The sequence below is a fragment of the Cryobacterium sp. TMT1-3 genome (assembly GCF_004402315.1).
Classification (GTDB): Bacteria; Actinomycetota; Actinomycetes; order Actinomycetales; family Microbacteriaceae; genus Cryobacterium; species Cryobacterium luteum.
In genome coordinates this window covers 112,981-163,071 of record NZ_SOFW01000034.1, presented here as the reverse complement: position 1 = coordinate 163,071, position 50,091 = coordinate 112,981, and the positions used below count along the sequence as shown (strand labels likewise).

Here is a 50,091-nt window from a genome sequence, read left to right as displayed (position 1 = left end):
CGGATTCTGTTCGTCGGTCGAGGGCTCATTGGTCGGGTTTAACGTGGTCATACAAACTCCCAAGAGTCTGGGTGTTGCAACGACCAGTAGAACCCAAGTCTATCCTGGGCCCACTTTCCGGGCCCGGGCCCGGATAGAACGAGCGGCGGGGCCGCGAGCCCGGTGCAGCGGAAGAGGCTACTTCTTCAGGGCTTTGATCACCCGGGCCAGGGCGCGGCCGGCGACGATGAGAAACGGCACCCCCACGGCGAGCAGCGCGATGACGTTGGGTTCGAAGCGGGCGGTCCCGCCCGACTTCACGTAGGCACCGATCGGCAGCGATACTCCGCCACCGCCACCGCCGGATCCGGCACCGCCTTCGCCGGCGTCACCGCCGCCGAAGCCGTAGTAACTGAGGGCCACCGGCACGAGGGTGACACCGTCGATTTGCACGGGATCGCCATAGGCCGACTTCACGCCGGCGGAACGGAAGGTATCTGCGAGTTTTTCCGGGAGGCTGGTCATTCCAACAGGTTAGCGCGACTCGTGTCCGAAGGGCGAGGCTTGAAGAACGAGGCCGGACGCACGGTTCCCGCCCCGAATCGTTCGGTGACCGAGTCGACGGCGAGTTCGGCACCCCGCCAGTCTTCGTCAGGATCCCACAGTCCTACCGACCCCGATGCCGTGCCAAGCTGCTCGGCGCGCACCCCGATCAGGCGTACCCGAATGCCCGACGCGGCCAGCAGGTCGAATGCGGCCACCGCTTCCTCGTAGATTCGGCGACCGACATTGCTCGGTTCGGCGAGGGTGCGCGATCGGGTGACCGTACTGAAGTCGGTGTAGCGCAGTTTGAGGGCCACCCGACGGGCCACCAGGTCGCCCCGCCGCAGCCGTGCGGCGACGAGGTCGCACTGTCGCAGCAGTTCGCTGCGCAACCGGTCGACATCCGTCACATCGTGTTCGAAGGTCACCTCGTGGCCGACGCTTTTCTCCTCCCGCTCGATCGTCACCGCGCGCGGGTCACGTCCCCAGGAGAGTTCGTACAGCTTCACACCGGATGCCTCCCCCAGCGTTTTCTTCAGCACGTCCAGTGGCGTGTGCGCGATATCGCCGATCCGTTTCAAGCCGAGGCGGGTCAGCATTTGCTCTGTTGCGGCCCCGACTCCCCAGAGGGCGGTCACCGGCAGCGGATGCAGGAACGCGATCGTCTCGTTGGCGGGAACCACCAGCAGGCCGTTCGGTTTAGCCAGACCGGAGGCCAGTTTGGCAACGAACTTGGTTGACGCCGCACCGACCGAACAGACCAGGCCGGTCTCGGCGAACACCCGGGCGCGGAGGAGTTCGCCGATCGCGGCCGGTGAGCCGAACAGATTGGTTGCCCCAGCCACGTCGAGAAAGGCTTCGTCGATGCCGAGCCGTTCGACCAGCGGGGTCACGTCGTCGAAGATGCTCATGACCCGGGCGGAGAAGTCCCGGTACAACCCCATGTGCGGCGCGAGCACGATCGCGTTCGGGCACTGCCGCAGCGCGAGCGCCATCGGCATGGCCGAGTTCACCCCGTAGCGCCGGGCGATGTAATTGGCCGCCGTGACGACCGAACGATTGCCGCGATGACCGACGATCACCGGCTGGTCGATGAACTCCGGGTGCGAAAGCAGTTCGACCGAGACGAAGAAGGCGTCGAGGTCGACGTGCAGCACGGTGGCCGAACGGTCATCGACGCCATCCGCCGATACCTGCCGCCCGCTGCCGTCCTGTCTGCCCACCGAAAAACCCTAACCTGATCCGGCCCGTCCCTGCTACAACCCACAGGCCCGCCTCGTCCTCGACCTCACCCCGACCCGGCTCCCCGTGGCTAAATCAGGAAATCCGTGGTGGTCTGGCAGTCCGTGCCCCGGAAATACCGGTCCCCTAAGGGCTCGTGGTTCGCATTTCCTGAATTAGCCCCAGGTGGCACCCGGCCGCACGGCAAACTCCCCCATTTTCGTGCGCATGGGCCAGCAGAAAGCTAGCGCACGACCTTCTCGGCGCCGGCGATGCGCTGCGCGAAATAGATGGGAATGATCGACACCAGCACGAGCACCACCGCGATGACGTTGACCACCGGCGCCTGGTTGGGCCGGAACAGGTTGTCCAAAATCCACAGGGGCAGGGTCTTGACGCTGGATCCGGCGGTGAATGTCGTCACGATGATCTCGTCGAAGCTCAGAGCAAAGGCGAGCAGGCCGCCGGCAAACAGCGCCGACCGCAATTGGGGAAACGTGACGAGGCGAAACGTCGTCCAGATGCCCGCGCCGAGGTCGGAGGAGGCCTCTTCGAGGCTCGTGCCGAGACGCCGCAGCCGGGCGATCACGTTATTGAACACGGTCACGATGCAGAACGTGGCGTGAGCGATGATGAGCGTCAGAATGGACAGCTGCACACCGAGACCGGTACGAAAGGCATTGTTCAGCGCGATGCCGGTGACGATGCCGGGCAGGGCGATGGGCAGGATGACCAGCAGGCTGATGGCGTCCCGGCCGAAGAATTCGAAGCGTTGCAGCCCGATCGAGATCAGCGTGCCGAGTACGAGAGCGATGGCCGTTGAAGCGAGCGCCACCTGCAGACTGGTCAGCACCGCGTCGAGGGCTCCGTCGCTCTGAAATGCCTTCGCCCACCATTTCACGGTGAAGCCCGGCGGCGGCCACGTGAGATTCTGGCTGGTGCTGAACGAGTTCACGAACACCACGAGCAGCGGCAGGTAGATGAGGGCCAGAACCACGGCAGTGATGGCCGCGAGCAGGCCGCGAGCCGGTCGGCTCAAACGCATGACAGGCTCCTAGAGGTTATTGAGCGCACCCGTGCGCCGCACCGCGGCGAGGTAGGCGAAGATGATCAGAATGGGGATGAGCGCGATCGCCGCCGCGAGCGGCAGGTTGTTGGCCGCCCCGACATTGCTATAAACGAGATTGCCGAGCATCTGGTTGGCCCCGCCGACGATATTGACGGTGATGTAATCACCAAGCGACAGGGAAAAGCTGAAGATCGACCCGGCGATGATCGCCGGCCAGATCATCGGCAGCACGACCAGCCGCAGTGTCGACCAGGTGCCGCCACCGAGATCAGCGGATGCCTCCAGCAGCGAATCCGGCACCCGCTCCAGGCCGGCGTAGATCGGCAGGATGACATACGGCAGCCACAGGTAGGACAGGGTGATGATCGTCGCCGGCAGGCCGTAACCGGGGCTGTGCCCGCCGAACGGTGCGACGAGCCATTCGAATATACCGCCCTGGGACAGCACCGAACGCCAGGCGTAGGCCTTCACGAGGTAGCTCGCCCAGAGCGGCATCAGGATAGCGATCACGAGGATGCGCTGAGCCCTGGGGCTCGCAACCTTCGCCATGTAGAACGCGATCGGCAACGCGATCACGATGTCGATGATGGTGACCAGCAGCGCAACGCCCACCGTGCGCAGCGTCACGGTTTGGTAGAGCGATCCGGTGAGCACCGCCACGATATTATCGAGGGTCCAGGTGTGGGAGATCTGCCCGGTGAACGAATCGACCGTCCACAGGGCGGTGATCAGCAGCGCGGCCAGCGCCGCGATGTACACCAGGCCGAGCCAGAACAGGGGCGCACCGAGCAGCAGCGACAGCCGCACGCGCGGGTGCCGGCTGAGAAAAACCGAGCCCCGCCGGGCGATGCTGCCCCGTTGCGGCGGCAGCACCGCCCGGCGAGTGGGTGGCGCGGAAGCGTCAACCGTCATGGTTATTCCTTCTGTCTGACTCGATCAGGCGGACTAACCTTTGATTTCCTGCCAGGCCGTGGTCCAATCGGAGTAGTCGGTGCACTTGACGTCGGTGCGCCCGTCGAGGCACTCGGCGATCGGTGTCGACCAGTACCAGATCTGGGCGGCGTACTCGGCATCGCCGGCGTGGAAGACCGCGCAGTGATCCGGGTTGACCGTGAAGTCGCAGGCTCCGGCGTTGGACGGCGCTTCACCGAAGTACTCGGTGGCCTGTGCGTTCGCTTCGGGGCTCGCGATGTAGTCGAGCCAGGCGTATGCACAGTTCGGGCTCTTCGCCTTGGCGGCGATCATCCAGGTGTCCGACCAGCCGGTCGCGCCCTCTTCCGGCAGCACGACCTCGGCCGGGGTACCCTCGGCAAGCGAGTTGTGGATGACCTGCCAGGTGGTGCCGACCACGGTGTCACCGGTTTCGAAGGCCTGCACCTCCTTGAGGTAGTCCGACCAGTATTCTCCGATGTTCTCGCGCTGGTCCTTGAAGAGTTGAACGGATGCCGCGAGCTGCGTTTCGTCGAGCGCATACGGGTTCGTGATGCCCAATTCCGGCTGGTGTGCCATGAGGTAGACCGCCGCATCCGCCAGCGAAATCGGCGAATCGTAGGCAGTCACCGCACCCTTGTAGGCGGACGACTTATCGAAGACGACGTCCCACGAGGTCGGTGCTGGGGTGACGACTTCCGTGTTGTACATGAGCAGGTTGGCGCCGTAGCCGTGCGGAATTCCGTAGGAGACGCCGTCGACGCTGTTCCAGGACTGCATCTTCAGAAAGTCGAAGATGCCGTCGTAGTTGGGAATGAGGTCGGTGTTGACCGGCGCGACGTCGCCGGCGGCGACGAGCCGCAGCGAGGCGTCACCGGAGGCCGCGACGACGTCGTAGTCCCCGGTTTTCATGAGGCTGAACGCTTCGTCGGAGGTGCCGTAGGTTTTGCTGGTGACGGTGCAGCCGGTTTTCTCTTCGAAGGCGCTGACCCAGTCGACCGTCGGGTCGTTGCTTCCGTCTTCGACGTAGCCGGGCCAGGCCAGCAGCGAGACGCTGCCTTCCATCTCGCCGAGTTCGGTCTGCGCCTGGGTCGGTTCGGCACTGCCGCCGCCCTGGCTGGTTCCGCAGGCGGTGAGGAGCAGGGCTACCGAGACGATGGCGACGCCGGTGAGGGCGCCAGAGGCATAGCGTGCCGGGGTGCGTTTCATGACTTTTCTCCATTCGTGAATCAATTTGGGCATTCGTGAATCGATCAGGTGAGAGCGGGGGCAGTCAGGGTGACGATGTCGGAGTCGTTCCAGCCCACGGTCACCCGAGCGCCGCGTCCCTTGCTCGCCACGCGGTGGGCGTCGTTCTGTTCGAGCGCCACGACGCGTGTTCCGGCGTCGAGGTCGACGATGAGCTGGGTGCTGCTGCCCACATAGATAACCTCAGCGAGTACCCCGGCAGCGGTGCGATCGGCCACCAGAGGCAGGTTCTCGGTGGCGACGCTGATCTTCTCGGGGCGCACCGAGTGCACGCCGCCGCGGCCGAGGAGGGCCTGCGAGGTGCTGTCGTCGAAGATGTTCGAGGTACCCACGAAGGCGGCGACGAACGAAGAGGCCGGGCGCTCGTAGATCTCGGCCGGGGTGCCGAGCTGCACGATCCTGCCGTCGTTGAAGACCGCGATGCGGTCGCTGAGGGTGAGGGCTTCCTGCTGGTCGTGGGTGACGAAGATGAACGTGATGCCGAGGTTGCGCTGCAGTTCTTTGAGTTCCACCTGCATCTGCTCGCGCAGCTTCAGGTCGAGGGCACCGAGCGGTTCGTCGAGCAGCAACACCTTGGGCTGCACGACGGTGGCGCGGGCGAGGGCAACCCGCTGACGTTGCCCGCCGGAAAGCTGGCTGGGCTTGCGATCGGCGAATCCGCCCAGGCGCACGGTGTCGAGGGCCGCTCTGGCCTGCTCCTGCCTGGCGCGTTTGGCGACGCCGCGCACGCGCAGCCCGTAGGCGACGTTGTCGAGCACGCTCATGTGCGGAAACAGGGCGTAGTCCTGGAACACGGTGTTGACGTCGCGGTCGAAAGGTGCCCGGTCGGTGACGTCTCGGCCGAGCAGGGAGATCGTGCCGCTCGTGGGTTGTTCGAAGCCGGCGATGAGGCGCAACACCGTGGTCTTGCCCGAACCCGACGGCCCGAGCATCGAGAAGAATTCGCCCGGGGCGATGTCGAGGTCGACCTCGTCGACGGCAGTGACGCTGCCGAAGCTCTTGGTCAGTCCGGTCAAACGGATGGCGGGCTGCGCACCGGTCATACGATTTCCTCCGTCAGTCGCTGGCTCTCTGCTCACTCACCGGTAATCATATGGAGTTAGATGTCATGAAGGTACGCCGGGATGTTACGGTCGTGTCACAACCTGAAATGAGCAGCCCATGCCGCAGTCCATCCGCGCCGGATCGGGAACCCGCGCGGCCATTTTCGCTCCGCTGGATGGTGCCGGGCGCGCCGAACTGGTGTTGCAGCGCCTGACCGACGCCATTGTGCTCGGGGTGCTGCACGATGGCGAACGGCTGCCGAGCGAGGCCGAACTGGCCCGCCAGCTCGGCGTCGCCACGGTCACCGCCCGCGAAGCGCTCGAGATTCTGCGCCGCAACAACCTCGTGCACACCAAACGCGGTCGGGACGGCGGCAGCTTCGTCACCTTCACCGGCGGGGGCGCCACCGACCTGCAGGACGACCGCCTTCTGGCCTGGTCCCGGGTGCAGATGCGCGACCTGGGCGTGCACTATTCCGCAATAGCCGGCTTGGCCGCCGAACTCGCCGCCGACCGGGCGAGCGCCGCCGACATCTCCAACCTCGAGCACATCCTCGATCACACCGACGCCGGCACAGCGGATGCCGCGCGCCGCGGGCAGGGCACCTTCCGTCTCGAAGTGGCCGCGCTCAGCCAGTCCCCCCGGCTCGTGCGCGAAGAATTACGGCTGCAGGCCGAATTCGGCTCACTGCTCTGGCTCAGCCTGCGCGAACCCCTCCGACGGGAGCGCTGCAAAGCGGTGCAGCGCGAAACGGTCGCCGCCCTCGTCGCCGAGGACGGCGCCCGCGCCCGGCAGCTCACCGTCTCGCAGATCACCGAATCGATCGAGTGGCTGATCGAGGCGAAGGCAGTCTTGGAACAGAAAGGCAGGTCGACCATGACCGGCAGCACGTCCTCGCCAGTACCGACCGGGGCACCCGCATGACCATCGCGCCGGGGCATACGACGCCGCCCACCGACGCCTGCGTCGCGTCCATTGCCGACGTGTTCGACCCGGTCCTCTCCCGTCTGGAACAGTGGGCTGAGCTGGTCGAGCGCTCTGCCGCCCGGCCCGGTCGTGTTCTCGACCGGGCCGAACTCGACCTCCTGGTCGAAAAGCTTGTGCGCGCCGAGTTCGATGACTCAAACGGATGCGTGATCGGGGCCGGCTTCGTCTCCGCCCCAAACTTTATGGGCTGGCATTTGGCCTGGTGGCTGGGCGGGAAGAACGCGGCGTCGCGGGGGCTGCCGGCCGCCGGCATCCGTCATCTGGAAACGGTCGAAGACCCGCTCGAGGAAAGTTTTCGGGACTATACCGCGCTGGAGTGGTGGCGGGTTCCGGCCCGCACCGGTCGCCGACACATCACCGGGCCCTATGTGGACTACTTGTGCACCGACGAGTACACGTTGACGCTCACGCTGCCGGTCTACCGCGGCGGCTCCGAGCTGATCGGAGTCGTCGGTATCGACCTGTCGGTCGATCAGATCGAACGCGATCTGGTACCGCGCCTGGATGCCGGTGGCGTCGCGGTGACGATCATCAACGCGAGCGGTCGGGTGGTTGTCTCGACCGACGCCCACCTCGCGACCGGGGCGCTGTTACGTTTGCCGGGACTGACCGAGCTTTTGGCCGACCGCACGCTGCCGACGACAACACTCGGACGAGGCAACGCACACTCGTTCCAGTGGTGCGGCCGCACCGGACTCGCGGTCGTCGCCGGCCCGGCACCGGGGTAGCCGGCCGAACTAGCCCAGCGTGGTGCCGAAGACCAGCCCGAGCAGATAGGTGACCGCGGCCGCGCCGAGGCCGATCACGAGCTGCCGCAGCGCGCGCTTGAGCGGTGGACCACCCGAGAGCAAGCCGACGACGGCGCCGGTGGCGAGCAGAGCCATGCCGACCAGGACCGTCGCGAGGATTATGGCCGCGTCGCCGCTCATGCCGAACAGGTACGGCAGCACCGGCAGCAGTGCGCCGGAGGCGAAGAAACAGAAGCTCGACAGGGCGGCCCCGGTTCCCGTACCAATGGCCTCGTGTTCGTCAGGCTCCGGCGCCTGCTTGCTGACCGCGTCGATCGGGCCCGTCGCGGCGTAGGCGGTCGCGAGCACGCCGCGGGCGTAGGTCTCGGCTTCGGCCTCTGACATGCCGCGGGCCCGGTACACGAGGGTCAGCTCGTTGGCGGCGAGGTCGAGGTGCGAGAGCACGCTCTTGGCCGGTGCCGCGGGGGTGGACGCTTCGAGTAGTTCCCGCTGGGACCGCACCGAGACGTACTCGCCGGCGCCCATCGAGAGCGCCCCGGCCAGCAGCCCGGCGATGCCGGTGAACAGGATCGTCGCGGGCGACACCCCGGTCGCGCCGATCCCCAGCACGAGCGCGAGGTTGCTGACCAGGCCGTCGTTGACGCCGAACACGGCGGCACGAAACGTGCCGGACAGGCGTTTGCGGCCGCGCGCGGCGAGTCCGCGCACGACCTCCTCGTGCACGGTCTCGTCGGCGGCCATGGCGTTCGTCGCGTCGGCGTCGGCGTCGTAGGGCGAGCGCCCTTCGGCGCGCTGGGCGAGCGCGAGTACGAAGACCGAACCGAACCGGCGGGCGAGCAGCCCGAGAAACCGGGTGCGCAGAGCGCCACGCCGGGGCGCGCCGAGATTGGGGCCGAGCAGTTGCCGCCAGTGTTCCTCGTGACGGCCCTCAGCGTCGGCGAGGGCGAGCAGAATCTGACGTTCCTCACCACCCCGCCGGTTGGCGAGGTCACGGTACACCGCAGCCTCGGCCTGTTCGTCAGCCAGGTACTGCCGCCACCGACGGATGTCCCTGGCCGACGGTTCCCGCCCGTCCCGCTCCATACCGCTCACGCCTCCGGCGCCGCTTCCAGGAAGCTCTGCGGGATCCGCGCGGAATCGTGCGGGCCCGAACCGTCGAGGCCGAAGAAGGGTTCCTCGAAGCGCACGACCCAGAACTTTTCCCGCACCACGGTCGGCGCGTAGAGGCCGGCTCCCTCCGACTCCCCCGCTGCCACGATCACGCCGATCGGGTCGTCGATGAGAGAGTCGGGAAACCGGGTACGGTCAAGGTGAACGACGACCTGCACGCCAACACCGAAAGCCTGAAGCGTCACCGGCTACTCGATTGTGGCGGCGCGTTCGAGCACGAGTTCGCGCACGCGTGCGGCATCCGCTTGCCCACGCATGGCCTTCATGACCGCGCCGATGACGGCGCCGGCGGCCTGCACCTTGCCATCGCGAATCTTGGCGAGCACGTCGGGCTGGCCGAGCAGGGCAGCGTCGATGGCCGCGACGAGCGGGCCGTCGTCGGAGACCACGGCGAGGCCGCGACTGTCGACGACTTGGGTCGGGGTCCCTTCCCCGGCGATGACCCCCTCGAGCACCTGACGGGCCAGGCGGTCGGTGAGGGTTCCCGCCTCAACCAGTTCGATCAGCGCGGCGAGCTGCACCGGAGTCACGAGCGTGTCAGCGGCGACGCCGGCCACGTTGGCGAGTCGGGCGATTTCCCCGGTCCACCACTTACGTGCGGCCTGAGCGGATGCCCCGGCAGCGACGGTCGCTTCGACAGCGTCGAGCAGGTCGGAGTTGACGACGTCCTGGAACTCGAGGTTCACAAAACCCCAGGCGGCTTGCAGGCGCTTTCGTCTGGCCGCGGGCGGCTCGGGCAGGGTTAGGCGCAGTTCTTCAACCCATTCCCGCGACGGCGCCATCGGCAGCAGGTCGGGCTCGGGGAAGTAGCGGTAGTCGTCGGCGTCGCTCTTGGGACGACCAGCGCTCGTGCGACCGGTGTCTTCGTGCCAGTGCCGGGTCTCCTGGGTGATGGTGCCGCCGGCATGAAGCACGGCCGCCTGGCGCTGGATCTCGTAGCGCACCGCACGTTCAACGCTGCGCAGCGAGTTGACGTTCTTGGTCTCCGTGCGGGTGCCGAGCACGTTCGAGCCGCGCGGGCGCAGGGACACGTTTGCGTCGCAGCGCACGTTGCCCTCTTCCATGCGGGCGTTGGAGACGCCGAGCGCCTTGGCGATCTCTCGAATGGCCGCGACGTAGGTCTTGCCGATCTCGGGGGCGTCGTGTTCGGCTCCCTCGATCATCTGGGTGACGATCTCGACCAGCGGAACACCGCCGCGGTTGTAGTCGACGAGCGAGTAGTCGGCGCCCTGGATGCGTCCTGTGGCGCCGCCCATGTGGGTGAGCTTGCCGGCGTCGTCTTCCATGTGGGCGCGTTCGATCTCGACGGTGACCAGGCGGCCGCTTTCGAGTTCGATCGTGATGGATCCGTCGTGGCAGATCGGGTCGTCGTACTGGCTGGTCTGAAAGTTCTTCGCCGTGTCGGGGTAGAAGTAGTTCTTGCGGGCGAACCGGGAGTGCTCTGTAATCTCACACCCCAAAGCCAGCCCCAAACGGATGCTGGATTCGATCGCCTTCTTGTTCACCTGCGGCAGACCGCCGGGCAGACCCAGGCAGGTCGGGCAGGTGTTCGTGTTGGCGCCGGAGCCGAACTCGTTGGCGCAGCCGCAGAACATTTTGGTCTTGGTGTTCAGCTCGACATGCACCTCGAACCCGAGCACCGGCTCGAACAGTTCGAGTGCTTTGTCGTAGTCCATCAATTCTGACCTGGGCATCAGACGGCTCCCTCTTCGCTGGCAAACATTTCGGTCGGGGTCAGGGCTGGAGCCTGGCTGAGCATGGTGTGCCCCCAGCTCGCTTCGAGCAGCTGCTCGATCGCGGCACCGACGGTGTAAAGGCGGGCATCCGCTTTGGCGGGTGCCATGATCTGCAGGCCAACCGGCAGGCCGTCTTCGGGTGCCAGCCCGATCGGGATACTCATGCCGGGCACACCGGCGAGGTTGGCCGGGATGGTGGTGACGTCGTTGATGTACATGGCCATCGGGTCGGCAAGCTTTTCACCGAACTTGAACGCGGTGGTCGGGGCGCTCGGCGAGACGAGTACGTCGACCTGGCTGAACGCGGCGGCGAAGTCGCGCTGGATGAGGGTGCGCACCTTCTGCGCGCTGCCGTAGTAGGCGTCGTAGTAACCGGCGCTCAGGGCGTAGGTGCCGAGGATGATGCGTCGCTTGACCTCGGCGCCAAAACCGGCCTCACGGGTGGCGCTCATCACGTGCTCGCTCGTGAGCGAGCCGCTCTCCGGGTTGACCCGGATACCGAAACGCACGGAGTCGAAGCGGGCCAGGTTGCTCGACGCTTCGGCCGGCAGAATCAGGTAGTAGGCCGCGACGGCGTACTCGAAGTTCGGGGCGGAGACCTCGGTGATCTCAGCGCCGGCGGCAACGAGCAGCGCAAGCGTTTCGTTGAAGCGCTGCGTGACGCCGGCCTGGAATCCGTCGCCGGAGAGTTCCTTGATGACACCGACGCGCACACCCCTGAGGGCATCGTCCTGGAGCCCGGCCGCGGCGGCGGCGGCCATCGAGGGCCAGCGCTCGGTCAGCGAGGTCGAATCGAGCGGGTCGTGCCCGCCGATGACGTCGTGCAGCAGAGCAGCGTCGTAGACCGTGCGGGAAACCGGGCCGACCTGGTCGAGGCTCGACGCGAGGGCGATCGCGCCGTAGCGGGAGACCCCGCCGTACGTGGGCTTGACGCCGACCGATCCGGTCACGGCGGCGGGCTGGCGGATGGATCCGCCGGTGTCGCTACCGAGGGCGAGCGGCGCCTGGAAGGAGGCGACGGCCGCGGCCGAGCCGCCGCCGGAGCCGCCGGGGATACGGTCGCGGTCCCAGGGATTGCGCGTAATTCCGTAGGCGGAGTGTTCGGTCGAGGAGCCCATGGCGAATTCGTCCATGTTGGTCTTGCCGAGCGGCACGAGGCCGGCCGCACGAAGGCGAGCGACGACGGTCGCGTCGTACGGTGGAACCCAGCCTTCGAGAATTCTCGACCCGGCGGTGGTGGGCATGTCCTGGGTCGCGAGCACGTCCTTGATCGCGATCGGAACTCCGGCGAGCGGGTTCAGTTCTTCGCCGGCGGCGCGTCGGGCGTCGATCTGTGCTGCCGTCGCGAGGGCGGCGTCGCCCGCGACGTGCAGGAACGCATGCAGGTCGGTGTCGACCGCCGTGATGTGGTCGAGGTGGGCGCGGGTCGCTTCGACCGCGCTGACCTCCCTGCTGATGAGCAGGTCACTGAGAGCGGCAGCGGAGAGCTTGGTGAGATAGGTCATGTTTAATCCTCATCCAAAATGGCGGGCACGCGGAACTTGTCACCGGCACGGTCGGGAGCGCCGGACAAGGCCTGCTCGACTGTCAGGGACGGCACAACGACGTCCTCGCGGAACACGTTGGTCAGCGGCATCGGGTGGCTCGTGGCCGGGGTGTCGGCGGTGGCGACCTCGGAGACCTTGGCGATCGAGTCGACAATCTGACCGAGGTCGTGGGTGAGATTGGTGATCTCGAGGGGGCTGAGGTCGATCCGGGCAAGGTAAGCCAAATGGGCAACCTGCTCGGCCGTGATTTCAGACATGGTGCTCCGATACGCATTGGGGTGGATTCTTCAATCCTATTCGCCAGCCGCCGCGAGCCCGTTCCGCCGACCTCACCACGCAGAACCCGAGTGGATCCGTGCTTTCGATGCGGGATCTCCCGAGCCCTGAACCGGGCTCGGGTCAGATGAAGATCCGTGTGCGGACTGCGTCGGTGAACCGTGCCGACCTCATACTGAGTGTCGAGGATACGGTAGGCCAGACCGTCTGGAATGCACACGATGAAAGGACAACGCATGCGAGAGACCGATTTTTTCGACGGCGCTAGGGTGCCCGTCATTGGCCAGGGAACCTGGCATCTCGGTGAGAACGCCGCGAAGCGAACAAACGAGGTGGCGGCCCTCCGGGCAGGGATCGACGCCGGCCTGACCGTGATCGACACCGCCGAAATGTATGGCGCCGGTGCCTCGGAAGAACTGGTCGGCGAAGCTATCCGAGGTCACCGCGATGAGGTCGTGCTGGTCAGCAAGGTCTACCCGCACAACGCGAGCCGCAGTGGCGTTGTCGCTGCCTGCGAGCGCAGTCTGCGCCGGCTTGGAACCGATCGACTGGATATCTATTTGCTGCATTGGTCCGGCAGTTTTCCACTATCCGAGACCGTCGAGGGGTTTGAAACCCTCCGTGCCGCTGGCAAGATTCGGCGGTGGGGGCTGTCTAATTTCGACCAGGAAGATCTGGGGCGAGCGCCAGACGGATGCGCCACCAATCAGGTGCTCTACAACCTCGGCAGTCGGGGCATCGAATTTGATCTGCTGCCCTGGCAACAACGCTTGGGCATGCCGCTGATGGCATATTCGCCACTCGGTCAGGGACCGGCCCTGCTTGAGCATCCGCTACTGACCGAAATCGGACAGCGGCACGGAGTGACGGGCGCCCAGATCGCGCTGGCCTGGGTCATTCGGCAACCGGGCGTCATAGCGATTCCCAAGGCATCGTCCGTGGAGCACGTGCATCAAAATGTCGGCGCTGCTGCGGTGGTGCTCGACGCCGAGGATTGCCTGTCGCTGGATAACGCATTTCCGGCGCCCCACGGCAAGCAACCGCTCGATATTCTGTGACGTCTTCTGTTGTTTCGTGACGAAGACCTGTTTTCCGCGACGACGATCCAGCCAACGCACTTCCGCCCACCCGTGCCAGAGCGAAACTGGCAGGAGAAATGTGATCATGATAGACCTGAGGTATGCACACTTTCCGTGCGGCCCGCGGCTGTTCGGACATTCAGACTCAGAACATCTCCGTAAGTGAAGACGGAACTTCTGTCTTCACCGTCACGAAATATGGGAGTGAAGAGAAATGAAAGCAGTCGTTTACAAAGGCCCCAACTCGGTCAGTGTTGAAGAGGTTCCGGACGCCAAGATCGAACGCCCCACCGACGTTCTGGTCCACATCACAGCTACAAATATTTGCGGTTCAGATTTGCACATGTACGAGGGACGAACCGATTTCGAGGCTGGACGCACGTTTGGTCACGAGAACATGGGCGAGGTCATCGAAGTCGGCAACGGCGTCGACGCCGTCAAGGTCGGCGATCGGGTCGTGCTGCCGTTTAATATCTCCTGCGGCTTCTGTAAGAATTGCGAACGCGGATTTACCAATTACTGTATGACTACTCAACCGGACCCGGTCGGCGCGGGCGCTGCCTACGGCTTCGCTGGCATGGGGCCGTACCCTGGTGGGCAGGCCGATATGTTGCGTGTGCCCTACGGCGACAACAATTGCCTACGCCTCGGTGAAGACGCCATAGAAAAGCAGAACGATTACGTGATGCTCTCGGACATCTTTCCTACGGGCTACCACGCCACCGAAATGGCCGGCGTGATCCCCGGCGACACGGTAGTGATTTATGGCGCGGGTCCGGTCGGGCTGATGGCCGCCCTGTCTGCGACGATCAAGGGCGCGAGTAAGGTCTGGGTGGTGGACCGACGCCCGGATCGGCTGGCCCTCGCCGAGCAGATCGGTGCGATCGCCGTGGATGATTCAAAGACAGACCCGGTTCAGTTCATCTTGGACCAGACGAAGGGTATCGGCGCGGACCGGGGTTGTGAATGCGTGGGCTATCAGGCCCACGACCCACAGGGCACCGAAGATCCCGCGATGACTCTGAATCGGCTGATTCAGTCCGTGCGCATTACCGGGGGCATTGGCGTTGTCGGCGTCTTTTTGCCGGCAGATCCCGGCGGCTTCGACACGAACGCCAAACAGGGCAAGCTTGCCATCGACTACGGCCTGCAGTGGCTCAAAGGCCAGAGTATGGGCAGCGGCCAATGCCCGGTGAAGAAATACAATCGGCAATTGCGCGACCTTATTGCCGTGGGCAAGGCCACGCCCTCATGGATCGTGTCCCACGAGGTCCCCCTCAGCGACGCCGCGGATGCCTACAAGAACTTCGGCGATCGCAACAAGGGGTGGACCAAGGTCATTCTCAAGCCCGAGTAGGCCGGACCGCGGCGCGATCACCGCCCGGACTCGACCGTTGAGGGAGTGAACTCACGAGGACGCGGGTGCCAAACCGGCCGGTCCACCCTCGAGTAAGGTTCGAAACTCGTCGGCATCGAGAATGCGGATGCCGAGGGTTTCGGCCTTGCCGAGCTTCGACCCGGCGCCCGGCCCTGCGGCCACGAAGTCGGTGTTCTTCGACACGCTCGACGCGCTCTTGCCGCCGGCGGCGATGATCGCCTCCTGGGCGCCCTCCCGGGTGAAGCCCTCGAGCGACCCGGTCGCCACGACGGTGAGCCCGGCGAGCACTCCCCCGGCGGCCTCGGCCGCGCCCGGACCGGGGTGGCCCGGCGTGGCGAACTGCACGCCGGCCGCGGCCCACTGGGTGACGATTTCGACGTGCCAGTCCACCAGGAACCAGTCGAGCACCGCGTCGGCGATGATGCCGCCGACGCCGTCGACCTCGGCGAGTTCCTCACGCGTGGCCGCCCGAATCGCCTCGAGCGAGCCGAAGTGGTTGGCCAGGGCGCGAGCGGCGACCGGACCGACGTGACGGATGTTGAGCGAGACCAGGATGCGCCAGAGCGGCTTGGTTTTGGCTTTCTCGATCTCGGCGAGTAATTTGAGGGCACTCGCCGAGGGCTGCAGACCGGTCAGCCCGGCTTTCTTCTCGGCGGGGTTCGGATTGCGGCTGAACGGCATGCGAATTTTCGCGACCCCGTCGTCGTCTTCCTTGGGCAGCCCGGTCTCGGCGTCGCGCACGATCACCTGAATGGGCAGCAGATCGGCCAGTTCGAGGTCGAACAGGCCGGCCTCGGTCGAAAGCGGTGGCACCTCGGGCACGGTCGGCTGGGTCAGCGCGGAGGCCGCGACCTCGCCGAGCACCTCAATGTCGAGGCCGCCGCGGCTGCCGATGTGTTCGACCCGGCCGCGCACCTGCGCGGGGCAACTGCGCGCGTTGGGGCAGCGCAGGTCGATGTCGCCCTCCTTGGCCGGAGCGAGCGGGGTGCCGCATTCCGGGCAGTTCAGGGGCATCACGAATTCCCGTTCGGTACCGTCGCGCAGTTCGACGACCGGGCCGAGCACCTCGGGAATGACGTCGCCGGCCTTGCGCAGCACGACCGTGTCGCCGATCAGCACACCCTTGGCCTTGACGACATCCTGGTTGTGCAGGGTGGCCTGGCGCACCTCGCTGCCGGCTACCAGCACCTTCTGCATGACGGCAAAGGGGGTGGCACGCCCGGTGCGGCCGACACTCACGACGATGTCGAGCAGTTTCGTATTGACCTGCTCCGGCGGGTACTTGTAGGCGATCGCCCAGCGCGGCGCCCGGTTGGTGGCGCCGAGTTCGGCGTGCAGGGCGAGCTCGTCGATCTTGATCACGATGCCGTCGAGTTCGTGCACGACACTGCCGCGGTGCGCTCCGTAGTACTCGATGAACTCCGCAGCCTCGGCGATCGAGGGGACCACTTTGAAGTAGCTGCTGGTCGGCAGGCCCCAGCCAGCCAGCAGGCCGTACACCTCGGACTGGGTCTGAACGGGCGGCTTCTCCCAAGCGCCGATGCCGTGCACGAGCATGCGCAGACGATTCAGGCGAGCCTTCATCAGACGCAGCTGGTCGGCGTTCTTGCCGGCGGCTTTCTGCCGCAGCGACCCGGCCGCCGCGTTGCGGGCGTTCGCGAAGACGCGCTCGCCGGCTGCGGATTGCGCGGCGTTCAGGTCGTCGAAGGCGGCCGTGGGAAAGAACACCTCACCGCGCACCTCCATCAGCGGCGGATGCCCGGTGCCGGCCAGACGCGACGGGATGCCGGGCACGAGGTCGATGTTCTCGGTGACGTCTTCGCCGACGACTCCGTCACCGCGGGTCGCCGCTGAGACCAGCACACCATTGGCGTAGCGCAGATTGATGGCGAGGCCGTCTATCTTGAGCTCGCACAGGAAATGCACCGCGCGGCCGGAGTTCTCGGCGGCTTTACCGGCCCAGACCTCGAACTCGTCGAGCGAGAACACGTTGTCGAGGCTGAGCATCCGTTCGGCGTGGGTGACCGGGTCGAACAGGGTGACCTCGGCGCGCCCGCCGACGGTCTGGGTGGGGCTGTCCTGGCTTTGCAGTTCGGGGTAGAGCCGCTCGAGTTCGCCGAGGCGCTGCACCAGCAGGTCGTATTCGGCGTCGGAGATGACGACCGTATCCTGCCCGTAGTAGGCGTCCCGGGCGGCAAGCACACGCGTGGTGATGTCGGCCGCCTCGGCGGCGGCCACGCTCAGCGCGTCGGGGGTGGTCTCGGCGACGGACTCAGGCATTGACCGGGACGGGGCTGGCCGAAGCGATCATTTCAGGGGTGGAAACAGGAACGGCGCTGACCGTGCGGTCGATGGTGCACTGGCCGAGCACCCGGGTACCGACGTAGACGACGGCGGTCTGGCCGGGGGCGACGCCATTGAGCGGCTCGGCGGGGATGATGCGCAGTTCGACGGTGCCGTCGATGCCGGTGACCGCGGTCGTGGAGACGACCTGGGCCACGGCCGGCACCGGGTCGGCGTGGGCGCGAATCTGCACGTGGCAGGCGAATTCCACCTCGGGGTGCTCGGGGGCGAGCCCGGCCCAGGTGTATTTGTTGCCGGCGATCTCCTTGATGGCGAGCGCCTCCTTGGGGCCGACGACGACCGTATTGCTGATCGGGCGCACCTCGAGCACGAAGCGCGGCTTGCCGTCGGCGGCGGGGGTGCCGATCGACAGGCCCTTGCGCTGGCCCACGGTGAACGCGACGGCGCCGTCGTGTTGGCCGAGCGTGTTGCCCTCCCGGTCGAGGATGTCGCCGGTCACCGGGGGGACCCGTTCGCCGAGCCAGCCCTTGGTGTCGCCGTCGGGAATGAAGCAGATGTCGTAGGAGTCCGGCTTGTTCGCCACCGAGAAGCCGCGTTCGGCGGCTTCTTTCCGCACCTCGGCCTTGGTCGGCGTGGCACCGAGCGGAAACATGGAGTGGTTGATCTGGTCGGCGGTGAGCACGCCGAGCACGTAGGACTGGTCCTTCGCCCAGGCGGCTGCGCGGTGCAGCTGCTTGTTGCCGTCGGCATCCGTCAGAATGCTCGCGTAGTGGCCGGTGCAGACGGCGTCGAAGCCGAGGGCCATGGCCTTTTCGAGCAAGGCGGCGAACTTGATCTTCTCGTTGCAGCGCATGCACGGGTTCGGGGTGCGGCCGGCCGCATATTCGGCGATGAAATCGTCGACGACGTCGAGCTTGAACCGTTCGGAGAAATCCCAGACATAGTAGGGAATGCCCATGATGTTGGCGGCGCGCTGGGCATCCATCGAGTCTTCGACGGTGCAGCAGCCGCGGCTGCCGGTGCGCAGTGTGCCCGGCATGCGGCTCAGTGCGAGATGAACGCCGACCACCTCGTGTCCAGCTTCGACCGCACGCGCGGCTGCGACGGCGGAATCAACACCGCCACTCATTGCTGCTAAAACCTTCACCCAACGAGTGTACGCGGAGTGCCTGTTTGAACAAACGTCAGTGCCCGGGCACCCGATCGGCCATGCCGGCGGCGAGCGCCTGCGCGTGCGCGGCGGGCAGAGCCGTGAGCAGCGCGTCGACGTCGGCGTCGGTCGACGAGTGGCCGAGCGTGATGCGCAGGGCGCCATGGGACTCAGCTTCGCTGCGTCCCATGGCCCGCAGCACGTGCGAGGGCTCCGGCACGCCGGCCTGGCAGGCCGACCCGGTCGACACCGACACCCCGGCGGCGTCGAGCAAAAACAGCAGCGAGTCCCCCTCGCAGCCGGCAAAGCTGAAGTGGGCGTTTCCGGGCAGCCGGTGCACAGGGTCGCCGTTGAGAACCGCACCGGGAGCCAGCCGGGCCACCCCGGCGATCACCCGGTCGCGCAGCGCGGCCAGGCGTGCGCTTTCGCCGCCACCTTGACCCGCCAGCTGTTCAACCGACAGAGCGGATGCCGCCACCGCGAACGAGACCGCCCCCGCGACGTCTTGGGTTCCGCTGCGCACCTTGCGCTGCTGCCCACCGCCGTGGATGAGCGGTTCGACCGTGGTAGCGCGGCCGAGTACGAGGGCGCCGATACCGACCGGGCCGCCGACCTTGTGCGCCGAGACGCTCAACGCCGACACTCCGGCCACGGCAAGCGTGCGAAAGTCCACCGGAATGTAGCCGTACGCCGCGACGGCGTCGACGTGCACCGGAATTCCCTGGGCCGCGGCGAGCGCCGCCACCTCCGCGACCGGCTCGATGGTGCCGACCTCATTGTTGGCCATGATCAGGCTCACGAGCGCCACATCGAGGGGGTCACGCGCGATGGCAGCCGCGAGCGCGCCGAGATCGATGTGCCCCTGATCGTCGAGCGGGATCCATTCCACGGTCGCGCCGTCGTGCTCGGCGAGCCACTCGACGGTGTCGAGGGTCGCGTGGTGTTCGCCGCCCGGCACCAAAATGCGCCGGCGCGGGGCGCGCGCCCAGTACAGGCCCTTGATGCCGAGGTTGATGGCCTCGGTACCGCTTCCGGTGAAGATCACCTCGATCGGGTCGCAGGCAAGGCTCGCCGCCACGATTTCCCGTGACTCTTCGAGCATCCGTTTCGCATTTTGGCCCTGGCTGTGCACCGAGGCGGGGTTGCCGACGACGCCCATCGCTTCGGCATAGGCGGCAATAGCGGCGGGAAGCATGGGCGTGGTCGCCGCATGGTCCAAATAGACAACCATGGCCCTATTTTACGCCCCCCAAATTTGTCGTCGGGCGGATGCCGGTGGTCGTCAGCCTCCCTGCACACTGATTACTCTTGAACCCATGAGTTCCACCGACCCCCTGCGCAACCTCGGTGTGCGCTTGACCAGCGCCGGTGGCGAACTCCGTGTCTGGGCCGAGCACGCCGACGCCATGGAGTTGTGCTTGTTCGACGACACCGACCCGAACTGGATCATCAAGAGCGTGCCGATGACCATGGACGTGCACGGCGTTTGGTCCGGCAAATCGCGCACCCTGTCACCGGGGCACCGCTACGGCATCCGGGTGTCGGGTCCGGCGAGCCCTAAGAACTCGTTCCACCCGGAGAAAACCCTGATCGAACCGTATTCTCGTGGTTTGGTTCGGGTGGGAGCCGGGCTGTGGCAATCCTCGGTCGTCGACGACTATTTCGACTGGAACGGTACCGCAAAACCGGCAACGGCCCTCGACCACACTGTGGTTTATGAGGCGCACGTGCGCGGCCTCAGCCGGCTGAATCCGCTGGTTCCGGCCGCGCTGCGTGGAACCTACGCCGGGCTCGCCCACGAATCGACCATCGCCTATCTGAAAGACCTCGGCGTGACCGCGGTCGAGCTGCTGCCGGTGCAGGCGTTCGTGTCGGAGCAGCGACTGATTAAACAGGGTCTGATCAACTACTGGGGGTACAACACCCTCAATTTCTTTTCCCCGCACGCCGACTACGCCACCCAGGCAGCCCAGTCTGCCGGGCCGGCAAGCGTGCTGCGTGAGTTCAAGGGCATGGTCAAACTGTTGCACGAGGCGGGGCTCGAGGTCATCCTCGATGTCGTCTACAACCACACCGCTGAAGAGGGTCGCAACGGTCCGGTCACCAGCCTGCGCGGCATCGACAACTCTGCCTACTATCGGCAGGACGAGTCCGGCGCGTACATCGATGTGACCGGCTGTGGCAATACGGTCAACTTCAGCCACGACGTGCCGAAACGTCTCGTGCTCGATTCGCTGCGCTACTGGGCCAACGACCTGCAGATCGACGGGTTCCGCTTCGATCTCGCCGCGACGCTCGGGCGGGACGCCGGCGTCGTCTACGACCCGGGGCATCCGCTGCTCACCGAGATTCGCGACGACCCGGAACTGGCCGGAGTGAAACTCATCGCTGAACCGTGGGACGTCGGCCAGGGCGGCTGGCAGACCGGCAATTTTCCGCCAGGCTGGACCGAGTGGAACGACCGCTACCGCGACCGCATGCGGGATTTCTGGCTGTCCGATATGAAGAGCCTGCGCCTGACCGGCTCGGCCGGCAGCGGCATCGGCCGGTTCGCGACCCGCGTCGCTGGGTCGTCGAACACCTTCTCCGAAGCTCGCGGACCGCTCGCCTCGCTCAACTTCATCACCGCCCACGACGGGTTCACCCTGGCCGACCTGACCGCCTACGACGTGAAGCACAACCTCGGCAACGGCGAGTCGAACCGGGACGGCACCGACAACAACAACTCCTACAACCACGGGGTCGAGGGTCCGACCCGCGACGTGGCTATTCTGGCGACGCGGCGCAAAGCCATGCGCAACATGCTCGGCACGCTGCTGCTCTCGGCCGGTATTCCCATGCTCACCGCCGGCGACGAGTTCGGGCGCAGCCAGCGCGGCAACAACAACGCCTACTGCCAGGACAGCGAGCTGACCTGGCTCAACTGGGACTTCGACGACTGGCAGCAGGACTTGCACCGGGTCACGCGCCGGCTGCTGCAGTTGCGGCGGGAGAACCCGGCTCTGCGCCCCGTGCACTTCGGTCGGTTCGGCGAGACCACGCCGAGCGCGAGCCAGCTGGACTGGTACAACATGGCCGGCGAGGTGCTCACCGGTGATGCCTGGAACTCGCCGACCGAGCGCACCCTGCAGTACATGGCGGCGTCCACCCCCGAACACGAAGCCTTCAACCGCATTCTGCTGGTGATCAACGCGAGGGAGCAGGACGAGACGGTCACCCTGCCCGCGCACGAGGGAGTGGATGCCTACACGCTGCTCTGGGATTCCGGTCACGACGATCTGCGCGATTCGGTCATCGAGCACGCGCCGGGTACCCCCCTGTTCGTGTCCGGCGCTTCGATGCAGCTGATGCGGGCGCACGGCGCCTTCGTGCCGCGCCGCACACCGCTGGCCTAGCCCGCCGGGCTGGGCCAGCGGGCTAGTTCGCGAGGGCGACCAGGCCCATTTCGGCCGGGCTGATCAGCAGATCATTCCGGGGAACGACGCGCACTGTGTACCCAAACGCTCCGGCCCGGTCGAGTTCGACCGTTCCGGTGAAGAGGGTGGCGCCACCCGGCGGGGCTTCGTCGGGCGATGCCGGTTCGAGCGCCGCAATGGCCACGTCGCGCAATTCATCGGTGCCCAGGCTCTTGCCGTAGACGACCTCGACCGTCACATCCTCGGGTGCCAGCCCGCCCAACTGCACGTGTGCGCGCAGGTGCAGGTCATCGCCAACTTCGGGTACCGACGAGACGCCGCCGGATTCAACGTGGGTCACCGCCACCTGCGGCCAGGCCGACACGATCCGCCCCTTCCACGCCGCCAGTTCGCGGGCGGCACGGTAATTGTTGGCCGACATGAGCGCTTCGTAGTGCCCGGCGGGGCGGTACAGGCGCTGCACATACTCGCTCACCATGCGGTCGGCGGACAGTTGCGGCGACAGGGTGGACAGGGTGTGACGGATATTGGATACCCAGCGTTCCGGAACGTCGTCGGCGTTGCGTTCGTAGAAGGTCGGCGCCACCTGGTGTTCGATCAGGTCGTAGAGCGCCTCGGCCTCGAGCCGGTCACGTTCGGCGGGGTCGCCGGCCGAATCGGCTGACGGAATGGCCCAGCCGTTTTTACCGTCGTAGTATTCCGGCCACCATCCGTCGAGGATCGACAGGTTCAGCGCGCCATTGAGAGCGGCTTTCATGCCGCTGGTACCGCAGGCTTCGAGCGGGCGGAGCGGATTATTGAGCCAGACATCCGTTCCCGGATACATTAGCTGCGCCATCGCGATGTTGTAGTCCGGCAGAAAAGCGATGCGCGTGCGCAGAGCCGGATCGGCGGCGAACTGAACGATTTTCTGGATCAGCCGTTTGCCCTCTTCGTCGGCGGGGTGGGACTTGCCGGCGATGACGATCTGAATCGGATGTTCCGGGTGCAGCAGAAGGGCGCGCAGTCGTTCCGGATCGTGCAGCATCAGGGTGAGGCGCTTGTAGGTGGGGACGCGGCGAGCGAATCCGATGGTCAGCACGTTCGGGTCGAAAACCCGGCCGATCCAGGCCGGCGGGATGCCGCCGGGGTTCTGGTCGCGCCAGGCGCCCAGCAGGCGGCGGCGGGCATCCTCGACGAACTGCAGGCGCATCTGACCGCGCACCGACCAGAGGTCCTGGTCGGAGACCTCGTGCGAGGCCCAATTGGCGATCGTCGTGTCGCTCGTGCCGAGCTTGGCCTGCGCGAGGCTCTTCAGTGCCGGGTCGGTCCAACTCTGAGCGTGCACACCATTCGTGATCGACGTGATCGGAACATCCGCTGAATCAAAACCGGGCCAGAGTCCGTTGAACATGCGGCGGCTGACCTCGCCGTGCAGGGTGGACACGCCGTTGGCGTGCTGGCCGAGCCGCAACCCCATGATGGCCATATTGAACACTTCGGAGGAGCCGCCGGCGTAACTTTCCGCCCCGAGCGCGAGCAGGTCGTCCACGTCGACGCCGGGCAGCAGATCGGTGCCGAAGTAGCGACGCACGAGCGAACGCTCGAACCGGTCGATGCCGGCGGCGACCGGGGTGTGGGTGGTGAAGACGGTCCCGGCCCGGGCCACCTGCAGGGCTTCCTGAAAGCTCAGGCCCTCACCGATCAGGCTGGAAATGCGCTCGAGACCGAGGAACCCGGCGTGGCCCTCGTTGGTGTGGAAGACCTCCGGCTCCGGCAGGCCGTGCAGCGAACTCCACAGTTTCACGGCGCGGGCGCCGCCGATGCCCAGCAGCAGTTCCTGCAGCAGTCGGTGTTCGCCGCCGCCGCCATAGAGACGGTCGGTGACCAGGCGCAGGTCGTCGGCATTTTCGGGGATGTCCGCGTCGAGCAGCAGCAGGCGCACCCGGCCCACCTTGGCCTGCCAAACCCGCGCGTGCAGCGTGCGCTCGTCGGGAAGCGCGAGCGAGACCTGCACGGCCGAGCCGTCGGCGTGGCGCAGCACGGCGAGCGGCAACCCGTCGGGGTCGAGCAGCGGGTAGCTTTCCATCTGCCAGCCGTCGGGCGAGATGGCCTGGCTGAAGTACCCAGCACGGTAGAACAGTCCAACGCCCACCAGCGGCAGGCCAAGGTCTGAAGCGCTCTTGAGGTGGTCACCGGCCAGGATACCGAGCCCGCCCGAATACTGCGGCAGGGCGGCGGCGATACCGAATTCCGGTGAGAAGTACGCGATTGCGGCGGGCTTTTCGCCCTCGAGTCCCTGGTACCAGCGAGGCTGGTCGAGATAGTCACGCAGCCCGTCGCGGGTGGCATTGACCTCGCCAACGTAGTCGTGGTCCTGCGCGAGCTCGTCGAGGCGACGTGGGTCGACAGCGCCGAGCAGAGCGACCGGATCGGTGCCGATCTCGCGCCACAGATCCGGGGCAATACGCTCGAACAGCTGTCTGGTGGGCTCATGCCACGACCAGCGGAGATTGCCGGCAAGCTCCTCGAGAGCCGCGAGCGGCTCGGGGAGAACGGCGCGGACGGTAAATTTGCGGATGGCCTTCACGAGGTCAACCTTAGAGGTGTCACGTGTCCAATACGTAACACCGAAATTCCTGCGTCCGGGCGAGCCGAGCACAAGACGGGAGCCATGGCCACGCTTTCACGCTACGGTCGTGGTGTGGCCAAGACAGCAACGAAAAAGACGACCCTGCCGACAGCATCGAGCAGCGCCCCCACGGCCGTGTCCACGGCTGCGAGCAGCGCCGGCGCATCCGTTGGTCGAATCCCGATTCTCGACCTCTCTCCTCAGCTGAACGACAATCTCTGGCCGGCCCGCGCCTTCGTCGGTGAAGTCGTGCCGTTCGCAGCGACCGCGTTTCGCGAGGGGCACGACCTCATCGGTGTCGAGCTGCAGCTCACCGCCCCCGGCACCAGCACCACGCGGCATCCCATGGCACTGCAAGCCGACGGCACCGATCGCTACGGTACCGAGGCTCAGCTTGGCGCTGCGGGCCGCTGGACCTATCGGGTGCGCGCCTACGCCGACGACTTCGCCACCTGGGAACACAACGCCGCGATCAAGATTCCGGCGGGCATCGACGTTGAACTCATGTTCGAGATCGGTGGTGCACTGCTCCGCCAGGCCAGTGCCGACACCGCCCGACCGCTCGCCGCACGCCGACTGTTCAAGGCCGCTGCGGCCACCCTCGCCGACACCACAAAGCCCGCCACCGAACGTCTGCTCGCCGTAGCGGATGCCGCGCTCCGGCAGGCCATCGCAGCCCACCCCCTCGCCGGGCTGGCCACTCTTTCAGCCGAACGCACCATCATCGTCGAACGCACCAGGGCCGGGGTCGGCTCCTGGTACGAATTCTTCCCCCGCTCGGAGGGTGCCGTGCGACGGCCCGACGGCAGCTGGCAGAGCGGAACTTTTCGCACCGCGGCCAAGCGACTGCCCGCCGTCGCGGCCATGGGCTTCGACGTGCTCTACCTGCCGCCGATCCACCCGATCGGGCAGTCCTGGCGCAAGGGCCCCAACAATTCGCTCGAGGTCGCACCGGGCGACCCCGGCTCGCCGTGGGCGATCGGCTCGAAAGACGGTGGCCATGACGCCATCCACCCCGACCTCGGCACCGTCGCCGACTTCACGTTCTTTCTGAAGACGGCAGCCTCGCACGGCATCGAGGTAGCCCTCGACTTCGCGCTGCAGGCCTCGCCGGACCACCCCTGGGTGCAGGAGCATCCGGAATGGTTCACGACCCTCCCCGACGGCACCATCGCCTACGCCGAGAACCCGCCGAAGAAATACCAGGACATCTACCCGATCAATTTCGACAACGATCCCGCCGGCATCCGGGCCGAGGCGTTGCGCCTCGTTCGGTACTGGATCAGCGTTGGGGTGCGCATCTTTCGGGTGGACAACCCCCACACCAAACCTCTCGATTTTTGGGAATGGCTCATCGGTGAGGTCAACGCCTCCGACCCCGACGTGGTCTTCCTCGCCGAAGCGTTCACCCGGCCGGCCCTCATGCAGGCGCTCGGCAAGGTCGGCTTCCAGCAGTCCTACACGTACTTCACCTGGCGCAACACGAAAATCGAACTCGAAGAGTTCTTCGACGGCCTCGCCACCGATACCCCTGATTTTCTGCGCCCGAACCTGTTCGTGAACACCCCCGACATCCTCACCGAATACCTGCAGTTCGGCGGGCCGGCGGCGTTCAAGATCCGGGCAGCCCTCGCCGCGACGGCCGCGCCGACCTGGGGGGTGTACGCCGGCTTCGACCTGTTCGAGAACGTCGCCCGGCCGGGTGCCGAAGAGAGCATCGACAACGAGAAATACGAGTACCGACCGCGCGACTGGAGCAAGGCGGAGGAGCTCGGAAAATCCCTTGCGCCGTACCTCACGCTTCTGAATCGCATTCGGGCGGACCACCCGGCGCTCGGGCAGCTGCGCAACCTCGATATCCACGCCAGTGACGACGACTCGATCCTCGTCTACAGCAAGTACCTCGACGCCGCCTACACGGGCACCGGCCAGGTGGATGCCCTCATCATCGTCGCCAACGTCGACCCGCACTCGGTGCGCCAGACGGTCGTGCACCTCGACGTGACCCGGTTCGGCATTGCCCGCGGTGACACTTTCGACGTGCACGACCTCGTGTCGGGCGCCACCTGGACTTGGTCAGCCGACAACTTCGTTCGCCTCGACGCCTTCAGCGAACCGGTGCACATCCTGCACGTCACCCCCCACGATCCGGGCCACGCATGAGCGGCGACAAGAAAAAAGACAAGAAGAAGCACTCGAGCAAGCACCAGAAAGGTCAGGGAAAGAACATCGACGGCAAGAAGGGTCAGTCCCCGAAGACACACTCCACAAAGGCCACGAAGCACGCGGCCCCCACCGAACCGGCACCGATTCCCCACCACATTCTCGAGGCCGTCGCCGCCGGCAGCTACTACAACCCGCACGAGATTCTCGGCCAGCACCTCGCCCACCAGGCCGGCGTCTCTGACCCACTCGTCACCATCCGCGCCCTTCGTCCGCTCGCCACCGAGGTGTTCGCCATTCTGGCCAGCGGCGCGCACGTGGAACTCGCCCACCTCGCGCACGGCATCTGGCAGGGTGAAAGCACCCTCGGACTCACCGACTACACGATCGAGGCCCGCTACCAGGATGCCCCGCCCTGGATTTGCGATGACCCCTACCGGTTCATTCCGACGCTCGGCGAGCTGGACCTGCACCTGATCGGGGAAGGCCGCCACGAGCGTCTCTGGGACGTTCTGGGGGCCCACCACCGAGAGCACGGAGGCGTCACGGCCGCCTCCACCGGTACCTCCTTCGCGGTCTGGGCGCCGCACGCCAGAGCCGCCCGCGTCATCGGCGACTTCAACGGCTGGAACGGCACCACCCACGCCATGCGCAACATGGGCAGCACCGGTGTCTGGGAGCTGTTCATTCCGGGCCTCGAACTCGGCACCAGGTACAAATTCCAGCTGCGCACGCAGTCCGGCGCTTGGGTCGAGAAAGCCGACCCGATCGCCCGGCTGGCCGAGGTTCCGCCGCTGACGGCGTCGGTCGTCACCGCATCGCACTACGAGTGGGCGGATGCCGCGTGGCTGGCCAACCGCGAAGCCAACGATCCGCACAATCAGGCAATGAGCGTATACGAGATGCACGTCGGCTCCTGGCGCCCCGGCCTCGGCTACCGCGACCTCGCCGATGAGCTCGTCGGCTACCTGCAGGAACTAAGCTTCACGCACGTGGAATTCATGCCCCTCGCGGAGCATCCGTTCGGTGGTTCCTGGGGCTACCAGGTGAGCGGCTACTACGCGCCGACCAGCCGATTCGGCTCCCCCGACGACCTGCGCTACCTGATCGATCGGCTGCACCAGGCCGGCATCGGCGTGATCATGGACTGGGTGCCCGGCCACTTTCCCAAGGACGACTTCGCCCTGGCCCGCTTCGACGGCCAGGCCCTCTACGAGCACCCCGACCCGCGGCGGGGTGAGCAGATGGACTGGGGCACGTACATCTTCGACTTCGGCCAGATGCAGGTGCGCAACTTCCTCGTCGCCAACGCGCTGTACTGGCTCGAAGAGTTCCACATCGACGCCCTGCGCGTCGATGCCGTCGCATCGATGCTCTACCTCGACTACTCGCGCGAAGACGGCCAGTGGGAGCCGAACAAGTACGGCGGCAACGAGAACCTCGAGGCGATCAGCCTGCTCCAGGAGATCACCGCGACGGCGTACAAGCGCAATCCCGGCACGATCATGATTGCCGAGGAATCCACCAACTGGGGCGGGGTGACAGCGCCGACCAGCGGCGGCGGACTCGGGTTCGGGTTCAAGTGGAACATGGGCTGGATGCACGACTCTCTCGAGTACATGCAGGTCGACCCCATGTACCGGTCGTACCACCACAATGACATCACGTTCTCGTTCATCTACGCCTTCAGCGAGAACTTTCTGCTGCCGATCAGCCACGACGAGGTCGTGCACGGCAAGGGCGCCCTCGTCTCGAAGATGCCGGGCGATTCCTGGCAGCAGCTCGCCAATGTGCGCGCCTACCTCGCCTTCATGTGGGCGCACCCCGGCAAGCAGCTTCTGTTCATGGGCAGTGAGTTCGGGCAGCGCTCGGAGTGGAGCGAGGAACGCGGCCTGGATTGGTGGATGCTCGACCAGCCCGCCCACCGCGGCCTGTTCAACCTCGTCGGCCAGCTCAACCGCGTGTACCGCGACAACGCGAGCCTGTGGAGCCGCGACAACGACCCGGGCGGCTTCGAACTGCTCGATGGCGGAGCAGCGAGCCAGAACGTCGTGTCATTTCTGCGCTGGGACAACCACGGCGTACCGGTGGCCTGCTTCTTCAACTTCGCCGGGCAGCCGCACACCGACTATCGGGTGGGTCTGCCGTTCGCCGGGCAGTGGGAGGAGATCCTCAACACGGATGCCAGCGATTTCGGTGGCTCCGGCGTGGGAAACCAGGGAGCCGCCCAGGCCTACAACGAGCCCTGGGCGGGCCGGCCGGCATCCGCTACCCTGACCCTGCCACCTCTGGCTGGTCTCTGGTTGCGCCTGCGCCGCTAAGTCATTCTGCGGCAGCGCAGGAAGTGCCCGTTTGACTGAGTTAAACGGACACTTCCTGCGCTCCGGGGAACGACGAGATCAGTAGAGCAGGGCGGCCAGGCGGGACCGGGTGGGGGCGACCCGGGGGTCGTCGGTGCCGATGACCTCGAACAGTTCCAGGATGCGCTCGCGGATCGTGTTGCGACCCGGCGCCGGCTGGGCCGGGAACAGGGTCAGCAGCCGATCGAAAGCGTCCTCGATGTGACCGCCAGAGAGGTCAAGGTCGGCGACCAGCAGTTGCGCGTCGAGATCGTCGGGAGCGGATGCCGCCCCATTGCGGATCTGGTCGATGGTCTTGCCCTGCAGCCGGGCAAGCAGGCTGACCTGGGCCAGTCCGGCCACGGCCATGGAGTCGTTCGGGTTTTGGGCCAGGGCCGTGCGGTATTCGCTCTGGGCGGTGGCGTAGTCGCCGGCCTCGATGGCCGCGTAGGCCTCCAGGTGGTGCGGCGGCAGCGGCTCGTCGACCACGGCGGCCGGCTCGGCGTCGGCGGCCACTCCGGCGGCCTCGGCTGTACCGGTCACGCCCTGCTGGGCGGCGAGCTCGAGCACCCGACCGAGCACATCGGCGATCTGTTCCTCAGCGAGCGGGCCGGTGAAGAGCTGCACCGGCTGACCGGTGATGACGGCGGCGACCGTTGGTACGGACTGGGCCTGGAAGGCCTGCGCGAGCTGAGGGTTCGCGTCAATGTCAACGCGCGCCAACACGAACTGGCCGGCGAGGCCGGTGATGAGCTGCTCCAGCACCGCCATGAGCGTGGTGGAGGGCTCGCTCCACGATGCCCAGAGTCCGACGATGACGGGAACACGGGAGGAGAGTTCGAGCAGGTCGCCGAAGTTTGCGTCGGTGCCGTCCAGAACAAGGCTCGGAACTGTGACGGGCGCGGTGGGCGCTGCCGGCTCGCCGACGGGGGCGCCCGAGACGGGTGCGCCGACGGGCGCTCCGTTCCTGGCGGTCGGCGGGGTACCGGCCGGGGCGCGGTTCACGAGGGAGGAGAGGTCGACCGCTCCGCGCAGGTTCGATCCGGAAGGGGGCATGTTGGTCATGGAAGCTCCGCCGATGTGATGAGGCCCTGAGCGAAGCCCAGAAGCATGATTTTTTCGCTTGAACCGGCTGTGGGCACGTAGAACAGCAGCTGGTCGCGGTAGGTGTTTTGAAAGCCCTTGGTCGTCGTGGTAATGCCGGACAGCGCCTTGGCGGCGAGGGCATCGCCCGCCGGGCCCACCGTGGCACCTTCCTGAACGGGCTTGACCGTTTCGGTCTCCGTCATGCTGACGGCCACGATGCTGCCGGAGTCGTTGGTGGCCAGGGCCACGGCCTCGTCGCTGCCGGCGGCGGCGGCGAATTCGATCGACGCGGTCGACGGCAAAGCGGCGACCTTGGCGGCGTTGAGATCAGCAACCTGAATTCGGAAGTTGTCGCCGTCGCTCTCGAACAGGCCGTACGAGGGGCTAGCTTCACCCTGCAGCAGGATTTCGGCGTAGGCGGCTGCCAGCCCATCCGGCGGCAGCAGCAGCAGCTTGTTGTCCGGGGCGATGGCCGGGGCGCCGACAACGGCCGGGGCCACTTCCGGAACGTGTGCCGACTGCTCGAGGGCGAACAGGTAGTCCACCTGGTAGTTGCTGCGGGGCGATTCCTGCTTGAGCATGACCGCCATGGTCGGAATGCTGGGATCGTTTTCGTCCTGGATAACGGTCATGACCACCCGAGGCCAGGAATTGGTCTGCTGGGGCAGGGTGAAGGTGATGGGGGCACCGGGCAGGGCGACGAGCGGGGCGACCGCCGGATCGACGGCACGGATCTTGTAGTTGGCGAGGCGCTGTTCCAGGGCGGGCCCGGTGAATCGCGTGGCCAGGGTATCCGCGTTGAGGCTCGTATCGGCGTCCGCAGTGAGCAGTGAGATCTCGCTCATGATGGTCTCCAGCTGGGAGACAGTCACGGCGGGCGGCGGCAGCTCGGCGGCCGCTTCGACCGAATCGGTGGATTGGGGCGTCGGTGTGGGAGTGGCGGTAGCGGTGCCGGCCGGGCTGAAATCGGGCCACAGGTCCGCTGAACAGCCGCTCAGGGCCAGACCGGAAACCAGCACCATGGGAATAATGGCCACCCGACGGGTGATTCCCCGCCGTGACGCGGTGATCTGACTGGCCTTGATCGCCTTCGGACGGGGGGCACGGGGCAATCGTGGCATGCGCGGGCCGCGCGGAACGTTGCGACGCGGCCGACGCGAGCGACGCAGGTGCAGCAGGGCCAGCAGGTACAGCACGAGGCCGGCCAGCAACAGCAGGGCACCGCCGGCGAGAAGCGGGCCGGCCCACGGGGTGGAATTGTCCGAAGCCCACGACAGACGGATGTTCGCCGGCGCCGGTGCGACGCCGTCCGAGGCGATGATCACCGAGATGCCCTGCGGCAGGGTCAGCGTGGTCGTCAGGGTTCGAGTGCCGCTGTATTCCTCGAGCCAGAGGTCGGAGCCGGCCGGGTTCACGATCGCGGCGGTTTCCTCCGTTGAGACGGCATCCGCTGCCGCAGCATCGTCAGCCGGTGTGTCCTCATCATCGGGAACGACAGCCTCGGTGGTGGTGGAGGTCAGTTCACCGGTCTCGTCGTTGAAACCGACGGTGCTGTACGCATCCGTGCCGATCCAGGCGGCCACGTCGTCGGAACGCCCGTAGGCGAGGAAGATTGTGCCGTCACCGCGCACGTTGATGGTCTGACTGCCCGACGAGGCTGCGAGTGCGCTCGGATCGATCACGGTATAGGTCGTGTCGCCGGTCACGGTGGTACTCAGGGAGGTGAAGGCGGGCTCGAGCAGGATCGTTCGCTGAGCGATGCCGAGAACGATCATCACTGCTGCAAGAACGAAGGCCACGATGGCAAGAACAAAACGCACGTATCACCCTTCAGCATTTCCGCTGGTTGGTACTGTCTGGTCGGGACTGGTCTGTCACTCCGGCTGATTCACGCACCTGAAGCTCGTCAGACACGGACCTTCTACGTTACTGCGTTCTGCTGAGAGGTGCCTAATAGCGGGCGGGAGCGCCTCGAATGGCGGGCGCGTACGTGGCGGGACGGAACCCACTAAAATTGAGCTGTCCCGTCATGCATGATCCATCGAGGGCCGGGGCCCATTTGTAAGGAGCACACGTGTCTGACGACGAAGCTGAATTCACCCAGGTATTTCGCGGCTACGACAAGGATGAGGTCGCCAAGGCCATCCAGTCGCTGCGCCGCGAACTGATCCAGGCGAACACCCAGAACGCGGAAGCCGGCCGTGAGGTCAAACGCCTCGCCGGTCGTATCGACGATCTCAACGCCGAGATCGAAGAGGTCGGGAGCCCCACGTTCTCCGGTCTCGGTACCAAGCTGGAGAACACCCTGCGCGTCGCGGAGGAACAGTCCACCCGCGTGATCGCCCAGGCCGATATCGACGCTGAGAAGCTGCGCGCCGCGACCAACGACGAGGTGCACCTGCTGCGCCAGAACGCAGTGGAGCAGGCCGAACGCACCCTGTCCGATGCCGCCGTCAAAGCCCGTCGGGTGCTCGATGACGCACGCGTCGAAGCGGATGACATGCGCGCCCGCGCCCAGGACGAGCAGGCCCAGATCACTCAGGATGCCACTCGCGATGCCTCACTGATTCGCGGTGCTGTCGCCACCGAGGCGGCCGAAGCGCGGGCCACGGTGAAACGCGAGGTGGCGGCCGTCCGCTCTGAGGCAGATCGGGAAGCAGCTGAAGTGCGCGTCGTCGCCCAGCGGGAAGCCACCGAAGCCCGCGAAATCGCGGCCGGACTGACCCACGAGACCGAACTCACCCGCGCCGAAGTGGCTCTGGAACTCGATCAGCAACGCGCCGACCTGCAACGCGAAACCGACCAGGCCCGCGTCGATCTCGCGGCCGAAACGGAGCAAGCCCGGGTCGACCTGGCGCGGGAGACCGGCGAGGCCCGGATGGCCGGCGCCCACGAGGCCGACCAGGCCCGCACCCTGCTCGCCGCTGAGGTGGAGCAGGGTCGCATCGACTTGGCCCGCGAAGTCGAACAGGCCCACGCGGTGACCGAGGTGGAACGGGAACAGGCACAGACCGACCTCGTCCGGGAGCTCGATCGTAAGCGTGCCGGACTGGCCCGCGAGATCGAACAGGCCCGTGCCGCACTCGCCGCCGAGGTGGAGCAGGCCGGTGCCGACCTCGACCGCGAGAATCAGCAGGCTCGCATCGACGCCGAGGCCGAGGCCGAGCAGGCCCGCATCGACCTGGAGAACCAGCTCACCGCCACCCGCCGCAAGGGCGAGCACGAAGCCAGCCGCCTGGCCCGAGAAATCGACCAGACCCGCGCCGACTTTGATGTCGAGCTCAAGGCCCGCCGGGACGAGGCCGAGCAGGAGCACCTGTCCCGTCATCAGGAGGCCGTGGCCCAGACGCAGAAATTCCAAGCGGATGCCGCCAAACAGCTCACCGAGACCACCGACCGCACCCTTGAGCTGCGCGTTCTCAACGAACAGCTCGACGCCGGCGCCCGCGAGGAGGCCAAGGCTAACAAGGACCTCGCCGAGGAGCGTGCCGAGCGCATTCTCAGTGACGCTCACGCCACGGCCACCGCCCTCGTCACGGACGCCACGACACGTTCACGCACCCTCGTCGCCGACGCCGAAGATCGGTTGTCGCAGATTAGGATTGAGCGCGACGCCGTGGCCGGGTACTTTGAGAGCCTGCGCAGCGTTTTGACCCAGGCAGAACGGGTCGCAGCCGAGTAATTCCCTACTCCTGGAGACTCCACGTGAAAATTCAGAACGCCTTCCGGTTCGGACTCGTCGGGACCCTGGGGGTGGGGCTGGGGCTGCTGATCATCACCTCGGTGATCACCCTGCAGACGATCATCATCTATGTCGGGGCCGCGCTGTTCATCGCGCTCGGCCTCGACCCGGCGGTGTCCTGGCTGGAGAAGAAGAAGTTCCCTCGCTGGGCCGCCATTTTCACCGTGGTCGCCGCCGTGCTCGGGGTGCTGACGGCAGTGATCTTCGCGATCGTTCCGATCATCGTCGACCAGGTGTCCAAGCTGTCCAAGCTCATTCCGGAGCTGGTCAAGGCCGTGAACAGCTCAACCTTTCTGAGCGATCTGCAGAAGCAGTTCCCCGGCCTCAATATTGGCGAGATCTCCAAGACGATCACCGATTTTCTCGGCGGCAACCTGACCAACATCACCGCCACGGTTGTGCAGTCGGGGCTCGCCTTCGTCAACGGCCTGTTCGGCGGCCTCATCATCCTCATTCTCACGCTCTACTTCACGGCCTCGCTGAACAGCATGAAGCGGGCCACCTACCAGCTGGTTCCGGCGTCCAAGCGGGAACGCTTCACCGACATCAGTGAACAGATCACCACGGCCGTCGGTCGCTACATCGTGGGGCAGGCCGCCCTGGCCTCGGTCAACGGCGTGCTCAGCTTTATCTTCCTGTCGATCATCGGAGCGCCGTTTCCGGCGCTGCTCGCGTTCATCGCCTTCCTGCTGTCGCTGATCCCGCTCGTCGGTACCATTTCGGGTTCTGTCATCATCGTGCTGACCTGTTTGATTCCCGAGATCGGCAGTTCACCGCAGACGGCTCTGGCCGCGGGCATCTACTACCTCATCTACATGCAGGTCGAGGCGTACGTGCTCAGCCCGAACATCATGAACCGAGCCGTGTCGGTGCCGGGCGCGGTCGTCGTGATCGCAGCCCTGGCCGGCGGCAGCCTGCTCGGCATTCTCGGCGCGCTGATTGCCATCCCGGTGGCCGCCTCGGTCATCATGATTGTCAAACAGGTCGTCATCCCCCGCCAGAACGAACTCTAAGCTCCGGCGCGCTGGTCTAGCACGCGGCGGTTTCCGGTGCCGTCCACTCGGTCGGCAGCGGCAGCGCACCGGGGTTGACGGTGGCGACAATCTCGGTCAGCACCCGGCGGGTGAGGTTCTCCCCCACCCACAGGTGTTTGCCGCCCTCGACCGCGACCAGGCGCAGGTCGGGCACACTCGCAAACCGCAGGCGGGCAGCATCCGGTCGCAGGTAATCGTCGAACTCGGGAATGAGAGCCACCAGGGCGCGTTCGTTGCCGGCCCAGGCCGCCAGTTCCTCGTTGCTGGTGCGGTGCAGCGGAGGCGACAACAGGATGGCTCCGCGAATGGGATGTTCCAGTCCGTACTTGAGGGCGAGTTCGGTGCCGAACGACCAGCCGAGCAGCCAGGGGTTGGGCAGCTGGCGCTCGGCGACGAAGGCCATCGCCGCGGCGACATCGGCCCGTTCGGTCAGTCCATGGCCGAAGTCGCCGTCACTTGTGCCACGTGGCGAGGCGGTACCGCGGGTGTTGAACCGCAGCACGGCCAGGTCGGCCAGCGCGGGCAGCCGGTTGGCGGCCTTCCGCAGAATATGCGAGTCCATGAAACCGCCGGCGGTCGGCAGCGGATGCAGCGTCACGAGCGTTGCCACCGGAGCACGGCCGACCGGGGTTGCTAGTTCGCCGACCAGGGTCAGGCCGTCGCTCGTGTGCAGTTCGATGTGCTCGATGGTGGCGGGCAGTTCGATGCCGCCACGAATATCGACCGAGGCGGTCACCGGTCCTCCTGAATTCTCGGGTTCACTTGATTTTCCAACAGTGCGAGTGCCAGTGCCGCCGGTTGGCGAGGTCGGCGGCGTCGCCGAGCACCCCGTCGCCGCGCCAGGTGACGATGTGTGCCGTGCCCGGCACGATATCGATGGTGCACCCCGGGCACAGGTAGGTTTTGACGGCCTGCTTGGCGGGAACCGGCTGCACGTGCCACAGACCATCGCGTCGTACTTCGCTGCGACGCCAGCCCGCGAGCAGGTGGTTCAGGTCGCCGGTTTCATCGTCGTCGGCGGGCTGCGGGGCTTTGCGGCCTCGGGGTCGATTGCTGCGCGCCATGATTCCAGTCTAAAGTGCGGGCCCGCAGGCCCGGCACCAGCCTGGTATCAATACCAGCCGGACGCCTGCGATTTCGCCCATGCGCCGCACGGAGTGCCGTACCGGTCGGTGATGTAGCCGAGGCCCCATTCGATTTGGGTTCCGGCGTTGGTGGCCCAGTCATCGCCCGCCGTGGCCATTTTCGAACCGGGAAGTGCCTGCGGAATTCCGTAGGCTCCGCTGGAACCATTCTGAGCGTTGACGCGCCAGCCGGACTCTTTCTGCCAGAGCGAAACAAGGCAGTTGTACTGGTCTTCGCCCCAGCCGCGACCGGCCACAGCGTCGTAGGCATATGCCTGGGCGGAGCCCGGATCGGGGACGGCGGCCGACGGCGCGGTGAAGCTCGCGGTCTTCTTCTCCACCGCGACGACAACCGGAACGGGCTTGGGCTTCTCGGTCACGGCGTAGCCGTCGCGAGTGATCGTATTGGCATAGCTGCCCGCTACGAGCACGGCCTGCGCCGGACCATCGTCGGCCGTGCTTCCGGCGATCTGAAAGTACGGTGACGCGGTGGCACCCGAGTAGGGATCAACGACGGTGACGAGCACAAACGCACAGGCTGCCGTGAACCCGAACAGAAAGTGGGCCGGCTTCACCCGCGGCCGAGTTCGACGAACGATCGGCTGTGCCGCGGCCGAAACAGTGTCGATTGCCTTCAGATGCCTACCCATTAGTAGACGACCTTAGTCGACAAATTTGAAAACAACCAAGTAACAGTACCCAAATCAGCGAACCGCGAGCATCACGTCGACGACGCTGTCCAGCACGAGGTCGACCTGCGCTTCCCGGTATCCGCCCCGTTCAGGGCGAAAAACAGACGTTCGCACCTCATCGACGGTGAGCTCACGACCGTCCTGAAAATACTTGACCAGTTTGTTGGCGAGACGATCGACATCCACTCTTTTGTAACCGACGGCCAACACGCTCGCCCGGGTGAAGCGATGTCCCGGCGGGCGGCTGAGCCGGGCCACGAGCAGGTCGGCGGTCGTCTCGGCGTCGGCCATCCACGCCTGCTCGCCTCGGGCGCTGGTGGACTGAAAGCGCTCCCGCGCCGCGAAGGCATCTTCCAGTCGTTCCAAAGCGGCATCGACGTGTTCGGGCGAGAATCCGCCCTTGTGCATTGCAAAAGCGGTATGACGGATGCCCTCGGCCGTCAACGTCGCGCCGGCTACGGCAGCTTCCGCCTCGGCCTTCTCGGCAACGATGGCGTGAATGGCGTCGGTCCCGTCGGCACCCGCCGTCGGGTCGCCGGGCACAGCCTGGAGCGGGTGAACGTCGGGCTCGGCAGCGGCGGCGATCGCATCAACGGATTCCACCGTGCCGACAGCTGAGCCCGTATCGGCATCCAGGTCGTCATCGGCCGGTTCGGGCTGGTCATAGGCGCGGCGAGCAGCAGCCAGGAACGCTTCGACCTGGCCGACGTTGTAGCCGAGCGTCTTCTTGCCCACTCGGGGAAATATGGTGCTCATGGCCTCATTGTCTCGTACTTGCGTCGTGCCGGAAGAATCGGTCGCACTCACGCGAAGATCAAGTAGAGCGCGTAAGCGGCGGCGGCCGACGGCAGAATCGAGTCCAGCCGGTCGAGAAAACCGCCGTGCCCTGGCAGCCACGAACTCATGTCCTTGATTCCGAGGTCGCGTTTGATGAGCGATTCGGCCAGATCACCGAAGGTCGCGGTCAGCAGAATGACGCCTGCGAACACCAGGCCGAACCACCACGGCTGGTCGAGCATGAAGATCGCCAGCAGCACGCCCGCGACCATGCAGATCAGGCCGGCGCCGATGAAACCCTCCCAGGTTTTCTTGGGACTGATCGAGGGTGCCATCGGGTGCTTGCCGAAGTTGAGCCCGCTCACATACGCGCCGGTATCGGCGGAGATCACCAGGATCAGGAAGGCGAGCGTCCACCACTGGCCCTCGTCCTGCGCCACGAGCAAGACGGCGAAGCTCGCAAGAAAAACGACGTACACCTGAATCAGGATGCCGCCGCCCACGTCGCCGACGACGGAACGGGCCGAGGCACGATGGGACGGAATGACCAGCAGTGCCAGTCGCCAGAGGGCGATCAGCGCGATACCGCCGAGCATGACAAGCCATTGGCCGGTCGCCTCGCCGTAGAACGCCGCAGGAACGATCGCGACCGCCGAAATGATCACCGGGATGCGGGGAACGTTACGGCCGGCGTGCCGCAGGGCCTGCGCCAGTTCGAAGGCGCAGAACGCTACGATCACAATCGCGAAGATCATGAAGAGCTGTTTGATGATGATCAGGCTGACCAGCATGGAGCCGCCGAGGACGAGCCCGATCAGGATGGCCAGAATGAGGTTACGGCCGGTGCGTGCTTCGATGCGTTCGTTCGCCTGGTCGAGCTGGGCGCGAGTGGCTTGTACCTGGCGTTCGAAATCGGCTTTGGTGCTCTGCACCTGCCGTTCGAAGTCAGCGCGCGTCGTCTTCACCTGCGCCCGAAACTCGGCGCGGCTGACACCGTGCCCGCGTTTCTGCGGCTGGTCGTTCCCCGGTTTCTCGGTCATCGGATTCCCTAGATCTCGAGGAGTTCGGCTTCCTTGCGTTTGAAGGCGTCGTCAATGCCGTCCACGTGGCTCTTGGTGATCAGCTCGAGCTCTTTCTCGGCGCGACCGACCTCGTCATCGCCGACCTCGCTCTTGAGCGCGTCGAGCTCATCCTTGGCTTTGCGGCGAATGTTGCGCACGGAGATGCGGGCATCCTCTGCCTTGGCTTTGACGATCTTCACGAATTCCTTACGGCGTTCCGTGGTGAGTTCGGGAAGAGTAGCCCGAATGGTGGTGCCGTCGTTGCCGACGTTGGCGCCCAGGTTCGGGGTGTCACGGATGGCAATTTCAATGTCACGCAGCGCGGCCTTGTCGTACGGGCCGATCAGCATCGTGCGAGCTTCCTGGTTTTGCAGCGAGGCGAGCTGTTCCAGCGGGGTCAGCGTGCCGTAGTAGCTCACCAGAATTTTCGCGAACATCTGCGGGTTGGCGCGGCCCGTGCGCACGGTGCCAAAATCGTCTTTGGCAGCCTCGAGGGCCCGGTTCATGCGCGCTGTGGCGTCGGAAAGAACATCCGCGATCACGGTGACTCCTTTATTGGTGGTGGAACAATTCTAGTTGGAGACGCGAGTACCCAGATCGGTGCCGAGGATGGCGGCGGTGACGTTGCCCTCCGGAGCCATGCCGAACACCTGCATGGGCATGTGGTTATCCATGCACAGGCTGAAAGCGGTGGAGTCGACGACCTTGAGCCCGCGCTGCAGGGCCTCCAGGTAGGTGATGTGGTGGATCTTCTCGGCGTCGGGGTTGGTGCGGGGGTCGTCGGAGTAGACGCCGTCGACGCCGTTCTTGGCCACCAGCACGACGTCGGCGTCGATTTCGAGGGCGCGCTGCGCGGCGACCGTGTCGGTGGAGAAGTAGGGCAGTCCGGCGCCGGCGCCGAAGATGACGACGCGGCCCTTCTCGAGGTGTCGTTCGGCGCGCCGCGGAATGTACTGCTCGGCGACCTGGGTCATCGAGATGGCGGACTGCACGCGGGTCTCGGCGCCGGCCTGTTCAAGAAAGTCCTGCAGGGCCAGGGCGTTCATGACGGTGCCGAGCATGCCCATGTAGTCGGCGCGTCCGCGGTCCATTCCGCGCTGGGAGAGTTCGGCGCCGCGAAAGAAGTTTCCGCCGCCCACGACGATGGCCACTTCGACGTGCTTGGCGCCCTCGGCGATCTCGCGGGCCAGCGAGCTGACGACATCCGGATTCACACCGACGGCACCGCCGCCGAAGGCCTCACCGGACAGTTTGAGGAGCACCCGCCGCTTCTTCACAACCGCGGCGAAGTTCACCGGGCTGGTGTGGGTCATGGGCGTGTTGGCCGTGTCAGTCATTTCGTGCGGGGCCTTCCGAGAGGGGGTGTTACCAAACTATCAAGTGCGCGCGTCTGCCCCCGCCGGGGCACACACAAAAACGGAGGCCGGATCGCTTTCGCAATCCGACCTCCGTCATTTTTTGTTAGGCGCCGACCTTGAACCGGGCGAAGCCCGACACGGTCAGTTTTGCGTCGTCGAGAACCTTCGCGACGGACAGCTTGTTGTCCTTGGCGTAGTCCTGTTCGAGCAGTGCGACCTGCTTGAGGTACGCCTTGACGCGTCCCTCAACGATCTTGGGCAGTGCCGCTTCCGGCTTGCCCTCATTCTTCGAGATCTCGGTGACGATCTTGCGCTCGGTTTCCACGAGTTCAGCAGGAACGTCGCTCGCCGCGAGGTACTCGGGGTTGGCGAACGAAATGTGCTGGGCCACGCTGCGAGCGGTCTCCACGTCGGCTCCGGAGAATCCGAGAACAACGCCGACCTGCGGGGGCAGGTCCTTGCTGGTCTTGTGCAGGTAGATCGAGAACGATTCACCGGTGACGGCGGCAACCCGGCGAAGTTCGAACTTCTCGCCGATGATGGCGGCTTCGCCGTCGATGAGCTCGGCGACGGTCTGCGTTCCAGCGGATGCGGCCAGTCCGGCCTCGACCGTGGTCGCGCCAGCGGCAGCGATCGCGTCGAGAACCTTGTCGGCCAGAACGACGAACTTGTCACCCTTGGCTACGAAGTCGGTCTCGCAGGCGAGTTCGATCATGTACGCGGTCGTGCCGATTTCCTTGGCAGCGACGAGTCCCTCGGAGGTGGAACGGTCAGCGCGCTTGGCGTTGCCCTTGGCACCCTTGAGGCGCAGGATCTCAATGGCCTTGTCCATGTCACCGTCAGCTTCAACGAGGGCATTTTTGGTGTCGACCATTCCGGTGCCGAGGTTCTCGCGAAGAGCCTTGACGTTTTCGAGTGTGAAGTTTGCCATACCGGGTTCCTTACTTGGTCTCGTCGGCAACGACGGTCGCGTCATCGGAGACGGCGGCCAGAACGGCGGCAACCTCGGTGTCGGCGACGGCGTCGGCGATGGTGGGCGCGGCAACGACGGCCTCGTCGGCCGCGACGGTAGCGTCGGCAACCTTCTCGGTCTCGGCAGAGGACTGCGCGGGGGTGGTCTCGGTTTCGGAGGCCTGGAGCAGTTCAGCTTCCCACGCGGCGAGGGGCTCGACTTCGGCCTCCGGCTTGGCGTGACGCTGAATGAGTCCCTCGGCTGCGGCGTCCGCGATGATGCGGGTCAGGAGGCCAACGGAGCGGATGGCGTCGTCGTTGCCCGGGATCGGGTACTGCACGTCGTCGGGGTCGCAGTTGGTGTCGAGGATGGCGATGACGGGGATGCCGAGCTTGCGCGCCTCGTCGATGGCGAGGTGCTCCTTGTTGGTGTCAACAACCCACAGCGCGGACGGGGTCTTCGTGAGGTTGCGGATACCGCCGAGGCTCTTGTGCAGCTTGACGAGCTCGCGCTTCTTGATGAGCATTTCCTTCTTCGTGAAACCGCTCTTGGCGGTGTCTTCGAAGTCGAGCTCTTCGAGTTCTTTCATACGGGCCAGACGCTTGGAAACGGTCTGGAAGTTGGTGAGGAGCCCACCGAGCCAGCGCTGGTTGACGTAGGGCTGGCCTACGCGCTGCGCCTGCTCAGAGATGGATTCCTGGGCCTGCTTCTTGGTACCGACGAAGAGGATGGTGCCGCCGTGGGCAACCGTCTCCTTGACGAAGTCATAGGCCTTGTCAACGAACCCGAGCGACTGCTGCAGGTCGATGATGTAGATGCCGGAACGCTCGGTGAAGATGAAGCGCTTCATCTTCGGGTTCCAACGGCGGGTCTGGTGCCCGAAGTGCACGCCGCTGTCAAGCAGCTGACGAATGGTTACGACGGCCATGTGCCGTACTCCTGTTCTGGTGCGGGCTCGAAAAGCCACACCAATCGGTTTGTGTGATGATCGGTCGATCATCACTCCTGGTGCCCGGCACACGTCCGCCCTGCTTCACGCAAGAATCTCGTGAGACGGGACCGATTGGACATGGCGGCCAAATGGGCACGCGTAGTCAGCGCACAAAGCGCTGCTCGGAGTAGTGTATCACTGCTAGGGGTGCGGGCGCGACCGGGTAGGTCGCCAGCTGGTTCGCCGCCAGCCGCCCCCTCCACCGGCCCGGCCGGGCAGAGATGTCCACCGATCCGCTGGCTGCCCGCCCCGGTCCGCGCCGGCCGGGCAGGGTGGGGACATGCAGAATTTACGTGCGCTGGCGGCATCCGCTTTCATCACCGTGATTGTGGTTCTCGGGGCCGGGTCGGCAACCGGCGCTGCTTCCTCCCCACCACCGGTGGCGGCCGCGCCGACCGGAGCGGATGCCTGGCGCTGGCCACTCGCGGAACCACACCCCGTGACCCGGGCTTTTCTGGCGCCGGCGTCAGCCTATGCGGCCGGGCATCGCGGGATCGACCTCGCTGCCGCGCCGCAGCAGCCCGTGCTGGCACCGCACGACGGCGTCGTCTCGTTCGCGGGCCCAGTCGTTGATCGGCCCGTCCTGTCGATCACGCAGCCGGGTGACGTGATCGTGACGGTCGAGCCGGTGGACTCCGTCGTCGCCGTGGGCGACCGGGTACGAGCCGGGCAAATAATCGGCACCGTGGGCAGCGGCGGTCACTGCCCGCCGGGGTGCCTGCATCTGGGGGTGCGTCTGCACGGGTCCTACGTGTCGCCGCTGCTCTATCTCGGGAAGCTGCCCCGGGCCGTTCTGCTGCCGACGGTAACACCGTGATGCCCTGGCTGGGCCACTCCACCCAGTCAAGCGTGCCCGGTCAGGCACGCGGGTGGGCGAGTCCGTAACTGGCTTTGAGGCGCTCGGCTGAGACGTGGGTATAGATCTGGGTGGTGCCGAGGCTGACGTGTCCGAGCAGTTCCTGCACCGCGCGCAGGTCGGCTCCGCCGTCGAGAAGGTGGGTGGCTGCGGTGTGGCGCAGGGCGTGCGGTCCGGCCGGGCCGGTACCAGGAACCGCTTCGAGCAGGGCGGCGACAAGGCGGTAGACCCCGCGCACGCCGAGACGCTGGCCCTGACGGCCCAGAAAGACTGCGGCGACGTTCGGGAGCGCTAAGTTCAATCGGGCGGCCGTCGCGGGTTGCACTGCACCGGTTTGCCCCGCACTGGTCTGCGCTACGCCGGTTTTCGCCGGCGGCGCGGCACCGGCGGCGAGTGGCTGCCGCGCCTCGCGCAGGTAATCGACGAGGGCACGCTGCGCCGGAACCCCGAACGGAACCACGCGTTCCTTCGCGCCCTTGCCGGTCACCCGCACGGTCAATCGTTCGAGGTCGACGTCGGCGATATCGAGGCCGACCAGCTCGGAGACGCGCAGCGCCGAGGCGTAGAGCAGTTCGACGATGGCGAGGTCTCGCAGCGCGAGAGCCTCTCCCCCGGCGGCGCGGGCCGCCAGCAGGTCGAGCAGGTCGGTCATCTGGATATGGGTGATGACGCGCGGCAGGGTGTGACCCGGTTTCGGCGAGCGCAGGCGAGCCGCCGGGTCGAGGCCGTCGTCGTGGCTCTGCGCAAGCCAGGCAGTGAAGCTGCGGGCCGACGCCGAACGCCGGGCCAGAGTGGCGCGGGCCAGACCGGCCTGGGTGGCCACCCAGAGCCATTCCCGCAGCAGTTCCAGGCTCAGCTCAGCGGATGCCGTCACGCCCCGCTCGGCCGCAAACCCGGCCAGTTGGTGAAGGTCGGTGCGATAGGCCCGCACCGTGTGGATCGAGTAGCCGCGCTCCATGTTGAGGTAGCGCAGAAACTCGTCGATGTCGTCGCTCAGGTGCACGGGTTCAGTTTCTCTCACTTTGAGTGTCGCGCCGCGGAGGTCAGCGCTGCCGTGAGAAGGCCTGCCGGCGGTCCTCGGCCGAGAGGGGGGCCAGCTCATCGACGTAGTCGGCGCGAAACTGCGTGACAGCGGCATAGTCGCCGATCGGCAGCTGGGAGTGGGTGATCTGGTCGGCGTAGACGTGCACGAGGTTGAGAGTCTGGCCGCCGTTCACCCCGGTCAGTTCACGGTCGGGCGCGCTGAGGTCCATCGTGTAACAGGTGGCCGCCGCGACCGACACGGGGATGCCGGCGAAGAGGCCCTGTGTGGAGTAGTGCAGGTGCCCACCGAGAATGGCGCGCACGTCGCTGCCGGCCAGAACGGCGGCCAGCTTCGGCTGATCCTGCAGCTCGAGCACGCTCATCAGCGGCAGCGGTGTGGGAATCGGTGGGTGGTGCAGCGCCAGAATCGACCCGCGCGGGGCCGGCTGCTTGAGCACATCGGCCAGCCAGCGCAGTTGATCGTCGGTGACCTCACCGTGGTGATATCCGGGAACGCTCGTGTCGACGGCGATGATGCGCAGGCCGTCAAGATCATGTGTTTGATCTACGGGGTATTGGTCGGCGGGCACCTCGCCAAGCAGCTCGGTGCGAAAGGCGTCGCGCTGGTCGTGGTTGCCCATCACCCAGATGATCCTGGCGTTCCACCGGGCGGCAGCGGACTCGACGATGCCGCGAATGCGACGGTAGGCATCGGCTTCGCCGCGGTCGGCCACGTCGCCGGTGAGAATGATCGCGTCGGGGCGAATGCCCGAGCGGTGCAGCTGCTCGAAGGCGCGGTGCACGGTGTGGTCGGTGTCGACGGCGCCGTAGAGGGCCGCGCCATCCGCTAGAAAATGGGTGTCACTCAAATGCACCAGGATCTTCTCGGCGGGCGCGTACTGGCCCAGCTGCACGGCTGCCATGGATCACCTCTCGTCGGGACTTCAGACTACGGGCACCCACCGACATTCCGTCGACACCAGATCAGGACGTCACGAGGACACCTTCACGGTCGGGCGAGGGCTCGGGCCTGAACTCGGGTCCACTCGTGCGCCCCCACGCTGCGCGGCCGGCAATCGCGAGGAGTGCGGGCACGAGTACGAGCATCACCACGAGCGCATACACGGCCACGGCCACGGCCAGCCCGAAGCCGAACATTGTGACGGTGCGTTGGTCGTTGAGAATGAAACTTCCGAACACGACGACCATGACGGATGCCGCGGCCAGGATGACTCGGGCCGTTGCAGCCAGGCCGTCGCGGACGGCTCGGTCGGGATTGCCCGTGCGGACGAGCTCCTCTTTGACGCGGCTCAGCAGGAATACGGTGTAATCGGTGGACAGACCGAACAGAACCGCGAAGAGCATGACCGGAACGAACGATTCCACCGGTCCGGGGGCCACCCCCAGCAAACCGGCAGGCCACCACCCCCATTGGAAGACGGCGACAACCGGCCCATAGGCGGCCCCGACCGCGAACAAGTTCATAATGACCGCCATGGCCGCGATGAACGGGGCCCGGAACTCGATCAAGAGGACGATGAAAGCCAGCATAACGACGATCAGGATGAACCAGCCAATCTGTGCCAGAAGGGTGTCGGCCAGGTCGATGCTCGTCGCCGTTGCCCCGCCGACGTGGGCCGTCGCGTTCGGGGCCGCCGCCGGCAGTACGGTATCGCGCAAGGCGTGCACCAGGCTTTCCGTGGCCGTATCATCCGGTGAACTACTGGGAATCACCGTGAACAGCGCGGTCGTTCCGTTTTCCGACAGCCGCGGTGGCGTGACGGCGCTGATGCCATCCGTTGCTGCCAATTCGGCACGCACCGCGAGGCTCGCGGCCTGATTCTCGGTGGGAGGCGAGTCCGCACCGAAGTCGACCGTGACCAGGAGCGGGCCCGACCACCCGGCACCGAAGCCGTCGACGATGAGATCGTAGGCTTTTCGCTGGGTGGTCTCGGCGGCCTGCGATCCGCCGTCGGCGGTGCCGAGACGGAGCGATAGCAGGGGGAGGGCCAAAATTACCAAAACAAGTACGGCGGCGAGCGCCGAGACCCAGCGACGACGCTGGATGCCTCCGGACCAGCCGCGCCAGCCCGACGCGGGCGCTGAGTGGGAGGTTCCCGCGGCATCCGCTGTACCGGGGGTCGTTCTGCGGAGTTTACGCACGCGAACGCGATCCAGACTGCGGCCGAAAATCGCCAGTAGCGCCGGCAGCAGAGTGACAGCGGCCAGCATCGTGGCGCTGACTACGATGGCGCTGGCCAGGCCAAGCGAGGAGACGAAGGGGATGCCGATGGCATACAGACTGAGGATGGCGATGATCACCGTGGCCCCCGCGACCAGGACGGAACGTCCCGCGGTCGTCATGGCCACTTCGATGGACGCGTTCGGGGCCAAGCCCTGGGCCATCCCTTCTCGGTGCCGCGTAACGATCAGCAGTGCGTAGTCGATTCCCACGCCCAGGCCAATCATGGCGGCCACGATGGGTCCGGACGTGCCGATCGTCACCGACGATGCGATCATGGTGATCGAGGCGAGCCCAATTCCGAGGGCCATGAGGGCACTGGCCAGCGTGACAAGCATTGCGAACAGCGATCCGAAAACGAGAAGTAAGACCAGGGCTGCGGCGAGCAACCCATAGACCTCACTTCCCGACGGCCCGGACTCGGCCTGCGAGGCAGGGCCTCCGAATTCGACCTCAGCGCCGGTCTCTTGCACGCCCGCAAAGGCTGCCTGCGCGGCGGCAAGCGTCTGGGCAGGGATGTCTTTAGCCCGTTCCGTGAACTGAATAGTCACCATGGCCGTCATTCCGTCTTCGGAAACCATCGGCTGGGGCGGATCGTATGGCGACCGCGCGGCAGCGACGCCGTCGAGGGCGGCGACCTCCGCCACGGCCTCCTCCACTGCGGTGCGGGTGGCAGCAGAGGTGACGGGGTTCGCGGCATCCGTGCAATGCACGATGGCCTGCATCCCGTCGCCGGACAGCTCAGGAAACTGCTGCCGCAGGGTGTCGTAGGCGGCCTGCGAATCGGTGCCGGCGAGAGTCAGGTCGTTGCTGAAGGTGCCGCCGAATGCCCGGCTTCCCAACACAGCCCCGAGTAGCAGCATCAGCCACAGTGCGACCACTATCCAGCGGTATCGGGTTGATATGCGAGCAAGTGCAGAAAGCACGGCGAGTCCCATCACGGTTCATCGAGTCCAGCAGCACGATTCGAGCTGCTGAACCGAGATTAGACGAAATGTGACAGTGATGTCTAGTTTTACGAATCACCCTTTGAGGCCTTTGCCGCTATGCCGCCGACCAGGGTGCGAAAAATGAGGTCGGACACGTCGGTATCCGTCTGCTTCGTTGCTGACGCGGCGCGTACGGCCGCGATGAGTAGGGCGGCCATTGCCGTGACAATCCACTCCGGCGCAAGGTCATCACGGATGTCTCCCTCACGCTGCCCCCGTTTGACGACATCCACCACGGGGGCCAGCACCTGATCACGCTGGCGTAAAAATCGCGGGCTGGCATCCGCTGCCTTCATCAAAATGATGCGAAAGCGCATCCCGTGCTTGCCCAGCGCAGTGACGACCCGCCGGAGCACTTCGAGCGCATCCCCATCATCGAGGCGGCACGCGATCAGGGTCTCTGACGCACGGGTGAGGGCCTCCGCCTGGATTGCCTTGAGCAGGGTCTGCCGGTTGTTGAAATGGCGATAGAGAGTGGCCCGGGTTAAATTCGCCGCCTGCGCCACATCCGCCATAGTGGAGTCGGGGTCGCGAGCCAGTACATCGGCCGCTGCCGTTAGGAGTGCCCGCTGGTGGCGTTCCACATCGATTCGAGGAACCGCTGGCGGTTTGGAGGGTGGCATGGTGCCTTTCCAGGAAGTGCGTCGACCTCGACGATATGCCAATTTCGTCGCACAGTATTACCGAGGCCGGGGAGACACTTCGGTTTTCGAGATCCGACTCAGAACACCGGCAGCACCGAGACCGTGTTCTCACTGGAACTGGTGATGCCCACCTTGCTGCCATCGGGTGTGACGGCCAGGCTCGACGGGGCACGCCCGACCGGGATGCGACTGAGCACCCGGTTGGTTGCGGTGCTGACCGTCACGATGGTGTTGTCGCCCTGGGACAGAACATGGAGTTTCGACCCGTCGGGGCTCACCGCCAGATCGCCCGGCGCGTTGATGGCGATGGTGGCCCGCACCCGGTTCGTCGCCGTGTCGATGACCTCGACGGCATTCGACGGCCCGGTAAACAGGTCGAGCCCGAGGCTCGCGTAGACCGTCTTTCCGTCGGGGGACGGTGCCGATGCCACCGGCGGATGCGACGTCGTGAAGCGCTTCTGCGGCGCCTGGGGAGCCGCCGTGTCGACGATGAGGATGGCGTAGTCGTCGCCGTTGCTGACGTAGACCCCTTTTCGGTCAGCGCTCGATGTGAGGTCGATGACGGCAGCGCCGGTGAAGATCGGCTCGGCCAGGGATCGGGTCGCGATGGTGGCCACCGTGATGTCGCGCAGCGTGGGAGATCCGCCGATGTACAGAGTCTTGCCGTCGGGCGTGGCGACGAGGTCACCACAGGTGCCGGTCGTGAACGAGTAGGCAACCGTGTTGGACGCAATATTCAGTGCGTAGATCTTTTCATCGCTGCAGGTGCTCACGAACACCTGCTGCTGGTTGGTCGATACCGCGAGCCCGATCGGGTCGCCACCCACCGGCACGGTCGCGACGACGTTGCCGGTCGCGGTGCTGATCACCGAGACCGTGCCGGACCCGGAATTGGCGACGTAGGCCCAGCGACCGTTCGCGGTGACCACGAGTTTGCGCGGGCTGGTCCCGACCGCGATGGTGGCCGGCGCGACCGGCCGGGTCGCGGCGCTCGTCTTCGAGGCGGTCTGATAGCCGGCTTTCGTGCCGGTCACGGTCACGGTCACGCGCTTTCCCACCTGGGTGTTCGATGGCGTGAAAGCGGATGCGGTGGCGCCGGGTACCGTCACACCGTTCACCTTCCAGCGGTAGGACAGCGCCACCGGGGCCGGCTTCCAGGTGCCCGGCGAGGCAGTGAGGCGCCGCCCGGCCTGCGGGGTGCCGGTGATCGTCGGGACCGGGGTGGCGGTGAACAGGCGTGCGGTTGACAGGCTCACGTTGGACTGGCTCACCTGCACGGAGCGGGGCGCGCTCGTCACAGGGGCTGCAAACGCCGCCGGCGCGGAGGCCAACACCGCTGCTCCCACGGTGAGCGCCGTGAGAGCGAAGCGCAGGCCACGGCGATGGAGGGTTACAGGTGCGCTCATGGCATCCACATTTCTTGAATAGGCAAAAGGGTCGGGGCGACTGGCGATGCTGCGGGTCACAGTAACCCCCTGACGAACCGGAGACAAGGGTAGACCGGCGGGCTATCATGGCGCCATGTCTGCCCAGCCGGACGCCTACACCGCGGCTCTGGACCGTGCACTGCTGCACGCCCTCGCCTGGCTAGCGTCGTTACCCACCCGCCCGGTCGGCCCTCGGGTCGACGCCGATACCCTGGCCGCGCTGTCGGCCGGCCCGCTGCCCCCAGCCCCGACGCCGGCGGCCGCTGTCATCGATGAATTGGCTTCCTTCGCGGAACCCGGGCTGATGGCGATGCCATCCGGCCGGTTCTTCGGGTGGGTGATCGGGGGAACACTGCCCGCCGCGCTCGCCGCCGACTGGCTGGTGAGTGCGTGGGACCAGAACGCCGGAATGCGCTTCGCCACACCCGCGACCGCCGTGCTCGAAGAGACCGCAGCCGGTTGGCTGCTCGACCTGCTCGGGCTGCCCCCGAAAGCGGATGTGGGATTCACCACCGGTGCGACGATGGCGAATTTTGTCGGTCTCGCCGCCGGTCGGCAGTGGGTTCTGGAGCGGGCCGGCTGGAACCCGGACAGGGACGGCCTGGCCGGTTCGCCGCGCGTGCGGGTGTTCGTGGGGGCGGAGCGTCACGACGTCATCGATCTCGCGCTGCGCTACCTCGGCCTCGGAGCGCCCATCGTGGTCGAAGTCGACCGGGAAGGACGATTGCGGCCAGACGCACTGGCCGAGCTGCTGGATGCCGGGTCCGGCCCGGCCATCGTCTGTCTGCAGGCCGGCAACCTGCATTCCGGAGCAGCAGACCCGATGGACGCCGCGATCGACGTGTCCCACCGACACAACGCGTGGGTGCACATCGACGGAGCGTTCGGCTTGTGGGCCGCCGCCAGCCCGAGCTATCGTGACCAGCTCGCCGGCCTGGACCGGGCCGACTCCTGGGCGACGGACGCTCACAAAACCCTCAACGTTCCCTACGACTGCGGGGTGGCGATCGTGTCCCGGCCCGAAGTCGTGCGCCAGGTGTTCGGCGTGCACACGAGCTATCTGGTGGCGGCCGATGGCACTCCCGCCAACCCGGGACCCGGCAATCCGTTCGAGAAGGTGCCCGAGCTGTCCCGCCGGGCTCGGGGTGTTCCGG

42 protein-coding genes (1 of these 42 only partly in view) are annotated in these 50,091 nt (G+C 66.1%); 11 read left to right on the top strand and 31 right to left on the bottom strand.

The genetic code is table 11. The features are described from left to right. Positions 1-177: 177 nt before the first annotated feature. The 6 genes from E3O25_RS11645 to E3O25_RS11620 form a co-directional block, all read right to left on the bottom strand. Positions 178-504 (bottom strand): hypothetical protein, encoded by a 327-nt coding sequence (locus E3O25_RS11645; RefSeq protein WP_092108766.1) that lies wholly within the window; start codon positions 502-504, stop codon positions 178-180. Continuing rightward, positions 501-1,745, bottom strand: a complete 1,245-nt coding sequence (gene dinB, locus E3O25_RS11640) for a DNA polymerase IV (RefSeq protein WP_092108768.1) — start codon at positions 1,743-1,745, stop codon at positions 501-503. Before dinB ends, E3O25_RS11645 begins: the two co-directional genes overlap by 4 nt. A 242-nt stretch (positions 1,746-1,987) precedes the next feature. Next, positions 1,988-2,788 (bottom strand): ABC transporter permease, encoded by an 801-nt coding sequence (locus tag E3O25_RS11635; RefSeq protein WP_134361207.1) that lies wholly within the window; start codon positions 2,786-2,788, stop codon positions 1,988-1,990. Positions 2,789-2,797: 9 nt separating this feature from the next. Further along, the gene (locus tag E3O25_RS11630) at positions 2,798-3,724 is read right to left on the bottom strand and encodes an ABC transporter permease (protein WP_092108772.1); all 927 of its coding nucleotides are present in this window, start codon (positions 3,722-3,724) and stop codon (positions 2,798-2,800) included. Between the two features lie 33 nt (positions 3,725-3,757). After that, positions 3,758-4,951, bottom strand: a complete 1,194-nt coding sequence (locus tag E3O25_RS11625) for an ABC transporter substrate-binding protein (RefSeq protein WP_092108774.1) — start codon at positions 4,949-4,951, stop codon at positions 3,758-3,760. A 44-nt stretch (positions 4,952-4,995) separates the two neighbouring features. Next, a complete protein-coding gene (locus E3O25_RS11620) occupies positions 4,996-6,033 on the bottom strand; it encodes an ABC transporter ATP-binding protein (protein WP_134361206.1) in 1,038 nt (345 codons plus the stop codon). Positions 6,034-6,151: 118 nt separating this feature from the next. Here E3O25_RS11620 and E3O25_RS11615 point away from each other — a divergent pair, with 118 nt between their 5' ends. Both E3O25_RS11615 and E3O25_RS11610 read left to right on the top strand, forming a co-directional pair. Further along, positions 6,152-6,958 carry a FadR/GntR family transcriptional regulator gene (locus E3O25_RS11615; protein ID WP_134361205.1) on the top strand — a complete coding sequence of 269 codons (807 nt, stop codon included), beginning with the start codon at positions 6,152-6,154 and terminating at the stop codon, positions 6,956-6,958. Continuing rightward, positions 6,955-7,749 carry a cache domain-containing protein gene (locus E3O25_RS11610; protein WP_134361204.1) on the top strand — a complete coding sequence of 265 codons (795 nt, stop codon included), beginning with the start codon at positions 6,955-6,957 and terminating at the stop codon, positions 7,747-7,749. Before E3O25_RS11615 ends, E3O25_RS11610 begins: the two co-directional genes overlap by 4 nt. Positions 7,750-7,758: 9 nt before the next feature. Here E3O25_RS11610 and E3O25_RS11605 read toward each other — a convergent pair whose 3' ends face one another. From E3O25_RS11605 to gatC, 5 genes are read right to left on the bottom strand one after another with little or no spacing between them, the layout of a single operon-like run. Further along, positions 7,759-8,853, bottom strand: coding sequence for a VIT1/CCC1 transporter family protein (locus E3O25_RS11605; protein WP_092108782.1), 1,095 nt, complete (start codon positions 8,851-8,853; stop codon positions 7,759-7,761). A gap of 5 nt (positions 8,854-8,858) precedes the next feature. Beyond that, a complete protein-coding gene (locus E3O25_RS11600; RefSeq protein WP_092108784.1) occupies positions 8,859-9,125 on the bottom strand; it encodes a hypothetical protein in 267 nt (88 codons plus the stop codon). Positions 9,126-9,128: 3 nt separating this feature from the next. Continuing rightward, positions 9,129-10,634: an Asp-tRNA(Asn)/Glu-tRNA(Gln) amidotransferase subunit GatB gene (gatB, locus tag E3O25_RS11595; protein WP_134361203.1), complete on the bottom strand. Its 1,506-nt coding sequence runs from the start codon at positions 10,632-10,634 to the stop codon at positions 9,129-9,131. After that, the gene (gene gatA / locus E3O25_RS11590) at positions 10,634-12,181 is read right to left on the bottom strand and encodes an Asp-tRNA(Asn)/Glu-tRNA(Gln) amidotransferase subunit GatA (protein ID WP_134361202.1); all 1,548 of its coding nucleotides are present in this window, start codon (positions 12,179-12,181) and stop codon (positions 10,634-10,636) included. The genes gatB and gatA overlap by 1 nt, the downstream gene beginning before the upstream one ends. Positions 12,182-12,183: 2 nt before the next feature. Next, positions 12,184-12,480: an Asp-tRNA(Asn)/Glu-tRNA(Gln) amidotransferase subunit GatC gene (gene gatC, locus E3O25_RS11585; RefSeq protein ID WP_134361201.1), complete on the bottom strand. Its 297-nt coding sequence runs from the start codon at positions 12,478-12,480 to the stop codon at positions 12,184-12,186. A 255-nt stretch (positions 12,481-12,735) separates the two neighbouring features. Between gatC and E3O25_RS11580 the strand changes: the two genes are divergently transcribed. Then, a complete protein-coding gene (locus tag E3O25_RS11580) occupies positions 12,736-13,557 on the top strand; it encodes an aldo/keto reductase (RefSeq protein WP_134361200.1) in 822 nt (273 codons plus the stop codon). A 235-nt stretch (positions 13,558-13,792) separates the two neighbouring features. Next, positions 13,793-14,935, top strand: a complete 1,143-nt coding sequence (locus tag E3O25_RS11575) for a glutathione-independent formaldehyde dehydrogenase (protein ID WP_134361199.1) — start codon at positions 13,793-13,795, stop codon at positions 14,933-14,935. A 51-nt stretch (positions 14,936-14,986) separates the two neighbouring features. On the opposite strand, the gene ligA is transcribed toward E3O25_RS11575, so the two are convergent. Genes ligA through E3O25_RS11560 form a run of 3 tightly spaced genes read right to left on the bottom strand, consistent with a single transcriptional unit; the run spans position 14,987 to position 19,641 of the window. After that, positions 14,987-17,236 (bottom strand): NAD-dependent DNA ligase LigA, encoded by a 2,250-nt coding sequence (gene ligA, locus E3O25_RS11570; RefSeq protein WP_134361198.1) that lies wholly within the window; start codon positions 17,234-17,236, stop codon positions 14,987-14,989. After that, entirely contained in the window at positions 17,229-18,407 is a 1,179-nt protein-coding gene (gene mnmA, locus E3O25_RS11565) for a tRNA 2-thiouridine(34) synthase MnmA (RefSeq protein ID WP_194085949.1), read from the bottom strand. Before mnmA ends, ligA begins: the two co-directional genes overlap by 8 nt. A gap of 37 nt (positions 18,408-18,444) precedes the next feature. Further along, on the bottom strand, positions 18,445-19,641 hold the full coding sequence (locus E3O25_RS11560; protein WP_134361197.1) for a cysteine desulfurase family protein: 1,197 nt from the start codon (positions 19,639-19,641) through the stop codon (positions 18,445-18,447). A gap of 85 nt (positions 19,642-19,726) precedes the next feature. Between E3O25_RS11560 and glgX the strand changes: the two genes are divergently transcribed. After that, positions 19,727-21,805 carry a glycogen debranching protein GlgX gene (gene glgX / locus E3O25_RS11555; RefSeq protein ID WP_134361196.1) on the top strand — a complete coding sequence of 693 codons (2,079 nt, stop codon included), beginning with the start codon at positions 19,727-19,729 and terminating at the stop codon, positions 21,803-21,805. 22 nt (positions 21,806-21,827) lie between these two features. On the opposite strand, the gene glgP is transcribed toward glgX, so the two are convergent. After that, positions 21,828-24,395, bottom strand: coding sequence for an alpha-glucan family phosphorylase (gene glgP / locus E3O25_RS11550; protein WP_092108805.1), 2,568 nt, complete (start codon positions 24,393-24,395; stop codon positions 21,828-21,830). A gap of 84 nt (positions 24,396-24,479) precedes the next feature. Between glgP and E3O25_RS11545 the strand changes: the two genes are divergently transcribed. Together E3O25_RS11545 and glgB are read left to right on the top strand one after the other, a co-directional pair. Next, positions 24,480-26,600, top strand: a complete 2,121-nt coding sequence (locus tag E3O25_RS11545) for an alpha-1,4-glucan--maltose-1-phosphate maltosyltransferase (protein ID WP_134361195.1) — start codon at positions 24,480-24,482, stop codon at positions 26,598-26,600. Then, positions 26,597-28,921 (top strand): 1,4-alpha-glucan branching protein GlgB, encoded by a 2,325-nt coding sequence (gene glgB, locus E3O25_RS11540; protein WP_134361194.1) that lies wholly within the window; start codon positions 26,597-26,599, stop codon positions 28,919-28,921. Before E3O25_RS11545 ends, glgB begins: the two co-directional genes overlap by 4 nt. A 78-nt stretch (positions 28,922-28,999) precedes the next feature. Here the strand turns inward: glgB and E3O25_RS11535 are convergent, their stop codons facing one another. Further along, entirely contained in the window at positions 29,000-30,004 is a 1,005-nt protein-coding gene (locus tag E3O25_RS11535) for a tetratricopeptide repeat protein (protein WP_092108813.1), read from the bottom strand. Next, positions 30,001-31,845, bottom strand: a complete 1,845-nt coding sequence (locus E3O25_RS11530) for a hypothetical protein (RefSeq protein WP_134361193.1) — start codon at positions 31,843-31,845, stop codon at positions 30,001-30,003. The genes E3O25_RS11535 and E3O25_RS11530 overlap by 4 nt, the downstream gene beginning before the upstream one ends. A 254-nt stretch (positions 31,846-32,099) precedes the next feature. Between E3O25_RS11530 and E3O25_RS11525 the strand changes: the two genes are divergently transcribed. Together E3O25_RS11525 and E3O25_RS11520 are read left to right on the top strand one after the other, a co-directional pair. Further along, positions 32,100-33,707 (top strand): hypothetical protein, encoded by a 1,608-nt coding sequence (locus E3O25_RS11525; protein WP_134361192.1) that lies wholly within the window; start codon positions 32,100-32,102, stop codon positions 33,705-33,707. Between the two features lie 23 nt (positions 33,708-33,730). Then, positions 33,731-34,780, top strand: coding sequence for an AI-2E family transporter (locus E3O25_RS11520; protein ID WP_134361191.1), 1,050 nt, complete (start codon positions 33,731-33,733; stop codon positions 34,778-34,780). 16 nt (positions 34,781-34,796) lie between these two features. On the opposite strand, the gene E3O25_RS11515 is transcribed toward E3O25_RS11520, so the two are convergent. The 9 genes from E3O25_RS11515 to rpsB form a co-directional block, all read right to left on the bottom strand. After that, the gene (locus E3O25_RS11515) at positions 34,797-35,537 is read right to left on the bottom strand and encodes an alpha/beta hydrolase (protein WP_092108823.1); all 741 of its coding nucleotides are present in this window, start codon (positions 35,535-35,537) and stop codon (positions 34,797-34,799) included. A 22-nt stretch (positions 35,538-35,559) separates the two neighbouring features. Beyond that, positions 35,560-35,865 (bottom strand): hypothetical protein, encoded by a 306-nt coding sequence (locus tag E3O25_RS11510; protein WP_174721737.1) that lies wholly within the window; start codon positions 35,863-35,865, stop codon positions 35,560-35,562. Between the two features lie 47 nt (positions 35,866-35,912). Next, positions 35,913-36,575: a lytic transglycosylase domain-containing protein gene (locus E3O25_RS11505; protein ID WP_241988569.1), complete on the bottom strand. Its 663-nt coding sequence runs from the start codon at positions 36,573-36,575 to the stop codon at positions 35,913-35,915. Between the two features lie 54 nt (positions 36,576-36,629). Next, positions 36,630-37,373, bottom strand: a complete 744-nt coding sequence (locus tag E3O25_RS17525) for a DivIVA domain-containing protein (protein WP_092108826.1) — start codon at positions 37,371-37,373, stop codon at positions 36,630-36,632. Positions 37,374-37,420: 47 nt separating this feature from the next. Further along, positions 37,421-38,434 carry a phosphatidate cytidylyltransferase gene (locus E3O25_RS11495; protein WP_134361190.1) on the bottom strand — a complete coding sequence of 338 codons (1,014 nt, stop codon included), beginning with the start codon at positions 38,432-38,434 and terminating at the stop codon, positions 37,421-37,423. 8 nt (positions 38,435-38,442) lie between these two features. Beyond that, complete coding sequence (gene frr, locus E3O25_RS11490) at positions 38,443-38,997, bottom strand: ribosome recycling factor (protein WP_092108831.1); 555 nt, start codon at positions 38,995-38,997, stop codon at positions 38,443-38,445. Positions 38,998-39,027: 30 nt separating this feature from the next. Next, positions 39,028-39,768 carry a UMP kinase gene (gene pyrH / locus E3O25_RS11485; protein ID WP_092109129.1) on the bottom strand — a complete coding sequence of 247 codons (741 nt, stop codon included), beginning with the start codon at positions 39,766-39,768 and terminating at the stop codon, positions 39,028-39,030. Positions 39,769-39,916: 148 nt separating this feature from the next. Next, positions 39,917-40,744, bottom strand: a complete 828-nt coding sequence (tsf, locus tag E3O25_RS11480; protein ID WP_092108835.1) for a translation elongation factor Ts — start codon at positions 40,742-40,744, stop codon at positions 39,917-39,919. Positions 40,745-40,754: 10 nt separating this feature from the next. Beyond that, complete coding sequence (gene rpsB / locus E3O25_RS11475; protein WP_134361189.1) at positions 40,755-41,693, bottom strand: 30S ribosomal protein S2; 939 nt, start codon at positions 41,691-41,693, stop codon at positions 40,755-40,757. 343 nt (positions 41,694-42,036) lie between these two features. Between rpsB and E3O25_RS11470 the strand changes: the two genes are divergently transcribed. Continuing rightward, positions 42,037-42,573: a murein hydrolase activator EnvC gene (locus tag E3O25_RS11470; RefSeq protein WP_092108840.1), complete on the top strand. Its 537-nt coding sequence runs from the start codon at positions 42,037-42,039 to the stop codon at positions 42,571-42,573. Between the two features lie 40 nt (positions 42,574-42,613). Here E3O25_RS11470 and E3O25_RS11465 read toward each other — a convergent pair whose 3' ends face one another. The 5 genes from E3O25_RS11465 to E3O25_RS11445 form a co-directional block, all read right to left on the bottom strand. Further along, positions 42,614-43,633, bottom strand: a complete 1,020-nt coding sequence (locus E3O25_RS11465; RefSeq protein ID WP_255576186.1) for a tyrosine recombinase XerC — start codon at positions 43,631-43,633, stop codon at positions 42,614-42,616. Positions 43,634-43,655: 22 nt separating this feature from the next. Further along, positions 43,656-44,558 (bottom strand): phosphodiesterase, encoded by a 903-nt coding sequence (locus E3O25_RS11460; protein WP_092108846.1) that lies wholly within the window; start codon positions 44,556-44,558, stop codon positions 43,656-43,658. A gap of 61 nt (positions 44,559-44,619) precedes the next feature. Beyond that, positions 44,620-46,758, bottom strand: a complete 2,139-nt coding sequence (locus tag E3O25_RS11455) for an MMPL family transporter (protein WP_166787796.1) — start codon at positions 46,756-46,758, stop codon at positions 44,620-44,622. A gap of 134 nt (positions 46,759-46,892) precedes the next feature. Continuing rightward, positions 46,893-47,450 (bottom strand): TetR/AcrR family transcriptional regulator, encoded by a 558-nt coding sequence (locus tag E3O25_RS11450; protein WP_206750218.1) that lies wholly within the window; start codon positions 47,448-47,450, stop codon positions 46,893-46,895. A gap of 137 nt (positions 47,451-47,587) precedes the next feature. Further along, entirely contained in the window at positions 47,588-48,916 is a 1,329-nt protein-coding gene (locus E3O25_RS11445; protein WP_134361186.1) for a YncE family protein, read from the bottom strand. 115 nt (positions 48,917-49,031) lie between these two features. Between E3O25_RS11445 and E3O25_RS11440 the strand changes: the two genes are divergently transcribed. Next, positions 49,032-50,091 carry the 5' portion of a pyridoxal-dependent decarboxylase gene (locus E3O25_RS11440; protein WP_134361185.1) on the top strand. 431 nt of this gene lie beyond the right edge of the window, so only the first 1,060 of its 1,491 coding nucleotides appear in the window; its start codon is at positions 49,032-49,034; its stop codon lies beyond the right edge, outside the window.

Coding starts and splice junctions, on each gene's coding strand:
- E3O25_RS11630 (WP_092108772.1), bottom strand. CDS start 3,724: ATGACGGTTGACGCTTCCGCGCCACCCACTCGCCGGGCGGTGCTGCCG.
- E3O25_RS11560 (WP_134361197.1), bottom strand. CDS start 19,641: ATGGTTGTCTATTTGGACCATGCGGCGACCACGCCCATGCTTCCCGCC.
- E3O25_RS17525 (WP_092108826.1), bottom strand. CDS start 37,373: ATGAGCACCATATTTCCCCGAGTGGGCAAGAAGACGCTCGGCTACAAC.
- E3O25_RS11635 (WP_134361207.1), bottom strand. CDS start 2,788: ATGCGTTTGAGCCGACCGGCTCGCGGCCTGCTCGCGGCCATCACTGCC.
- gatB (WP_134361203.1), bottom strand. CDS start 10,634: ATGCCCAGGTCAGAATTGATGGACTACGACAAAGCACTCGAACTGTTC.
- ligA (WP_134361198.1), bottom strand. CDS start 17,236: ATGCCTGAGTCCGTCGCCGAGACCACCCCCGACGCGCTGAGCGTGGCC.
- E3O25_RS11575 (WP_134361199.1), top strand. CDS start 13,793: ATGAAAGCAGTCGTTTACAAAGGCCCCAACTCGGTCAGTGTTGAAGAG.
- E3O25_RS11505 (WP_241988569.1), bottom strand. CDS start 36,575: ATGGGTAGGCATCTGAAGGCAATCGACACTGTTTCGGCCGCGGCACAG.
- E3O25_RS11580 (WP_134361200.1), top strand. CDS start 12,736: ATGCGAGAGACCGATTTTTTCGACGGCGCTAGGGTGCCCGTCATTGGC.
- E3O25_RS11615 (WP_134361205.1), top strand. CDS start 6,152: ATGCCGCAGTCCATCCGCGCCGGATCGGGAACCCGCGCGGCCATTTTC.
- E3O25_RS11460 (WP_092108846.1), bottom strand. CDS start 44,558: ATGGCAGCCGTGCAGCTGGGCCAGTACGCGCCCGCCGAGAAGATCCTG.
- glgB (WP_134361194.1), top strand. CDS start 26,597: ATGAGCGGCGACAAGAAAAAAGACAAGAAGAAGCACTCGAGCAAGCAC.
- glgX (WP_134361196.1), top strand. CDS start 19,727: ATGAGTTCCACCGACCCCCTGCGCAACCTCGGTGTGCGCTTGACCAGC.
- E3O25_RS11495 (WP_134361190.1), bottom strand. CDS start 38,434: ATGACCGAGAAACCGGGGAACGACCAGCCGCAGAAACGCGGGCACGGT.
- E3O25_RS11645 (WP_092108766.1), bottom strand. CDS start 504: ATGACCAGCCTCCCGGAAAAACTCGCAGATACCTTCCGTTCCGCCGGC.
- E3O25_RS11610 (WP_134361204.1), top strand. CDS start 6,955: ATGACCATCGCGCCGGGGCATACGACGCCGCCCACCGACGCCTGCGTC.
- pyrH (WP_092109129.1), bottom strand. CDS start 39,768: ATGACCCACACCAGCCCGGTGAACTTCGCCGCGGTTGTGAAGAAGCGG.
- E3O25_RS11605 (WP_092108782.1), bottom strand. CDS start 8,853: ATGGAGCGGGACGGGCGGGAACCGTCGGCCAGGGACATCCGTCGGTGG.
- E3O25_RS11545 (WP_134361195.1), top strand. CDS start 24,480: ATGGCCACGCTTTCACGCTACGGTCGTGGTGTGGCCAAGACAGCAACG.
- E3O25_RS11445 (WP_134361186.1), bottom strand. CDS start 48,916: ATGAGCGCACCTGTAACCCTCCATCGCCGTGGCCTGCGCTTCGCTCTC.
- gatA (WP_134361202.1), bottom strand. CDS start 12,181: ATGACCTATCTCACCAAGCTCTCCGCTGCCGCTCTCAGTGACCTGCTC.
- rpsB (WP_134361189.1), bottom strand. CDS start 41,693: ATGGCCGTCGTAACCATTCGTCAGCTGCTTGACAGCGGCGTGCACTTC.
- E3O25_RS11510 (WP_174721737.1), bottom strand. CDS start 35,865: ATGGCGCGCAGCAATCGACCCCGAGGCCGCAAAGCCCCGCAGCCCGCC.
- gatC (WP_134361201.1), bottom strand. CDS start 12,480: ATGTCTGAAATCACGGCCGAGCAGGTTGCCCATTTGGCTTACCTTGCC.
- E3O25_RS11470 (WP_092108840.1), top strand. CDS start 42,037: ATGCAGAATTTACGTGCGCTGGCGGCATCCGCTTTCATCACCGTGATT.
- tsf (WP_092108835.1), bottom strand. CDS start 40,744: ATGGCAAACTTCACACTCGAAAACGTCAAGGCTCTTCGCGAGAACCTC.
- E3O25_RS11620 (WP_134361206.1), bottom strand. CDS start 6,033: ATGACCGGTGCGCAGCCCGCCATCCGTTTGACCGGACTGACCAAGAGC.
- E3O25_RS11535 (WP_092108813.1), bottom strand. CDS start 30,004: ATGACCAACATGCCCCCTTCCGGATCGAACCTGCGCGGAGCGGTCGAC.
- E3O25_RS11625 (WP_092108774.1), bottom strand. CDS start 4,951: ATGAAACGCACCCCGGCACGCTATGCCTCTGGCGCCCTCACCGGCGTC.